We start from the raw sequence: 57,671 nt of genomic DNA, 5'->3' as shown, positions 1-57,671 counted from the left end.
TCTTCATAGGTGGTCTACCTTTAGGCTTGGGTTGCAACCCCAAAATCCCTTCTTCTAAATACCGCTTTTGCCATGTAGCAATTAGACTAGGGTTATCTAAATTAAATAATTCTGCTGTTTCTTTAAAGGATAACTTATTCTTCCACCTAGCTTCAAGAACTTTACGTTTAAAATCTGCTGAAAATACTTGTGTACCAATTTTATGGGTCAAATTATGATTAAGGTTAAATTTGTGTAGCCAATTTTTTATAGTACTTTCTGGCACCTCAAGCTCTTTAGCAATTCTAAATCGACCCCATCCTTTTTCAGAAAGATAAATTGCCTTTTCTTTTACTTCTTTTGAGTATTTTGACATAAAAAACTGCACCTCCCAAAATTGTGTCCAATTTTTGGGGTGCAGTTCACTAATATAACCTTTGACATAAAAAGCAAAAGTTTGAATATTTGTCCCATAAGTATAGAATTATGTCCCAATATATGATATAATAAAAAAGAAAATAGGAGGTATAGCAATATGAAAAAACAAAATGTTTTGAATTTAATAAAATACCATGTGGAAAGGAACGAAAATTCCTTTAGAAATGAAGCGATAGCAATAGCAAGATATTTTGATAGCATAGGAGATTATCAGTTATCCGAATATATTATGGGGTTAATATCTGAATCAAATTTATATTCACCACAAAGTAGTGATTTTGAAAGTGAGTTTTTAAAGCAAGTTGAAATAAGAAATTTAGAGGCTTTAAATTTACCGCTTGAAATAACAGAGGATATAAAAGGCATTATTAATGCTGTAAATCATAATGTTGGTATTAATAAATTTTTATTTGAAGGATTACCGGGAAGTGGAAAAACAGAAGCAGCAAAAAATGTTGCAAGATTGCTGGATCGCTCTCTTTTTAGAGTGGACTTTGAAAATCTGATAGATAGCAAGTTGGGGCAGACTAATAAAAACATTATAAAAGTCTTTAGAGAAATAAATATGCTTCCAAATGCAAATAAGGTTGTGGTTTTATTTGATGAAATTGATGTTATTGCTTTGGATAGAATTAATTCTAATGATATTAGAGAGATGGGAAGAGTAACATCTACGATTTTAAGAGAATTAGACAGATTAACAGATCTTAATAAAGAAATAGTGCTTATTGCAACTACTAACCTATATTCCAATTTTGATAAGGCATTAGTCAGAAGGTTTGATGCAGTTATTAATTTCAACAGATATAGTGATGATGATTTAATAGAAGTAGCGGAATATTATTTTTCTTCGTTTATCAAGAATTTTAAAGGAATATCCAAAGATACAAGATTATTTAAAAAAATATTGAAGACAGCAAAAAAAATACCTTATCCTGGAGAATTAAAAAACATTATAAAAACATCACTTGCATTTAGCGATGTTAGTTCTGAGTATGATTATTTGAAAAGATTATACAATAGCTTGATAGGAAGTTTAGATCAAAAGGATATAAACCAGCTTCATGAGGAAGGATTCACTGTAAGAGAAATAGAAAAATTAAAAGGGGAGTCTAAAAGTGCTGTCTCAAGAAAGTTAAAGAAGGAGGAAGTAGATAGTGAATAATGTCTTGGAATTAAAAGGGAAACGCTTTTTGCAAACCAGTAAAAATGGTATGCGTGGTGGTATAGCCATGAACGGGAAAGTGGAAGTCAGTACAGAGCATTTGTTAAGATTAAAATCTCAGCTAATTCAGATTAAAGAATTTTGGGATAAAGAAACAAAACCATTTGAAGGGATTTTAGTTAGCGTTTATTACAATAAAATTGTTGCAAAAAGTAATCGAATCGCCGGACTTTTTAAAGGTGCGGATTCTAATGAAGCAATTGTTGGAGCAAAATTTAATAGAGATAAGAGCAAACACATCATAACATATTTTCTTGATGAGTATGATTTGATAAAAAGTATAGAATTGATTTCAAATACTTTAAATATATTGTCCCAAAAATTTGCAGGCAAGATCAGCAAGAATATATTTGAAGATAAAAATATTGTCAATCCACGAGTTTTTAAAGATCTTTCTGTGAGTATGTCAATATTTAAACAGGTGATTGCAGATGTATCATACATTGATTCTTTTGAAGTAGAGTTACCTACGATAGATGTAAAGCAGAGCATTATAACTTTGTATGACGTAAGAAAAGATACCAAACTATTATTTGAAAGATTAGGGATAGATATTTTAAGTAGCAGAATTTTAGATAATCAAACTGTTTACTTAGACGAAAAGCAGGTAGGACTACTTTTCGAAAAAGCACCTTATCTTGTTTCAATGGCAACCGTTGATTTATCAAATTTATCACCTGATGATTTTATCAATGAGTATCAAACAAAAATGGTAACTATACCATCCCCATCTATTGAACCAACAATTGGGGTGATAGATACCTTATTTGATGAAAGTGTTTATTTTAGTGATTGGGTTGAATATCATGATATGGTCTCAGAAGATATACCAAAAAATCCAAAAGATTATAATCATGGGACAGCAGTGTCTTCCATTATTGTTGATGGAGCAAGATTAAATCCTTGGCTGGATGATGGTTGTGGAAGGTTTAAGGTTAGGCATTTTGGAGTAGCGGTAGGTGCTGAATTTTCTTCATTTTCAATAATAAAGAAAATAAAGAGTATTGTAGTAAATAATTCAGATATAAAAGTCTGGAATATTTCACTTGGTAGTAATCAGGAAATTAATGACAACTTTATTTCTGCTGAAGCTGCAACATTAGATAAAATTCAGTTTGAAAACAATGTAATATTTGTTGTTGCAGGAACAAATAAACCAAGTGCAGATATAGTAAAAATAGGATCTCCGGCAGATTCTGTTAATAGTATAGTTGTAAATTCAGTTAGTAAGAATGGTATGTCTACTAAATATGCTCGTAAAGGATTAGTATTATCTTTCTTTGCAAAGCCAGACGTAAGTTATTATGGCGGTAGTGAAGAAGAATACATTAGGGTTTGTGAACCTTTAGGGGCGGCAAGTGTTGCCGGTACTTCCTATGCTGCACCTTGGATTGCAAGAAAATTATCCTATTTAATTGATGTATTAGGGCTTAACAGGGAAGTCGCAAAAGCTATGATTATTGATGCAGCGAGAGGTTGGGATGAAAAACCAACTCCTGAAGAAGTTGCCTTATATGGGCATGGAATTGTACCCATTCATATAAATGAAATTATTCAAACAAAAGATGATGAAATAAAATTTGTGGTATCAGATATTAGTGAAAAATGGAATACTTATAATTATGATTTTCCTGTTCCTCTAAAGGATAATAAGTACCCCTATATTGCAAAGGCTACAATGTGCTATTTTCCACTGTGTGATAGATTGCAGGGGGTGGACTATACAAATACGGAATTGAATTTGCACTTTGGTCGAATAGGAGATGATAAAAAAATTAAGGATATTAAAGGTGATAAACAGAATACAGAAGACACATTAGATGGAGAAAGAAATTATCTTGTGGAAGGTGAAGCAAGAAAGCAGTTTAGAAAATGGGATAATGTAAAGTATATTGCAGAGAGTGCTACAAAAAGAATGATACCAAAAGATTCTTATAGAAATAAGAATTGGGGCATGGAAATAAAAACAAATAACCGATTAGCTCCTCAAGATGGCGTAGGAGTTAGGTTTGGTGTTGTTGTAACACTCAAAGAAATGAATGGAGTTAATAGAATTGATGAATTTATCAGAAGTTGTACATTGAATGGTTGGCTAGTAAATGTAATTGATATTGTTAATAGAGTAGATATTCACCAAAAAGTGAATGAAGAAATTGAGTGGGAGTAATAATGAAAGTGTGGGGATATAAGTGTTAGAAAATATAGGAACTAATTTGATTAGCAGTGGAATTTGGTTTTTGATTGGTATATTTGCAGCTAATTATAGAAGAATAGGGTTGTTTGTAAAATCGTTGATACATTGGAGCGAAGATATTAGGTTTAGTATTGCGTATTTATATAAAATAAAAATAGATGATAAATATCTTTTAATTAAGGGAAGTAAAATAGAACAACTGCAACCTGTTGGTGGAGTATATAAGGTTTGTAGTTCGTTTAGTACTATTGAAAGGAAATTGAATATTATTTTTGAAAATGAACGAGGTTTTTATGAAAAAGAAGATTTAAGATTTTGTATAAAAGGAAAAAATATTAGCAAAGTTCTAAATTGGTTTGATAGTAGAAAAAATAGGGAAGTGGCGGTATATAGAGAGTTTTATGAAGAAATTATAAAAAATAACATATTGCCTATAGAAGTCTTAAGTAGCATGAGAATAGAGTTTTTAAAGCAAATAAAACCTAAAATGGCTTATTCTAAGCATTTTAAAAAGAATGAGATATTATTATTTGATATTTACGAGATTCATTTACCAGATGAATATACTGATATGATACGTAAATATGTAAAAGAAGAGAATGATTTAATTAAGCTTGTAGATAGAGAAGACATTGAAAAGGAATGTGTTGATATAAGAGGAAAATCATTTAAAATAGGAGCTCATTCGCAATATATTATTTAATAAGAGAGGGGGAATAAAATGAAAAAATTTGAAATGTCGAAGGAGATAAAAGAGCTTATTAATGAAATTGATGTTTCTGAATCAAATTACGAAAAAGCATCAAACAGGTATAAGGCAATTGCAAACTATATAAAAGAATCTGACCTAGCAGAATATAGTCCGGATATTTACTTACAAGGTTCTATTAAATTAGGAACAGCAATTAAACCTCTTACTGAAGACGGGGCGTATGATATAGATATTGTTTGTAATATGACGAAAAAAAGAAGAAATCACCAGACTCAAAGAGAATTAAAAGACGAACTTGGAAAAGTAGTTAAAAATTACTCGTTAAAGCATAGTATGGAAAATTTTCCAAAAGAAAGCAATAGGTGTTGGACATTAAATTATGTAGATGAATCAAATTTTCATATAGATATTTTACCTGCTGTTCCTTGGAATGATACGGATGATGGAAATATTGCAATTTCAGATAAAAGAAGTGATAACTATGATGATATAACATTTGACTGGGAAGTTAGTAGTCCTAAAGTATATTCCGATTGGTTCAAAAAACAAAGCGATTTTCAAATTATAAAAGAATCCTATGCTAAACGATTTTATGCAAATATAGAAGAAATTCCAGATTATAAAATAAAAACTCCATTACAAAGAATTGTGCAATTATTAAAGAGACATGCAGAAGTTATGTTTGAAGATGATATGGAACAAAAACCGTCTTCCATTATAATTACTACTTTGGTTGCAAAAATTTATCCTGAAAGTATGATTATTAGTGATGATTTTAAAACATTATTATTGAATGTAGTCAAAAATCTTTTGAGTGGAGTTGAATATGAAAATGAAAATCCTTGTATTTATAATCCGGTTAATAGAAAAGAAAAATTATCTTTGAAATGGGATAAGGATGGAAAATACTTTGAAAATTTTTTGAAGTGGTATGATCAACTTAAAGTTGACTTTAGCATAGATAATAAAGCAATGTCTTTAAATGAGAGTTTGTTTTATATGCAGAGAAGTTTGCGTAAAAATACTAATGAAATTGGAATCTCGTTAAATTCTTTAAGTTATCATCAAAAACCTAAATGGAAATTATCAAGTATTGCTAAGACTAACGTAGAGATAAAAGCATATTACAGTTGGCGTGGTTTCAGATTTAAGCAAATAAAAAGTGGTGAAGCTTTGAATAAAAAAGGAAAACTTAGATTTGAAGTCAATGCACTTACACTTAATATAAAAGACTATGATATATACTGGCAAATAACCAATACTGGTTACGAAGCAATAAATGCGAATTGCTTAAGAGGAGACTTTTATAATTCTAAGCTTGAACAAGGAAAAAGAATAAGAACAGAAGAAACTTGCTATGTAGGTAGACATTATGTTGAGGCGTATTTGGTAAAAAATGGTATTTGTTATGGGAAAAGTAAACCTTTTGAAGTTAATATAATTGATGGTATTACTTTTGAGTGGTTTAATACCAAAAAACTCGGAGGGTAGTGTATGTCTGATACAATTATATATTGGTTATGGTAAAAACAATACCTGAAGATATTATTAAGGGACTAATAGCATCATTTGTAATTTTACTTATAATAAAACTTGTTAACAAAGTTAAATTTTTAAATTTTAAATTGCAATATGAAATTGAACAGTATCCAAATCTACAATTCTATTAACTTCTTCAAGAAAGACATCCAAGGGGGTTCTATAATTTAGAAGCTTGCGTGGCAAATTATTACACCATTGAAGTGTTCGTTGAATTGTTTCCTCTGAAACGGCTTTTATTGGCATTCCTTTCGGTATACATCTACGAAGTAAACCATTATGCCTTTCGTTTGATCCACGTTCCCAAGCAGAATAAGGTCTAGCAAAATAAATAGACAAGGTTTCATTTTCTAAATTAGATATCTCTGAAAACTCTAAACCGTTATCTGCAGTTATTGTTTTACATAAGCAAGCTAGATTAACATCTTTAAACGTATTTAACCATGCATGCAGTGTTTCTTTTACATCAGTAGCACGCGCTGAGGGACATCGTAAAGCCACATACAATCTGCTTTTACGCTCAAGTAAAGAGATTAAAATATGGTCTGTCTTATCTTTTGTTCCACGGACGGTATCTAATTCCCAATGTCCGAATTCCTCGCGCGTTTCAATAGTAGGATCGCGAAGTTCTATGGATTTACCAAGTTCTCGCTTATGTTTTCTAGAAATAGATTTTCGTTGGGAACGCCGTACTACCAATGGTAAATCAATTGCTTTTATACCTAATACACCTTTGTGAAGATAGTTATATAAAGTTTTAGTACAAACCATTTCATTACGCACAAACAACCCCTTATGTTTAGCATATCCAACAGCAGCATCAAATGACCAACGATCAGCTAGAGTCTTGCTTTCAATCTAATTTATAAAAGATTCTATAGCACCAATTCTCATGGTATTAAAGGAGCCAACACGTTGTCTTTCATATGTTGCTTGTCCAGAATCAGCTAAATATACAAGTTGAGATTTACCATGTCGAATTTGAATTACAGTACCACGTTTTAATTCTGTATAAATAGTTGTTCTAGAACGGCCCAGTGCACGTGAAATTGCAGCAATACTATCTCCTAGAACGATTCTCTTTTCTAAATAAAATCGTTCTTCGAAGTTTAAGTGTTTGTTTGTGTGTAATGTCGTGTTATGATTATTGTAGTCCATAGTGATTACCTCGGTTATATTTTGATTAGTCACCTAAATCATAACACAAGGTTCACTATGGATTTTTTATGTGTTCAATTTCATTCTACAATTAAGCAAAAAAATAAATATCTGATATTATCCAAAAAAGTGGTTGAAGTTTTTAATATCCATAAAGAGCAACAGGAGCATATTGAAAAAGCCATTTTTTCAGTTTTAAGAAACTATAGTGAGGAGGACCTTCAAATGGTTATGAAACTGACGGATGATGTTGAACAGGTATGGCGAGAATTACCGTGGTAAAAATCACGGTAATTTTAAAAACACATTGTTAATAGCATTAACAAAAAGAGGAAGATATGACTATACAAATTGAACTTATCTCAGAGTCTGAGTTAGCAGACGAATCTTTCAATATTGTCATCAATGGCTTAAAACCAAGAGAAACATATCGAGTCGAGATGTACCTAACTGATTATTATTGTATCAATGCTCCCATGCTTTTAGCTCATGATGTTTTATGGAGATCAACAGGGACTTTTGTATCAGATAAGAATGGCATTATTGATATTTCACAAACTCCATCTTGTTCTGGCTCTTATGAAGGCATTTCAACAATGGGACTATTTTTTAATGCTAAGCCCTTGACCAATAAGAAAAAGAAACTCCCAAGTTCTCTTTCTAAAATTCCTTTACTGGATCAATTTTTTGTGAAAATCAAAATTATGCAAGGAAATACTGTTATTGCAGAGAGAACCTTCTCAAGACGTTACATGAGTTCGCAAATTAGTCATCAAGATATTTACGGGGAACATTTTCAAGGGAGACTATTTTATGATAAAAAGTCACTAAAAGCACCGGCATTGATTATTGTGAGCGGTAGTGAAGGAAGAATTGAAAAGGCACAGAATATGGCTCAGCTTCTATCTTCCAGAGGTTATATTTGCTTAGCAGTTGCCTACTTTGGTTTAGAGGGGTTACCAAAACATTTGGAACGTATTCCTTTAGAGTGCCTTGTGGGAGCAAAGGATTATCTACGTCAGCATCCTCAAGTAGATAGTGAAAGCATTGGAATCTATGGACGGTCTAAGGGAGCAGAATTCGTTTTAGCTGAGGAGAGCCTTTTTAATGACGTTCAATGCTTGGTACTAAATTCCCCCTCTGATGTGGTGTATGAAGGAATAAAAGGAAAATGGAACTCTCATACTTCCTCTTGGACGCATTTGCAAAAAGAACTTTCCTATCAAAAGTTTCGACTTAGAGATTATCTGTTCAGTAAACTTTTTAGAAAAACCTTCCCTAAAGATTGCTCTGCTAGAATAGATGTTGGTCAAATTCATTCACCAATCTTATTGCTCGGAAGTACTGTTGATGAAATATGGGATGCTTCGTCAGCAATTGATGATATTGTCTCCCATTATAAAGGACACTACATTATATTTAAAAAATATCATGAAACAGGTCACATGTTGACGGTGGCCTATCAACCAAATCATCGTTATCGAAAAGATTGGCGTTTACTGATGAAAGAGAGCAAGGATTCTTGGTTGGCTACGATTCATTTTTTTGATAGGCATTTGAAGAAGCAATAAAAATAGATTATAAATATGCTATAATAGTCCTAACTAAGATAAAAACACAGTTCTGGTTGGTAGTCCAGACGTAGGCAAGCCTATCAGTAACCTTCCTCCTTGGTTGTCCATTCTTAGGGATAGATTTAAGGAGGTGCTGTCGTGGAAACAATTTCAATTAGATTGACAGTTTATTTTGAAGATGGATTTTGGCATGGATTGTTTGAACAAGCGTATCAGGAAACTTATCAAGTTTGTCGTGTGACATTTGGTCAGGAACCGAAAGATGATGAAATTCTTGAGATTTTACAAACTCAGTTTGCTCGCTTATCTTTTAGTTCAGAGTCAACAGTCAAACAGTATGTGAAGATTAAGAATCCGAAACGCCTACAACGTGTTGTAAAGAAGCAGGTAAAGCAGAAAGTTTTTTCTAAGTCGAAAGAACTATTGCAGTTGCAGTATGAGGAAAGGAAAAAGATTTCAAAACATCAATCTAGTGTCCAAAAGCAATTCCTCAAACAAGAGAAATTTGAACGCAAGCAGCAAAAACGTAGAGAGAAGCACAAAGGTCACTAGTGACTTTCTCTTTCATAAAATAGAACAGCTCTTTTCGTATAAAAAGAGCTGTTTTTACTTGTACGCCGAATAGGCATAACTAAATCCCCAGTTAAACTGAGGTCAGTAAAAATTCTTAGAGAAAAGGAAAGAACCTCCTAGTGCTAGAATGGAGTTGGTCTGGCAACCACAACATTTCAACATAGGAGGTTCACTGTCAATGAATGACGTAAAAAGCTTATCACATAGTAAATGGAGATGTAAATATCATATTGTTTTTGCTCCAAAATATAGAAGATAAATAATTTATGGTCGGATAAAAGCTGATGTAGGTAAAATTCTAAGAGATTTATGTAAGAGAAAAAATGTAGAAATTATCGAGGCAGAATGCTGTCCAGATCATATCCATATGCTAGTAACGATTCCACCACATTTAAGTATATCGAGTTTTATGGGATATTTAAAAAGCAAAAGTAGCCTCATGATATTCGATAGACACGCAAATTTAAAATATAAGTATGGAAATAGACATTTCTGGTGTAGAGGATATTATGTGGATACGGTGGGACGATATGAAGGAGCGATAAAAAGTATGTTCGCAATCAACTACAAGAGGATATAGCACAAGATACATTAAACTTTAAAGAATATACCGACCCGTTTACGGGTGAGCCAGTAAAATAGGCAAAATAAAAGCCCCCGAGTAGGGGGTAGCCAGTGGTAATAGAGTGGTTGTCAGATCATTCAATGCCCTCTTTAGAGGGCCACCATTAGAGAAAGACCCTTATAGGGTCAGAGCAAACCACCCGTTCTACGGGTGGTTATGATTGTGTTGGAAATTCCTTTTGTATATGATGAATTGCAATAAGTAATGCGACAAAATTAAATCAATTTTTTAATCTCATGTTTAAACATGTCAAATGGTGTTTTAAACCTAAGGCATTTTCTAGGTCGATTATTAATCAGCACTAGTGCTTCTGTTAGTTTATCTAGTGTTACTTTAGCTAAATCGGTTTTCTTAGGAAAAAGCTCTCGAAGTAAACCATTACTATTTTCATTAGAGCCACGTTGCCATGCTGCATAGGCATCAGCAAAATACATTGGTATCCCAAACTCGTTTTCAACCTGTTCAAAGCACGCAAATTCTTTACCACGGTCCACTGTAAAGGTTTTAAGTAATTTACTTGTTAATGTGTTGTATAGGGAACTAATAGCTAAAAACATAGAATCCTTAGTTCGGTCATCCATTTTTATTGCTACATAAAATCGAGTTTTACGTTCAACAAATGTAGCTAAACAACCTTTACTTTGACCTCTAGAAGACACCATTGTATCTAGTTCCCAATGACCAAAAGTCTTACGGTTTTCAACTTCTTGAGGTCGGTCCTTAATGGTCTTTTTCACATTGAACCGTCCACGCTTTTCTTGTGTACCAGGCTTTTTGCCTTTCCGGCGAAGTACTGTTTCTGTTACAGCAAGAAAACCACGATGGATCCAAGAATAAATTGTTTTAAAGCTTAGAACTCCAACTAATTCAGCACCAACTATTTCTTCTGGAGACCAAGTTTGTTGTAACCTGGATTCAATTAAAGCCGCTAATTGAGGTGTTAACTTTGTTGGTCTGCCTTTATTAGCAGACTCACTAATTGCTAATTGTTGTGCTTTAATCGCAGAATATTCACCTTCAACGCGATTTAATTCTCTTGCTACAGTAGAATGGTGAACCCCGATTAAGCTAGCAATCCTACGAACAGAGTATCCTTCTCTTCGTAAAACTTCTATTTGACTTCGTTTTTCTATGGTAAGATGTATATAGCTCATATTAGAGACCTCCGTGTCATGTAGTTGTGGTTATTTACATTTTACACGAGATCTCCAATATGAGTCTTTTTATTTGTCGCAATATATTTTACAATTCATCAAATAAATAAAAATACACTATTTTAAGTATAGCATTGGAATATGTATCTGAATATTATCATGTTATGAATGCTACTTATATTAATATGAATTTTACTAATGGGTATGGAGCGATATGTAAGTAGGTTAAAGAGTTTAATTCATCTTTTATTGATTATGTGTTTTTCTAATATATTTGAGGTGATTACTATGGCAGTGTCTAATATGAGAGCTACATTACTATATCCAATAGAAGTAGTGTGGGATACAGTGACGAATCTAAAGGATTTTTCCTGGAGAAGTGATTTAAAAGATGTAAGAATTATAGATGAGAATAACTTTATAGAGATTACCAAGAATGGAGTTGAAACTTATTTTAGAATTACAGAATGTATTAAATACCAGTCATGGATATTTGAGATAGAAAATAAAAATATTAAGGGGGCTTGGGTCGGAAAGTTCTATGTGGAGGATGATAAAACGATTCTAGATTTTACAGAAACTGTTGTCTCTAAAAAACTAATATTTAAGCCATTTATAAGTTTGTATTTGAAACGACAACAAAAAATATATTTTAGAGATTTAAAAGCAAAACTGAATTGTGAAGAGTTTGAAGCTGTTAGATAATATTTATAAGATTAGTTTTATCAAAATAGAAGGTGGTGCGTTTTGTGGCTGAGATTAGATTTGAAAATCTTCGAAAGCTATTAAAGAGCATGATAGAAAAGTGATAAAGAGACTATCTGTCTATTTTCTAAGCGTCATGGTAAATAGACTATCTGTGGAATGCAATTTTTAAATGTGCATGGATTAAAATTTATTAATGTTCTTGTTATTTCGTTATGAAAAAGATAAATTGAGATTTTAGAATTGTATTTGGTATATGATAGCCTTTCGCTTATACGAGGGGCTTTTACTATACACTCATACTTATAAATATAATATAATGTAATTAGTGATAATCATTTAAAAAATATAGTTCATGGGAGAGATATATGATACAGTTAAAAGATTTAGGTACGTTTGAATCTGTGCCTAAAATAGTGACGGATATTATTGAGGGTAATCTACCTGCACTTGTGTCGGCGTTAGCGGCTGGTTGGGATATTCATGAAGTCATAGAAATTGATGAATATAGTGAGCATACACCTTTAGAATTAGCTCTTGTCATGTGTTGCTTGCCAAGTATTCAATGGTTAGTAGAACATGGTGCTAATCTTAATGATGAAGAAAATCCAAGTTTCTTATTAGCGGTACAGTATGGTAATAAAGAGAGTATAGACTATGTTGTGGCTCATGGTGCTAATATTCACGCTTTGAACCGTGTGAAAGTAGATGCTTTTCAAGCTGCTTTATATGGCAAGAAATATGAGAACCTACAAATTATTCATGACTTAGGTCATACGGTACAGAAGTATGGCGGTAAAGCTTTCAGAAATATCATTACAGATAGAAATTATGAGGTTCTAGATTTCTTTATTCATAATGGTGTAGATATTAATTACAATAAGCCTGATTCTGTATATCCCTTTAAGCCAACCCCATTGTGCGTTGCGGCTCGTTATGTGGATTTACAGATGTGCAAATACTTGGTAGAACATAATGCTGACGTTACCATCACAGAAAAGGATGGTATGCGTCCCTATAGCATTGCCGTTGAAAAAGGCGATATGGAAATGGCAGAGTATTTTAAATCCTTAGAGCCTACGGAGTTCCATGATATACAGAATAAAATAGATCAGTTAAAGCCATTTAAATTACCAAAAGCATTAGTGAATTTTTTAGAAGGTGAACATCTTTACTTTGAATTACCAGACTCCGATTTTATATCTATAGAGTTCTTCCCACTTATTGATACAATTCCATTTAAATTAGGTCGCCGTAATCTATTGCGTTTATCTAAAGAACTAGGCGAGTATAACGATTGGCAAATTGTATGGGACACTAAAACTAAGAAGATAAGTTGCTATGATATAGAACATCAAGAGTTACGAGAACTTTGTAAATTTGATGAATTTATGGCGGATATGTCAGGTCAATTAGAAACCTTATTTTAGTCTATATTGTAAAGGAGAGGCGATACATATGACGACAGATTCATTTGAGAAAACATATACAAATTGGTCAATTGATATAGGTACCTATAAATATGAAGGTATTACACTGAATGAAGTTGAGCAAAATCTATATGCTATTCAGGATCAAGAGCAAGATTTTGTGATTGTATCCCCATCAAATAAAATCTCAATAGATAATAAACAGTATAACTTTGTACAAGTTTGCTGTGATGAAGATACTGATTTATTACATATAGAACTTAGTGTAACTAATGATGGCGAGCAGGGCGCTATCATATATGGTAAAAATGAATTGGGCCATCAAGAGGTATTACAGATAATAGAAGATTTTATTGCACATCATAAGGTTCCAGCATTAGATAGCTGGGAAATCGTGTTAGATTTAAGACATAATACGGAAAGCTAGTAAAGGATATTGAAAATGACTAATCCAAGATTTGTATTATTTTGCCGTAGATGGCTGATATATTCTTAATGTTTTCCCCATTATGACGTATATGTGGAGCATATCATGTTATACAGACCGAATAACCTCTTATATAAGTATATTCGCTATCGATTTAGACGGATTCAGATTCAATACAATATGGTATATGATGTAACACCAGAGGAAGAAGATGCGATTTGCCGTGAGCTATTAAAAAAGAGAGCGAAGATATTGATTCCAGTTGGTATATTATATTGTCTGATCTTTGCTGTAAGTTTTGTTTGGCTATTAGGAACTAGTGAAGAATTAAACTCCTTAATGCAATGGGAGATAAAAGTCTTTGACTATGTCACACCAATTTTAAATACCATTGATTTTAAATGGTATGCATATTCCCTTGACTTATTGAGAGTAGCACTTATTTTAGCCCCTATAGCGATTATAAATGTATCTCCTTATATCATTTTTTCCTATATGGTTGATACCATTTTGATACGACGCAGGGTAAAAGCTTTAATTAAAGAATATTACAGTGATGAGAAACCATTTGGTTAAAATAATCTATTAACTAGGAGCGAGTATTATGAGTAATCTAAAAGACTTTGATTGGACCGGATTTTGGAACGATGTTGATTATGCATTTGAATCCTATATAGGTAAACCTGTTACCGATAAGGATATTAAAGATGCTGAAACTGAGCTAGGCTATACATTACCTGCAGCATATATTGAATTACTTAACAATCATAATGGCGGTGTATTGAATAAGAACTGCTTTATTAATAATGATGGTGAGTGTGTATATGTGACAGGCATATATGGCATTGATAGAGATAAAAAGAAATCTATTTTTGGAGAATTTGGCAACGAATTTTGGATGTCTAAATGGGAATATCCTCCTATTGGTGTCGTGGTGGCGGATACGATTTCTGGCGGTCACGATATGATTTTTCTCGATTATCGTGAGTGTGGTCCTACAGATGAGCCTAAGGTAGTCCGAGTAGACCAAGAAGGGGATTACTCTATCACTCTTTTAGCAGATAGTTTTGGGGATTTTATTAAGCAATTATATATAAGCATAGAAGACATTACGGATGAAGAGTTTCAAGCGTTAAGTGATGAGGATAAGGTAAAACTTATTAATGAACAAGAGGACCTAGATATTGATCGTGCTATGGAACTTTTAACTAATATAGGCATCGATAATTTATCTCCTATATTGTTAAGTACCTTAGGACGTATCTACAACAATAATGACCGTGCAGCAGAGGCTGTTGAGTTATTTGAACGTATTGATGAGTCTTACCGTGATTGGTCTTGGTATTATCGTAAGGGTTATGCGCATGCCTCTTTAGCACATGGTGAAAGTTATCATTCTGAACATGTGCAGCAAGCTTTACAGTTAATTGAAACTGCTATGAAAAAGACAAAAGAAGCACACTTAGAAAAACAATTGAGCTGGTGCTGTGAAGTGGTAGAATATATTTTATCTTTTATAAAGCCAAGTGAGTATGAAAAGGATTATCCTATGATTTTTGAAACGATTAAAACGTTCGTTAATAAGAGCCAAAATGCTGAAATTAATAAACTTGACGCAGAGCAACTTGAAATATCAGAGGATAACTATCCTTCTTACAGTGCAGTGCATTGGGTATTCAATAAAAAATCATATACTAAAGAGAATTTTTCTAAAGAGTTTAATCAAATATTAGAGGAGTATGCTGAGTATGGCGCTAAGGAAAGTGCATTAGCGCTATTAGAAGAGCCTGAAATTTTAGTGACTTATGAAGCATGGATAGAAAGTGAAAATCAGCTTCATAATAATGAACGTTTAAACGGTGAAGAGTTACTAGAAGAAGAAAAAGAAGATAACATGTGGCAAGTAGAAATCATGGCCCATATTACTGCTGATAATGGTAAATATTTTACGGGAGAAGAACTTACCTTTAAGTTACAAAATTTAATGGCCAATAAAGAATTAGGCGATCATATATTCTATGAAGGCATAGAATACGAGGGACATGAGTGCGAGGGACATGGCCTCATCGATAATGAAGATGGTATCCCTGTCTTTTATGTATGTTGTGGCAGCTAAGTAAATAACCCATCTTATAAATCAATCACCATTAAGTAAAGTTTATTGTTTTGTGTGTTGGTTAATATTACTACTTTAGAATGATTTCATATACATATTAATTGGGATGAAGGGATGCGTATTGTATGTCGTTAAGTGTTGAACGTTTTTTATCTTTTTCTGAAGAGGCGCAATTACAAACTATTAAAGATCTTAATGATATAGGACAAGAGGAGCTGATTATTGAGACATTAACTGGTGTGGGCATCGAGAATCTACCTGTACCTTTATTAGGTGAGCTTGGTAGAGCGTATAACAATAATGATAAACCGGAAGAAGCTATCAAGGTATTAAACTCTATAGATGAAGAGTATAGAGATGCTGTGTGGTATTATCGCTGTGCTTACTCCTATGGCGCTATTGTTTCTAATAATCATGAGGTTTATACATCCAATAATATGCAACATATGCTAGCACTTGTAGATAATGGTATACGCCTAGCTGTTAGTGAGAATCGAAATAATATAACAGGATATTTTTTTGAGATTATTGATATGTGTTATATGCAGATAGATTTTGAAAGGTGTGAGTCTGATTACCCAGAATTGTGTTCTGCTTATAGTAAATACGTAGCCGAAAAACAGAAGAATAGGAGAGGTGTATCTCAGCATCGGACTATAACTGTTGAAGAAATTAAAGAAACTGATGATATGTGGACTATTAATGAACCTGCATATTGGACCATAAATATTTATGGCTCTTATGATGATTATATAGAAACATCTAAAGAGTTTACATTAGAGCAACGATATCTTAATGCAATATGTTGGTATTTTGCTGAGGTCAATAATGGTGGTCATCACCAGTTTTTCTATAACTCTACAGGTATCGTATGGGAAGATACTTTAGTGGGGTTGCGTCTATTCAATATGAAAGAGTTGGCAGATAATTTCCAATCAGTACTAGATTTCTTTGGTGGTACTGTACCATTTGATAGAGCGGAACGATGGTACTTATTACAACAATCTGAGAATAATCCAGAATTCTTTGATTTTCTCGATGAAAAAGATGATGCAGTATATACATATGATGGTATCTTTGAAGATGTATTTGTACATGAGAACCCTCATTTATTTGTATTTGATGGAACCTATACGATTCCAAACTAATTTTGGAGATATATTTAGCTAGATATAATAGATACTTTCATTATGCTAGTTACTTTCACAAAGAATAACCGATGTATTAGAGGTATTACATGTTAGATAAACAAGGCGTATATGATTGTTTGCGTGACCATCATATCGATTTTGAAATTACAGATCACGCACCATTATTTAGTATGGACGATAAGCCAAATGTGCAGTTGCCATATCCTGATTGGGATGCGAAGAATTTATTTATACGAGATCATAAACGAGAGCATTACTATTTAATTACTGTTCGTGGATCAAAGCGTGTAGATTTAAAACAATTTCGTAAGGACCACAAACTTAAAAAAAATCCTTTGGTTCTGAAGAAGAACTATGGGATATATTGAAGATTAAACCAGGTCACGTATCTCCATTTTGCTTGCTCCATGATGAGGACCGTAAGGTCCATTATTATATTGATGCGGACTACGAAAATAATGTAATCGGCATACATCCGAACCAAAATGATGCGACTGTGTGGCTTCAAGGCAAAGAACTAGTTAAACTTATTGAAGAGCATGGTACAACTATTGAATATATAACAATATAAGCTTAACATCCTATTTGTTGGAACTAATATTACTCAATATAGTTTTAATAGATAGGATGTTTTTATATGCAAAAGGACTCATAATCTTTTATAATAATGTAAAAGCATTTGTTATATAAGAGGTTTTATATGAAAGTTAAATTGATTCAACCACGTATGTTGAAGCGTCCTATGGATACAGATTTAAAAATACGTATGTCCCCACATTTAGGGTTATTAACTGTGGCTAATATTATTCGGCATGAGTGTGAGGTCACAATTGAAAATGAAAATATTAGAGAACTAGATTTTAATGATGTACCTGATTTAGTAGGTATTGCGGTGACTGTTGATGTATTGCCTAGAGCAATTGAAATTGCAGCTATATATAGAAAGAAAGGGGCTAAGGTGATTGCTGGTGGTATACATATTACGACAGCATTCGATACCGTACCTAAGGAGGCATTTGATAGTCTTTGTATAGGTTTCGCAGAAAATACATGGCCTCAAATTATAGAAGATGCTAAACATGGTCGGTTGCAATCTCAATATGTTTCTGCGCCTTTAGAATCTGGAGATGATATTGCATCACCTGCATATGACTTGATAGATAAGACCGATTACTTATGGTATAACGTTGTTTCTACTAGTAGAAGTTGTCCTCATAAGTGCGATTTTTGCTATAATAGCTCTGGAACACACCAATATATTAATCGCAATATAGAGGATGTGTTGGGAGATATCAAACGATTAGGTACAAAACATATTATGTTTATTGATGATAATTTTATTGGTAATATTTCTTGGACTAAACAGTTTTTAGAACGTATTAAACCTTTGAAGTTAAACTGGAATGCAGCGGTTACTATGAAAATAGGGCAACACCCTGAATTGATGGATTTAATGAAAGAAACTGGTTGTCAGAGTTTATTTATTGGTTTTGAAAGTATCAGCCCTCAATCTTTATCTAGCGTTCATAAAATGCAGAATAATCGTGAAGAGTTTGAACGACTTATTAACGAATTACATAAGCGTGGTATTATGGTTAATGCTAGCTTTGTATTTGGCTTAGATGGAGATACACCAGAGACTTTTAAAAATACGTTAGATTGGATTATTAGCCAGAAAATTGATACAATTACATCACATATTGTCACACCATACCCAGGTACTGAATTCTACAAGAGAATGGAAGCTCAAAATAGAATTTTTGATTATGATTTATCAAAATATAATACGTCTCACGTAGTTGTATCACCGTTAGGTATGTCTAAAGAAGAATTAGAAAAAGGCTATCTTTGGATCTATAAAGAGTTATATTCCATAAAAAATATATTTCGTCGCTTGCCTAAAACTATCAGTACAATACCAGCATATCTAACTTTTAATTTCTTTTACCGTAGATTTGGACAATTTACATCAAGAGTATGTGAGTTGTTAACTTATAAGCGTATTGGTTTGTTTGCCGAGAAGTTATCAAGATATATGTAAAGGAGTATATATGAATAAAAATTTATTAAAACGTATTGTACTAACATCTGCTATTGCCGTATTAGGTGTAAGTACATCTTTTGCAGCTCTTGTTATGGAACGGGATCAATCTGTAGATACAGCACCTAGCGTAGGTATGTATCGTTTCGAAGTACCTGTAGAGTTACAAGGCACTTATAATAGTGCAGGTGTAGCTAATCTGACAGCATCTATGGAAAAAGAACCTAATACATTGTCCATGAATGTGGCGCATGTAAAAGGTAATCCTTCGGAGTCTTATGTAGTTGAAATCTATAAAGATTTAGCTGCTATTGAAACACATCGCAAATCTGACCATTATCAAGCATTTGTTAATGAAGTCGGTTCTAAATTAACAAATCGTAAGATGTACGATGTACAGTCTGTACTTTTATTTGAAAAGAAAGATGCATTATCTATCGTAAATTATGGTAAGGCAGTGGTGACCTTAACTGAGTTTACTGTTGATAGCAATGAAATCGATACGGTACAACGACAATATCAACTCGATATGGAACGTGCCGTTCGTGATGATGCGGGTTATAAGGCTGGTTATGTGCTTCGTGAAAGAAATGCAAAAAATCGTTGGTACGTCATTCAAATCTATAGCGATCAAGAAGCCCTTACTAAACACTTGAACAGCCCAGGTTATCGTTTTATGATGAGCCAAATCCAAGGTAGTCTACAAGGGGTTACTACTAAAGTATTAGATGGGGATATCCTTGTAAACCATGGTGGTCAATCATTTGTTAGACCTTAGTTTTTGATATAATACTAATCAGTAAAGTTACTGCTAGCATATTATGTGCTAGCAGTTTTTTGCTATATAATAGGTTATAATCTAATTAATTCTACTTAGGAGTTATATATGACACAACAAGAACGATTGCGCTATCTTTTAGAGGGATTAGTAGCCGAATATAAAGAGAAATATAACGAACATATAGATATTCCCGTAAGTGAAGAAGAACAATTTACTCTATTTAGAGCACTATGTAATATTCGTCCTGCAGGAGCTATGTCCGCAGAGTGGATGAAGATAGAGGATGAATATTTAAATACATTGGCTCATGAAAAAGGCATCGTTACGATTAACGATATGGAAGAGCGAGAACCTCAGATATATTTGTGGCAAGGGGATATAACGCGTCTAGCGGTAAAGGCTATAGTCAATGCAGCTAATGAGCAGTTGCTCGGTTGTTTTCTACCGAATCACAAATGTATTGATAATGCCATTCATACTTTTGCTGGTATTGAGTTACGTATGGCCTGTGCTAGGATGACTGAGTATATGGATATGCCTGAAAAGACAGGTGTAGCTCGTATGACCTATGGTTTTAATTTACCTGCCAGTCATGTTATCCATACGGTAGGGCCTATTGTTTATGATACTGTTACAGACTTAGAAAAAGAACAATTGTCATCGTGCTATAGATCTTGCTTGGAGCTAGCTAATGCTTATAGTTTGAAGTCCATTGCATTTTGCTGCATTTCTACAGGTGAGTTTAGATTTCCTAATGAATTGGCGGCCCAAATTGCTATCGATACGGTACGTAGGTATTTAAAAGAAACAAATAGTAAAATCCAAGTGGTATTTAACGTATTTAAGGATATAGATTATGACATCTACAACAAATTATTGGGATAATATAGAACGTGTAAAAGAATTTTTGAATACTGCTGATGCGGTACTCGTTGGTATCGGGGCAGGTATGTCTACTGCAGCGGGTCTGACCTATAGTGGTGAGCGTTTTCATAAATACTTTGATGACTTTCACAAAAAGTATGGTATTACAGATATGTATTCTGGTGGATTCTATTCATTTGAAAGCATGGAAGAATATTGGGCATGGTGGAGCCGTCATATCTACTATAATCGCCATGATATTTCAGCAGGTGAACCTTATATTCGGTTGATGGAGTTGTTACAAAATAAGAATTACTTTGTGATTACCACTAATGTAGATCATCAAATGCAATTTGCTGGAGTGGATAAAAATAGATTTTATTATATGCAAGGTGATTATGGCTTGTGGCAATGCTCTGAGCCATGTCATCAAAAGACTTATGATAATGAAGAACAAGTGCGTCGTATGGTTAAAGAACAAAAGGATATGAAAATTCCTACAGAATTAATTCCTCACTGTCCTAGATGTGGCGAACTAATGACGATGAATTTGCGTGTCGACGGTGCCTTTGTGCAAGACGAAGGTTGGTATGCGGCTCAAAAACGATATGCAAGTTTTATAGAGAATTATAAAGATAAGAAAACTGTATTGTTAGAACTTGGTGTTGGCTATAATACGCCGATGATTATCAAATATCCATTTATGCGGATGGCATATGACAATATAGACACACTATATGTACCAGTTAATATTGAAAAACAATCGATTCCATTTGATATTCAGCAAAATACAGTATCATTTAATAATGACATACAAAAGGTATTGAATGATTTGTTATCTTAAGAAGGAGTTAATGTACTATGAACTATAAATATACCTATGAAAGTCCATTAGGGACAATGATTATGCTTGGTACATTATCATACTTAACAGATTTATTTTTTATTGATGAAGCTCATGCACCTAGTTATGATGATGCTGAGTATATAGAGCAACTAACAGGTCCATTTGAAGTAACAATTATGTGGCTAAATCAATACTTTAATGGTAAAAAGCCTTTTATTACCCCTCCCATCCAGTTAGAAGGTACTGAGTTCCGTAAATCCGTATGGTCTATATTACAGACAATTCCTTATGGTGAAACTACAACATATGGAGATATTGGTAAACAGATTGCACAGCAACAAGGTAAAGAGAAATTCTCTGCTCAAGCCGTAGGGGGGGCTGTAGGGCATAATCCAATTTCTATCATCGTTCCTTGTCACCGTGTTATTGGTAGTAATGGCCAGTTAACAGGATATGCAGGGGGCATTGAACGTAAGAAATATATGCTAGACCTAGAGTCAGAGCATAAATAAAGTAATAGTAAATATAAAACTTAGATAATAATAAAAGAGATTACTTCTATTTATCCGTAGATATACATAACAGTAATCTCTTTTTGTGTTTAGATATAGTTAGTTGTAATGTAAATAGATATCGTAATAATTAGAATACGAGCAAATACAATACTTTAATAATTTACTTATTTTAAATAAATTTATTTTCTAAGGTGCCAATACCACTTATGGAAACTGTAACAGTATCTCCTGGTTTTAGCCAAGAATATTTACTTTCATTTTTACCTAATACTACACCACTAGGCGTACCTGTAAAGATAATGTCATCTTTTTGGAGCGTCATATATGTTGATAAAAAGGCAATAATGTCATAAGGCTTAAAAATCATCTGTTCTAGCTTGGCGTGTTGACGTTGTTCACCATTTACTGTTGTCGTAATAGTAGCACTTTCAAAGTCAAAATCATCAGGAGATACAATAGTAGGACCAATAGGAGCAAAGTGATCAAGTGATTTGCCAAGAATCCATTGGGAGCCTCTAAACTGTAAGCTACGGGCGGAAACATCATTGCCAATTGTATAACCTAAGATATGGTCTTTCGCATGTTCTGGAAATATATTTTTGCCAGATTTACCGATGATGATAACTAATTCTCCTTCATAATCGTAATGGAAAGTTTCGTCTTCAATAGTAATTGTATCATGATTACCTGCAAGAGCATTTGATGTTTTCATAAAGATTTCTGGAAAATCATGTGTAGCTAGACTAGTTTCAGCAATATGATCAGCATAGTTAAGGCCGATACAAATGATACTTTTAGGATTAGGAATTAAAAAATGTTTATTTTCGTTCATAATAGGGACCTCTAGTAAAATAGGATAATGTATATCTGAAATTATTATAATATAAATAGGGCGGTAGCTATACTGTAAAGAAACAATTTTTATATTCAACGATAGTATAGCTAGGGGCCTATTTGATAATATACATATCTATTAATATGTTACCTATATATAGATGATATATCTTAATAGATACTATATCTGTATATATAATTTATCATCTCTATAGAATCTATTGAAAATACAAGATGATAGTGATAAGATTAAGTGTATATCAATATAAATGGAGGTTATTGTTATGAGCAAGAATATCGATTGGGATAATCTCGGTTTTGGTTATGTAGAAACCGACTACCGTTATTTGACTACATATAAAGATGGTAAATGGGACGAAGGTGGTCTAATTACTGATTCTAACGTTGTCCTTAATGAATGTGCTGGTGTATTCCAATACGCTCAAACTGTCTTTGAAGGTTTGAAAGCATACTACACAAAAGATGGTCACATCGTATGCTTCCGTCCAGATTTGAATGCAGAACGTTTGAATCAATCCTGTGAACGCCTTGTAATGCCTACATTACCTGAAGGTCGTTTCCTCGAAGCTGTAAAAGAAGTTGTAAAAGCAAATAAAGACTTTGTTCCTCCATATGGTCATGGTGCAAGCCTTTATATTCGCCCTTACATGATGGGTACAAACTCCGTTATCGGTGTAAAACCTGCTGATGAATATCAATTCCGTGTGTTTACAACACCAGTAGGCCCTTACTTCAAAGGTGGTGCTAAGCCAATCAAAATTCGTATTACTGATTTTGATCGTGCAGCTCCTCATGGTACTGGGTATATTAAAGCTGGCTTGAACTATGCTATGAGTTTGTATGCTATCACTGATGCTCATAACAAAGGCTATGCAGAAAATATGTATCTTGATGCGGCTACTCGTACACATGTAGAAGAAACTGGTGGTGCGAACTTCATCTTCATTACTAAAGATGGTAAATTAGTTACACCTAAATCTGATAGTATCTTGCCATCCATTACACGTCGTTCGTTGATGTATGTAGCAGAACACTACCTTAGTATGACTGTAGAACATCGTCCTGTTCATAAAGATGAATTAAAAGACTTTGCTGAAATTGGTCTTTGTGGTACAGCGGCTGTTATTTCCCCAGTAGGTCAAATCGATACTCCAGAAGGCACTATTAATGTTCCTGCTGGCATGGATGATATGGGTCCTATCACTAAAAAATTATATGACACATTACTTGGCATTCAACATGGTGAAATCGAAGCTCCTGAAGGCTGGGTAGTTAAAATTTGCTAATCCTTTAGTAGATTATATAATTTAATATGTAAATAGAAACGGCATCTATCATTTGATAGATGCCATTTTTTGTATTTTATTTTTTTAATAAAGTAAATAAGATATTAGCAATAAACCTATTAGTAAAATAGTAGGCTATTAGTTAGATTTTGCTCTACTATGCACCTTAGCCATAAATTTTTCGTTGTTAATAACAAATCGCTCATGAGTTCCTCGACCAATGATACCAACACCATCAGATGCTTCAATATCAAAGGTTATTTTACGTCCTTCTACGGCGATGACTGTAGCTTTAGCCGTTACTGTTGCACCAAGTGGAGTAGGGGCTTCATGGGTGATGGATAAAGCAATACCTACAGTGCCTTCACCTTCTTCTAAGTATGGTTGTACTGCTGCTTGAGCCGCTTCTTCCATTAAAGCGCACATGGCTGGTGTGGCAAAGACATCTAAAGAACCAGATTTCATTGTTTTAGCAATATTAGATTCTGTAACTGTTACAGTAGCCGTAGCTGTTTGACCTGCTGATACCATATTATACCTTCTTTCATTAAGAAAATTCTCGTTATAATAGTATTATACATCTTTCGATAATTTTTATGCTAATGTAATGATACATATTTTATAGATATATGTATACACCTCTAATGCTATATCGGTTATGAATTTTAAATATATTAAAAAAGCTATTCAGATTAAAATTAAAGAAATGTAACTAGTTATAACTGTTCTATAGAATACGTGATATAATGAAGCTAGTCTTTTTTATACGAGGTATATATGAGTAAAAGAAATTTAAAACCTTCTGGTGAAGGTTGGGTACAGTTAATAGCAGGCATAGGTTTTATTGTTTTATTAATTATTATAAATATTGTAGATCCTACATTTTATCCGACCATGTGGCACTTAGCAACAAGTGGCTCTATGGAAGAGGTAGCGGAGTATATTCAAAGTTTTGGCCCTATGGCCATGTTGGTGAGTATGGTCCTCGATATTTTTGTTAACGCCGTAGGCTTTTTACCGTCAATTTTCATATCTACAGCTAATGGTTTAGTATTTGGTATGTGGCCAGGGATCATTATTTCTTGGTTGGCTGAAACAATTGGTGTAGTCATTAGCTTTTATATTATGCGTTACTTCTTACGTGATACAGCGGATAAGTTGATTGCTAAGAGTACGGTATTGATGAAAGTAGATGATTTTTCCGGTAAAAATGGTTTTGTGGTCATGTTATTTGCACGATCCTTACCGTATTTTCCATCTGGGGTCATTACCGCCTTAGGGGCCATTAGTAAAATCAAACCTAGAGATTATATATTGGCAAACTTGATTGGTAAATTTCCATCTACGGCTTTAGAAGTAGCTATTGGTACAGATATTGTAAATTTCCAAGAAAATATGGGACGATTAGGAATTATTGTTCTTGTTGCAGGTGTTGTATACTTCATTCTTTGGAAAGTATATAAGAACTATATTAATAAGAAAAATGCGGAACAAGAGCATGATCCTAATGCGTAATATAAAGTCTAATTAGGTAAGCCATTACAAAATAACTAATTAACTATAGGCTGCTTACGTTTTAATAATGTAATATTCTTAATTCTTGATGTTAGTAATATTTTCTACTTAGAAGTGTTTTCTACATAGTATATATGAAAGAGGCGATAGTATGAGCTTTTCTCTTCCTGAACGTGTAACCTTAAAAGGTCCTAATTTTATTCGTGAAGTATTTGAACGTGGTGTAGGCGTGGAAGGCTTTATTAGCTTTGGTATTGGTAATCCTGCGCCAGAAGCGATACCGGTAGAGGTCATCGAAAGGGCTTTTGATGAAGTTGTGCATTCTAATCCTATGAGCCTTTTACAATATGGTCCAATGCAAGGTGATGCACATTTAGCAGAACTTACGTTAGAACGTTTAGTACAAACTCATAAGATGAATTCGGAAGGACAAGGTCTCATTATTTCCAATGGTGCAGGTCAATTATTAGGTCTTTTACCAATTACAGTTTTAGAACCAGGCGATGAAGTGTATATGGATGAATTTACTTTCACCAGTGCTATTAACTCTGTGCGCAACATGGGCGGTAAAGCAATAGGTATTAAAACTGACGAGTACGGTATGATTCCGGGTGAGTTAGAAAAAGCGGCTCAATCTGGTAAAGGTAAATATATTTATCTAATTCCCAACTTCCAGAATCCAACAGGCATTACTATGCCTTTAGAGCGCCGTAAGGAGATTTATGCTATTGCATCTAAATATGATTTATTTATCTATGAAGATGATCCATATGGTGAAATTCGTTTCGCCGGAGAATATATTCCAACGTTCAAATCCTTCGACACAGAAGATCGTGTTCTGTATGCAGGTTCTTATTCTAAAACATTATCTGCAGGCTTGCGTGTAGGCTTCTTATTTGGCCCAACTAAAGTTATTGAAGCTATCCAAGCATTAAAAAATAATACGGCCGGTCAAATGCCATTAGTAACTCAAAAGGTGGTAGCGAAGGTTCTTGATACCATTGATTACGATGCTCATTTAGATAATGTACGAAAAGTATATAAAATGAAATGTGAAGTTTTACTTAACGCTTTTAAAAAGTATGCGAGTTCTAAAGTTCATTTGACACAACCTACAGGTGGTATGTTTGCATGGATGACGATGCCTGAGGATGTAGATTGTGATGTATTCTTTGAAACTTGTATGGACCGCAATGTTGGGATTATTAAATGTGGTGCCTTTGCAGCAGATGGAGCAGGAGCAGGTCATGCATTTCGTTTGAGCTATACGGTACCAACAGTAGAGGAAATTACAAAGGGGATGGAAATTCTCGGCGGGTTAACTAAAGAATTTTGTGGTGAGTAATATATTGATAATTTTTGATATAACGTGATACAATGTAGGCGTAGATACATTGTGTTTACCATATAAAAAAGTTTTTAATATAGATGTGAGGTATAGCCTCAAAGAAAGTAGGTGTTTACTATGGGTTGCGGTAGCAGCAGTGATTGTGGCGGATGCCCATCTCAATCTTCTGGTTGCGGTGGTGGCGCGTCTCAACGACCTCAAGATCTTACAGCTCAATTGCACGAGCTTAGTTCTGTTAAACATGTAATTGGTGTAGTATCTGGCAAAGGTGGCGTAGGTAAATCCTCCGTTACCAGCTTGATGGCCATTACAATGGCGCGTAAAGGTTACAAAGTAGGTATCCTTGATGCTGATATTACAGGGCCTTCTATTCCTAAGATGTTTGGCATTAAGGAAAAGGCATATGCTGACGAAATCGGTATGTATCCTGTAAAATCCAAAGGCGGTATCGACGTTATGTCTGTTAACCTTCTTTTGGAAAACGATACAGATCCTGTTTTATGGCGTGGTCCTATTTTAGGCAATGTAGTAAAACAATTTTATACAGATGTTATTTGGAAAGACATCGATTATTTATTTGTTGATATGCCACCAGGAACAGGTGACGTAGCGATTACTGTATATCAATCCTTGAAATTGGACGGTATTATTATCGTTACATCTCCTCAAGACTTGGTATCCATGATTGTTGAAAAAGCAGTTAAAATGGCTGATTTAATGCAAGTGCCTATTATTGGTGTGGTGGAAAACTATTCTTACTTCCATTGTCCAGATAACGGTAAGGATTATCAAATTTTTGGTGAAAGCCACATCGAAGAAATCCTTCAGAAATACGGTCTGTTATTGTTGAACCGTTTACCAATCGACCCAACTATTGCAAACCTTTGCGATAAAGGTGATATTGAGTCTATCGAAAAAACAAATTTAGAGGACGTATCTCTACCTGAATAGGATTTATATGATAAAAGCTGTGCATTTATAAATGCACAGCTTTTTTATCACATCTTTTTATGGTGAAGTATATTATATTTATGGTAAGAAGATAGAATTATATCTTTAATTCTCTTACTACAGATATACTGAACATAGTTAGTATAGATTTTTATTTTTCTTAACATGATACTATAGGATGTATTGGCATATTATTGGTTTAATTTTATTGTTTTCCTAAGTAGGAGGTATGTGTATGAAAAAACTATTGAACTGGATCATTCCAGCAGCCTTTGGTTTAGGATTGTGGTTTGTTCCAACTCCAGAGGGATTAACTCCTCAGTCATGGCATTTATTTGCAATCTTTGTAGCTACTATAGTAGGCTTCATTACTCAGCCGTTACCGATTGGTGGCGTATCTATCGTTGTTATTACTGTTGCTGCATTGACAGGTACATTAAAGATTAGTGAAGGTATTTCAGGTTTTGCTAACTCTGCAATCTGGCTAATTGTAGGTGCTTTCTTATTTTCTCGTGGCTTTATTAAAACTGGTTTGGGGAAACGTATTGCTTATAATTTGATTTCTGCTTTTGGTAGTAGTTCCTTGCGTTTGGCCTATGCATTGGCTTTGTCTGATTTGATTTTAGCTCCCGCAACACCATCTAACACAGCTCGTGTAGGCGGTGTAATCATGCCAATTACAACTAGCTTAGCAAAAGCTTTCGGTTCTGAACCACAAGATGGACCTCGTAAAATTGGTTCTTTCTTGATGCAATCTATTTACCAAGTAAATACGATTACATCTGCGATGTTCCAAACATCCATGGCTGGTAATACATTGGTTGCAGCATTAGCGCTTCAATCTTTTGGTATTGGCATTACATGGGGCGACTGGGCTATGGCAGCTATCGTACCTGGTATTATTGCATTGATTATTATGCCGTATTTCATTTATAAAGTATATCCACCGGAAATCAAAGATGCTCGTGAAGCTCAACAAATGGTTCGCGAAGAGTTAAAAGGTCTTGGAAAGATGTCTTTCCAAGAATGGGTAATGCTTGGCGTATTTATTTTAGCATTAGTTTTATGGGCTACGTCTCAATTTACAAAACTCGATGCTACAACTGTTGCATTCTTAGGTATTTCTATTTTACTTGCTACAGGCGTTCTAATTTGGGACGATGTTAAGAGTGAAAAAGGTGCTTGGGATACCTTGGTTTGGATGGGGACATTGATGGGCTTTGCCGGGTTCCTTTCTAAATTGGGCTTTATCAAATGGGCTACAGTTCAAGTTGGTGGTTATATTCCAGAAGGCTCTTGGGTAATTGCCTTTGTTGTAGCTGTTCTTGTTAATACATATGCTCACTATGTATTTGCATCCTTAACAGCGCATATTTCTGCGATGTTCGTAGCATTCTCTGCAATCGCTATTTCTGCAGGTGCGCCACCAATGTTGACATTGTTGATGATTGCATTCACATCTAACTTGTGTATGTCTTTGACTCACTATGCAGCAGGTCCATCTCCAGTAATCTTTAATACTGGTTATGTTCCTCAAAATACATGGTGGAAACTTGGTTTCTTCACATCTGTAATCAACTTAATTATTTTCATGGGGCTTGGCTCTGTATGGATGAAGTTGATTGGAATGTGGTAAAATCTAGTACTGACAATTCTATTGGATTGTAATACATGTACTTTAAACCTATTAGATTTAGTGTACTATGTATTTACGCCATATATAAAAAGCCGTTCCAATAGGGGCGGCTTTTTTGTGATAAAATATGAGTAGTTAATAGATAATTAATGTAAATATTGTAAAATAATATACATAATAAATTATTCAAGCTAATTGCACAAATTTTATATGATTTGTGCATAGGAGGGATCTATGAAGTTTGATAATGAACAATTATTAAAGTATATTGGCGCTTGCACATCTCCGTATCACACAGTAGATACGAGTTTACAAATGCTTTTGGACTCAGGATTTACAGAGCTTAGTTTGGAAGATGAGTGGCAGTTAGACTCTGGTTCTTATGTAGTTAATGTGTTTGGTACCACCTTATTTGCCTTTCATATAGGAAAGAAACCAGAACATACATTACGTATTGCGTCGGCTCATACAGATTTTCCTGCTATTCGTGTTAAACCAAACCCTATAACCTCTGTGAAAGGATACACAAAGTTAAATGTAGAAATGTATGGCGGTCTTATAGAAAATACATGGCTTGATCGTCCATTAGGTGCAGCAGGTACGGTTGTGTTAAAAGGGAAAAATGCCTTTGACGTAGATTCTGTTCTAGTCGATACAAAACGGCCTATCGCTATTGTTCCAAACCTAGCTATTCATATGAATCGCTCTGTTAATGATGGGGTTAAACTAAATCGTCAAAAAGAAATGCTTCCTATATTGATGATGGAACGTAATAATGAAGATAATCCTACAAAAGCTTTAAATAATAGAAATAATCCAAGTTTATTTTCAGAATCAGATACTCAATACGATGAGTGGACAAAGTTTTTAGCTGATGAAGTAGATTGCGATCCTTCCGAAATATTATCTTATGAAATGACTTTATATCCTACGGAACAAGGCTGTGTACTCGGTACGGAAGGTGATTTCATTAGCTCACCTCGTTTAGATAATTTAACATCTTGCTTTGGTGTATTATCTGGTATTATTCAAGCTCAAAAAATGAATGTCAATGGTGTTCGCTGTGCTATACTTTTTGATAACGAAGAGGTTGGTAGTCGTACGAAACAAGGTGGGGCTGGCATGATATTACCAAATCTCGTTAAACGCGTGTATGACGCATTAGGATATTCTAATCAAGAGATGGACAGTTTTATCTCTAAGGGCTTTATGATTTCTTCCGATGTAGCGCACGGATTACACCCAAACTATCCAGAGAAAAATGATATTACGAATATTCCTGTACTTAATAAAGGGTTAGCCCTCAAGATTGCATGTAGCCAATCTTACGCCGGGGATGCTAAGGCCATTGCTATCGTTAAAGGCCTTTGTGAAGAAGCGGATGCACAGTATCAGATTTATGTAAATCGTTCGGATATTCCAGGTGGATCTACTGTAGGTTCCATTTCATCAGCTATGTTACCAATGCGTACTATTGATGTAGGATTGCCTCTTTTAGCAATGCATTCAGCTAGAGAATTGATGGGGGCAGCTGATCAAGAGCAATTAAATCGATTAATGAATCACTTTTTAGGTGGTAAATAATATAAAAATGGAATTTATTCGATGTGCATTATTGAAAGACATATGATTTTTTGTAATGAACAGTAAAAAATATATTTTATACTTTCATAATTGGTATAATCCTTTAAATATAATGAAAATATTGTATAATAAGTATATATTATTATGAATATAAAACCTCATCATAAATTTTGATGAGGCTTTCCGCAATATTGATTTATCTATAAGTATAGGAAATATTCATATATTAATAAAAATGAAAGCTGATAGTTCACATTTGTGGAAGCTAGTAGGAGGCAATACATGAGAAAAATTAAATCCGTATTGGTTGCCAACCGTGGAGAAATTGCAATCCGCGTGTTCCGTGCATGTAATGAAATGGGGATTAAAACTGTAGCCATTTACTCTAAAGAGGATACATTATCCTTGCACCGTAACCAAGCCGATGAAGCCTATCTCGTAGGGGAAGGGAAAAAACCAGTTGACGCATATCTTGATATTGAAGATATCATCCGTATTGCAAAAGAACATGACATCGATGCTATCCATCCAGGTTATGGCTTCTTATCTGAAAATGAAGGCTTTGCTCGTCGTTGTGAAGAAGAAGGAATTATCTTTATCGGGCCTAAAATCAAGCATTTGAATATGTTTGGTGACAAAGTAAATGCTCGTGAGCAAGCTAAATTAGCAAAAATTCCGATGATCCCAGGTTCTGATGGAGCTTTAAAAGATTATGCTCAACTAGAAGAATTTGCTGATACACATGGTTTTCCATTGATGATTAAAGCCGTTAATGGCGGCGGCGGTCGTGGTATGCGTGAAGTTCATCATAAAGAAGATCTTCGAGATGCATATGATCGTGCTAAATCTGAAGCGAAAGCTGCGTTTGGTGATGATGATGTATATGTAGAAAAACTTATCGTAGAACCTAAACATATTGAAGTTCAAATCTTAGGTGACGAACATGGCAATGTAGTTCATTTGCATGAACGTGATTGCTCTGTTCAACGTCGTCACCAAAAAGTAGTTGAAATGGCGCCAGCTTTTGCATTGTCCTTAGAAACTCGTAAAGCTGTATGTGATGCTGCCGTTAAAATCATGAAAAATGTTGGCTACGTGAATGCAGGTACTGTAGAGTTTTTGGTAACTGCTGACGGTAGCTTCTATTTCATCGAAGTTAATCCACGTATTCAAGTAGAGCATACTGTAACAGAAATGATTACAGATATTGACATTGTTCATGCTCAAATTAGAATTGCTGAGGGTTTTAGCTTACATAGTCCTGAAGTAGGTATTCCTGAGCAAGATAAAGTTCCTTGTAAAGGCACTGCTATCCAATGTCGTATTACCACAGAAGATCCTAAAAATAACTTTATGCCTGATACCGGTAAAATCTTGGCATACCGTAGCTCCGGTGGTTTTGGTATCCGCCTTGATTCTGGTAATGCATTTACTGGTGCCGTTGTAACACCTTACTATGACTCCTTGCTTGTGAAAGCGACTGCATTTGGTCCTAACAACGAAGAAACTATTCGTAAAATGCTTCGTTGCTTGAAAGAATTCCGTATTCGCGGTGTAAAAACAAATATTCACTTCTTGATTAATGTATTGGAACATCCTGAATTCCAAAGTGGTTCTTACAATGTAAACTTCATTGAAGAGCATCCTGAATTATTCGAATTAAAACCAGATCGTGACCGTGGTACTAAATTATTACGTTACATTGCTGATGTTACAATTAATGGCTATTCTGGTGCAGGAGCTCAAGAGGTTCCTGACTTTGAACCGATTCAAATGCCATCTGCTTTGGATGTAAGTCCAGCATCTGGTACAAAACAAAAATTTGATGAACTTGGACCAGATAAATTTAGTAAATGGTTATCGGAACAAAAACAAGTATTTTTCACTGATACCACTTGGCGTGATGCTCACCAATCTTTGTTCGCTACACGTCTTCGTACAATTGATATGGCTCGCGTAGCTGGTCATGCTGCAAAAGGTGTACCTAACTTATTCTCCTTAGAATGTTGGGGTGGTGCTACTTTTGACGTATCATACCGATTCTTACATGAAGATCCGTGGGAGCGTTTGCGCATGTTCCGTCGTGAAGTGCCAAATACTTTGCTTCAAATGCTTCTTCGTGGTGCAAATGCCGTAGGTTACACATCGTATCCAGACAACGTAGTTCGTCAATTCATTCAACGGGCTGCTGCTAATGGTATTGATGTATTCCGCGTATTTGATAGCTTGAATAGTCTTGATAATATGCATGTTGCTATCGATGAAGTGCGTGCACAAAATAAAATAGCTGAAGTTGCATTGTGCTATACTGGCGATATCCTTGATGGTGCTCGTACAAAATACAACTTGGTCTATTATGTAAATATGGCAAAAGAGCTTGAAAAAGCTGGTGCCAATATTATTGCCATTAAAGATATGGCCGGCCTTTTAAAACCACAAGCTTCTTATAACTTGGTATCTGCCTTGAAAGATGCTGTCTCTGTTCCAATTCACTTGCATACTCATGAAGGCTCCGGTAACTCTATCTATACATATGGCCGCGCTGTAGATGCTGGTGTTGATGTAATCGACTTAGCATACTCAGCATTTGCTAATGGTACTTCTCAACCTAGCATGAATTCCATGTACTATGCATTGTCTGGTCATGAACGTCAACCAGAAATGAACATTGATTACATGGAAGAAATGTCTCATTATTTTGGTAGTATCAGACCATATTACAAAGGTGTAGATAAAGCAGAAGCATATCCTAATACTGAAGTATATCAACATGAAATGCCAGGTGGACAATACTCTAACTTGCAACAACAAGCTAAAATGGTAGGGCTTGGTGATCGTTGGACAGATATTAAGAAAATGTACCACCAAGTAAACATGATGTTTGGTGATATCATTAAAGTTACACCATCCTCTAAAGTGGTAGGGGATATGACATTGTACATGGTACAAAACAACTTAACTGAAAAAGATATCTACGAAAAAGGCGATGTATTGGATTTCCCTCAATCCGTAGTTGAATTCTTTGAAGGCCGTCTTGGTACTCCATATCAAGGCTTCCCTGAAAAATTACAAAAAATCATCTTGAAAGGTGCTCGCCCAATCACAGTTCGCCCTGGTGCTGTATTACCTCCAACAGATTTTGAACATATTCGTCATGAATTAAGCGAAATGGGAGCCCAAACAACTGATGAAGATATTAGTGCATATTGCTTGTATCCTAAGGTTTACCAAGATTACAATAAATTTGTAAAAGACTTTGGCGATGTATCTGTATTAGATACTCCAACATTCTTCTTTGGTATGAAACGGGGCGAAGAAATTCAAGTAACTATTGAAAAAGGTAAAACACTGATTATCAAGATGAATGGTTTCTCTGAACCTGATGAAGATGGTAACCGCATCGTATTGTTCGAGTTTAATGGTCAACCTCGTAGCATTAAGGTTCATGATAAATATGCTAAGACAACTGGTGTTGTTCGTCGCAAAGCAGATGAATCTAACCCTGGTGAAATAGGTGCTACATTGTCTGGTTCCGTTGTTAAGATCCTCATTAAGAATGGTCAATCTGTAACTAAAGGTGAACCATTGATCGTTACAGAAGCAATGAAAATGGAAACAACAATTACAGCTCCTATCGACGGTATCGTAGAAGAAATCCTTGTACGTGAAGGTAGCCGTATCGAATCTGGTGACTGCTTGCTTCGTATTGAAGATGCTTTAAAACGATAAGCTAACAATCATTTAAAATTAAAAATATTATTTCTCAAATATTTCATAAAATGAAAAATTGAAGAATAATGGAAGAATCCCTAGGAAATCCTAGGGATTCTTTGTATTTTCAAGGGTTTCATGGTACTATATAATATAGAGAAAATGGGCGTATTATGCGTTATTTTAGAATGATTAGTAGAAAAGGAGTAGTAACAGATGAGATGTCCTTATTGCCAACACACAGACACGAAGGTAACAGACTCTAGAACGACTGATGAAGGTAATAGTATTCGCCGTCGCCGTGAATGTATCAATTGTGGCCGTCGCTTTACTACCTATGAAATTATAGAAGAAGTACCACTAATGGTATTGAAGAAAAATGGACGACGTGAATTATTTGACCGCGGTAAGCTCCTAAATGGGTTATTGCGCTCTTGTGATAAGCGTACAGTTCCTATGTCTGTGATGGAGCAAGTAGTTAATGATGTAGAGCGTGACATTCGGAATGAAATTAACCAAGAGGTTACAACTGATCGCATTGGTGAGCTTGTGTTACAACAACTGAAAGACATAGATCAAGTTGCATATGTTCGTTTTGCCAGTGTATATCGTAAGTTTGATAATATTGATAGCTTTATGGAAGAGTTAAAGGCTCTGAAGAAGTTAGACGCTAAAAAGCCGAAACGCAAACCTGTCGTAGAAGAATAATTGTTTTTGTATTACTGATTGGTTATACATAGTTTTGAAATTAGCGATGTGTGAGGCTTTATGATAGATTTACATTGTGATACGATGATGCAATTGCTAGATCATCCTGATAGTGGTGATTTATATCGTAATACTTGGAAAATAGATATAGAAAAATTACAAAAGGCTCATAGCAAGATACAAGACTTTGCACTCTTTATTAATATGGGGGAGACGAATGACCCTTATGGTCGCTATGAAGAGATGCGTAATTTGTGTGTATCACAAATTCATAACTATGGAGAGCACATACAACATGTGCTCTCTTATCAAGATGTAGAGTCTGTATACAAGTCTGGTAAGATTGGGGCGCTCATGTCTATTGAGGAAGGTGGCGTGCTAGGTGGCGATTTAAATAAACTTAAACAAGCTTACCAAGATGGAGTCAGACTTATAACGCTAACATGGAACTATCCAAATGGACTTGGCGAGCCACACTGTGGTGAGCAACATAAAAAATTAACATCTAAAGGTGTTGAATTTGTAGAAGCTATGCAAGAGTTAGGGATAATTGTTGATTGCTCACATCTTAATGATGCTGGTACAGAGCAACTAGGAGATATTCTAGATGTTCCTTTTATAGCATCTCATTCAAATGCACGGGAAGTTCGGGCTCATACGCGAAATTTGCCGGATAATCTTATTAGACTTATCGCTAATAAGGGAGGTATTATAGGACTTAATTTTGCTCAGAATTTTCTCGGCACATCGCCAATTAGTCGCATTGAAGATATTGTTAAACATGGTCTATATTTCATCGACAAGGGCGGTGAAGATGTAGTGGCATTAGGAACTGATTTTGATGGGATTCCACCCAACACAGAGATTGCAGATATGTCTCAAATGAGTCGTCTTTATGATGCTTTTAAAGAGGCAGGATTATCTGTGGAGCAGTGTGAAAAGTTGTTCTGGAAAAATGCAGATAGACTACTAAAGGAGATTTTATAATGACTGATTTAAATCCAATCATTGCTGATCGTTTTACTGAGCATCTTGAAGTGTTTGGTAAGACGATGGAACATATGGATACCATTCAAGAAATTGGGTATCGCTGTAAAGCGGCTTTAGAAAATGGTAATAAAATTTTGTTCTGTGGTAATGGTGGCTCTGCGGCGGACTCTCAACATTTAGCAGCTGAATTGATTTGTCGCTTTAAAAAGGAACGGCGCTCTCTTGCAGGCATTGCATTAACTACTGATACATCTGCATTAACAGCTATTGCGAATGACTATGATTTTGAATCTGTTTTTGCACGTCAAGTAGAAGGTTTAGGCCGTACAGGTGATGTCCTCATCGGTATTTCTACATCTGGTAACTCTAAGAATGTTGTAAAAGCTGCAGAAATGGCCCGTTCTATTGGTATGCATACCATTGCTTTCACTGGGGAAGGCGGTGGCAAACTAGCCGAACTATGTGATATTACACTGGCTATTCCCAGTAATGTGACAGCGCGCATTCAAGAAATGCATATCTTAGCTGGGCACATTATGTGCGAAATTATTGAAGAAGACTATTAACCGACAGGTTTTTACTCATAGATACACATTGTTTCAATTAAAAATTTATTTAAATTAGGAACATATGTAATTTTGATAAGGAATAGGTGGATTATGATAAATACTACCATTAGTCAGTTTTTAACAAAGCAACTGCCAAACTTGAAGATTGCCGTTGTAGGCGATGTAATGGTAGATCGTTATGTGTTTGGTGATGTAAGTCGTATTTCTCCAGAAGCACCGGTTCCTGTAAACCGCGTGTCCAAGATGAAAGAGGTCCTTGGTGGAGCTGGTAATGTTGCATCTAATCTGTCTAATTTAGACTGTAAGGTATACCTTGGTGCACTAGCAGGTAATGATGATCATGGCCGTTTATTAAAAAATTTACTTGATACTGATAAAATCGATACGACTGGTTTAATCACTAGTGATGACCGCTCTACTATTACTAAGATGCGCATATTGGGTGATCGTCAACAGATGATGCGCCTTGATTTTGAAACGATTACAGATTTAACCGATCAAGAAGAACAACAATTGTCTGTTTGGCTGGAAAATCTATGTAAAGAGGGTATTGATGGTATTGTCGTATCTGACTATGGTAAAGGCGTTTGTACACCTACCTTGTTGAAGACAATCTTTAGTTTGGCTAAGGAATATGGTGTTCAAACTATCGTAGATCCTAAGGGGGCAGACTGGTCTAAATACAATGGTGCTACATGTATTACACCGAATGTGAAAGAACTTGGCGAATGTGTAGGCCGTACGTTAGAAAATGATGATGCTACTATCGTAGAGGCTGCTAAGTCTGTACTTGCTACTGTAGATTTAGACTATATTGTGGCTACTCGATCTGCTAAGGGTATTACGGTTATTGCAAGGGATGGCCGTACATGGCATAATCCTGCTACTCAACAAGAGGTATTCGATGTGAGTGGTGCTGGAGATACCGTTGTATCCATGATGATGACCTGTCTTGCAAGTGGTTTATCGATGCGTTTAGCCTTACATATCGCCAATGGTGCAGCGGGTATCGTAGTATCTAAGGTTGGTACGTATCCAATACATCGTTCTGAGTTATTAGACTTATGGCATTCCTATAAACATAGTATTCAATCTAAGCCATTATATACGAAGGAAGAGATGAAAGAACTCATTTCACAATGGCAAAGCAAAGGTGAAACTGTAGTGTTTACAAATGGTTGTTTTGACATTCTTCACCGTGGACATATCACGTATTTACAAGAAGCTGCGCAGCTAGGTGATCATTTAATCATTGGATTAAATTCTGATTCATCTGTTCGACGTTTAAAAGGAGAAACACGGCCCATCGTAAGTGAAGCGGATAGAGCGGCCTTGTTGAGTGCGTTGCAATGTATTGACGGTGTAGTACTATTTGAAGAGGATACACCGGCTGAATTATTAGCGTACTTGCGTCCCAATACTCTTGTTAAGGGCGGAGATTACAAAATAGAAGATATTATTGGACGCGAGTCCGTTGACAATGTAGAGGTTCTTTCATTTAAAGAAGGTTACTCTACATCAGATATTGTAGGGAAAATAGCCACTATGGCTAAGGAGGGCAAATTATGATTATCGTAACAGGTGGTGCTGGTTTTATTGGCAGTAATATTGTGAAAGCACTGAATGATCGTGGTCGTACAGATATTCTCATCGTAGATGATCTTACAGATGGTCGTAAGATTCGCAATATTCAAAATCTAGAATTTCTAGATTACATCGATTGTGATGATTTTGATTGTGCTATTGCTGATGGTACATTCGACGTTGGCCCTATTGAAGTCGTATTCCATGAAGGTGCTTGTGCAGACACAATGGAATATAATGGCAAATACATGATGAAGAACAACTATGAAGGTTCTAAAAATCTATTCCATTATTGCCAAGACCGTCGCATTCCATTCATCTATGCCTCCTCTGCATCTACCTATGGTAATGGTACACATGGTTTCGTAGAAACGCCTGAAGCTGAAGAAGCACTTAATCCATATGCGTATTCTAAATTGTTATTTGACCGTTATGTACGTAAATATGAAGGTGAATATACTGCACAAGTTGTGGGGCTACGTTATTTTAACGTATATGGTCCTAATGAAGCCCATAAAGATAAAATGGCTTCTTTAGTACGTCAAATGTTCTACAAAAATAAAGAAACAGGTATTATTAATCTCTTTGAAGGTACAGATGGCTACGAAGATGGTGGTCAAACACGTGACTTTATCTATGTAAAAGACGTAGTTAATGTAAACTTCTATTTCTGGGAGCATCCTGAAATCTCTGGTACTTTTAACTGTGGTACAGGTAATGCTCATAGCTTTAACCAATTCATGCAAGCTGTTATCGACTACAATGGTCAAGGCAAAATTGAATATGTGCCATTCCCAGAGGTGTTAAAGGGTAAATACCAAAGCTTTACAGAGGCTGATACTACTAAGTTGTTAGCTGCTGGCTATGATAAAGGGTTCCATAAAATGGAAGATGCCGTTAAAGAATATTGTGAACTATTAGATAATAACGAAGGGTATTTACGCTAATGCGCAAGGTATTATTTTTAGATCGCGATGGTGTTATTAACAAGGATGTTAGTTATCTATATAAAATCACCGATTTAGAGTGGGTAGATGGTGCAAAAGAGGCCCTTGCTTATGCTCATAGTAAGGGCTATGATCTCATTGTAGTGACAAATCAGAGTGGTGTAGCTCGTGGTTACTATAAAGAATCTGATGTTCAGATTTTACATGACTATATGGCTCATGAACTAGATCGCAGTGGAGCACCGATTTTACATTTCTATTACTGTCCACATCATAAAGAAGGTATTGTTCCTCTCTATGCAGTAGAATGTGAATGTAGAAAGCCTAAACCTGGCATGATTAAGCAAGCTATTAAGGATTATGATGTAAATATATCAAATAGTTTTCTTATCGGTGATAGTCAGCGTGATGTTGATGCAGCTGAGGCTGCTGGCATTAAGGGGTACTTATTTAAAGGCTCTAATCTATTGGATTTCATTAAAACAATAATTTAATCATTTATTCCATTTAGTTTATTTCGGAAGAATATATTTGGGTTTGTTGTGTTGTATTTGGGGAGGCTATATGAAAGATTACAAGAATATACTCATCATCAAGATGAGTTCCTTAGGTGATGTAATTCACGCATTGCCTACCTTGTACGCTGTGCGCAAGAATTGGCCTAATGCTCGTATTACATGGGCTATTCATGAGCAATTCGCTAGCCTCTTACCTGGTACACCATGGGTTGATGACGTGATTATCATTGACAAAAAACAACTAAAGAAGCCTACGTATTTATATCAATTGCGCAAGGAGCTACATAGTCGTCATTTTGATATGACCTTAGACCTTCAATGCATCGCTAAAAGTGCTATTGTTTCTTTATTATCTGGTGCCCCTGAAAAATATGGCTACTGGGAGCTTCGTGAGGGCAGTAATCTTGTTAATAAAGCCTTAGTAGGTGAGCATAAATACGACCATGTTATCGAACGGTATCTTGATACTGTACGTGCACTTGGTGGCGAGGTAGAGGAGATTGAATTTCCTATGCCAGCTTACGTTGAGGCTGAGAAATCCATAAAACAAAAGTTGAAATGCCATGGTGTAGATGATGAATATATTGTAGTTGTACCAGGGGCACGATGGATTGTTAAGGAGTGGCCACTTCTAAATTTTGGAGAACTTTGTATTCGTTTATGTGAATCTGGTAAGAAGGTTGTTATTGCCGGTGCTCCTGATGATGTAGATAAAGGTGCTTTCATAGAAAATTATGTAAAACATAAGAATCTCATCAATTTAGTGGGATCTACAACCATGCCTGAACTCATTGAGTTGATTCGTCATTGTCAGATTTTTATTAGTGCCGATACGGGACCATTGCATATTGCAAATGCTTTGAAGCGTCCTTTGATTGCCATGTTTGGTACAACATCACCTAAGCGTACAGGTCCTTATGGTGGTAGTCATGTACATCTCATTATTTCACCTACTTCTAAGGCTACACCTGAGCAACCACTAGTAGATGATCCAGACTGTATGGCACAAATTCCTGTAGACGCGGTATGGTCAGTGTATGAACAAGTACTTGGAAAGGAACTATAATGGAACTAGATTATAAGCGCATTGTGGTAACCTTTTTAATGCATTTAGGCGATGTTATATTAACGACTCCGTTTTTAGAAGTGCTTCGCAAAGCGGCTCCTCATAGTCATATTACGTATGTAATAGATGAAAAATTACAACAAGTAATGGAATATAATCCAAATATTGATGAACTTATTGTTGTAGATAAAAAAGGGCGCCATAATAGCATCTCAGGTCTCAATGAAGTGGCTCGTGAAATCAATGCTAAGGGAAAACCTGACATTGTCATTAATTTACATCCTAATGAGCGTACTTCATATTTAGCCTGGAAGATTCATGCACCTATTACAACTGGTATGAGTCATTTCCTCTTTAGACCATTCATGACAAAGTATACGCGCTTAGATCGTAAAACTCGTCATGCTGCGGATATGTACATTAATGTACTAGAGCAATTAGGTGTAACAGATACTTCTAACTCTGGTTTACATATTGAGACCTGTGAAGAATGGCGCCGTCAGGCTCAAGAGTTTTATTCTGGTCATGGATTAACTGATACTGATATACTCATTGGTTTTAATATCGGTAGCGCCGTTCCTGAGAAACGTTGGCCAGCTGAACGATTTGCTCATGTAGCAGATTACTTTGGTCGTTTAGGTTATAAGACGGTTTTCTTTGGCGGACCTATGGATCTTGAAATGGTGCATCCCGTAGTAGAACAAATGGAAACAAAGCCTATTGTGGCTACCGGAAAATTCCAGTTAGGCCCTTTGGCAGCGGCTATGAGCCGTTGTAATCTATTAATTACTAATGACTCTGGACCAATGCATGTAGGAATTAGTCAAGGTGTGCCAATTGTGGCACTGTATGGTCCATCAAATCCATTCTTTTATGGACCTTATCAAGCTCATGCTGTCGTTTTAGAAACGATGGATTCTTATGAGATTGGTAAAAGCATGAAGAAAATTATTAAAGAAGGAAATTATAAAGGATTATCTGTAATTTCTGAAGAACAGGTTATTAAAGCAGCGGAAACATTGCTTTTAGAATCGAAATAAACATATGAACTATATTGTATTTGATTTAGAATGGAATCAACCCTATAGCAATGATATTAGCTTTATGAAGCGCACAAAAATGCCGTTGACAGGGGAAATCATTCAAATCGGAGCGGTAAAACTGAATGAAAAGATGGACATTATAGATCATTTTACGATGTTCATCAAACCTCAATATCTGCCACGGATGCATAAACATGTGCGTGAGTTGACAGGGATAAGCACCCATGAGCTCAATCATGGTGTGCCATTCAAGACGGCTATGCAGTACTTTCAAAAATGGTGTGGTGATGAATATATGCTGCTTTCTTGGGGATCAGACGATATTCTTATCCTACGCGAAAATCTTATGCTTCATAAGATGAAAGCATTATCTTATGATCAATGGGTAGATGCGCAAATGATTTATTCTTATCAACGCTATGGAACAAATCAGCAGTACTCTGTGGCACATGCTATGGAGGATCTTAATATATCAACGGAGCATCTATCTGCTCATAATGCCTTGCATGATGCAGTCTTTACAGCTCACATTTGTCAGTCTTTAGATATCGCACAAGGAATTTTGCATTATGATCTAATTCGCAAGGAAAGTAGTAATCCTTTCCTATATCCTCCTATTCTTACATTTTTTATGTATGAAAATTTTTCTGAGAAAAAACGTATTGTTCATGATAGAAGAGTACGTATGTCCTTCTGTCCGTACTGTCAAACACGTTTAGAAATGACAAGACCTGAACGATTACAAGGGGATAAGCACCTAGCCATTGGAGTATGTCCTAAACATGGCGATTTTGCGGTGCAACTTAAAGTTGGAAAGTATACGATTAAGTCTGGCAGTAGTAAATTCTATGTTACTAAGGTACTGACCCATTGTACGGATGAAATTCGTTCTCTATATACTCAGAAGTCTGAAATCAATCGCGAAAAAGAGCGAAAATATTTAGAGTATCGTAAGGCGGAACAAGAAAAAGTCCGCCAAAAATAGTTATGTAAATTCAAGTTCATTTTCTGAACTGTACTATATATTAGGATATGAACTTTTAGAAAGGATAGATTATGGAACGTAAATATGCATGGCATAATTATGATGATGCCACTGTGGAAAAAGTATATGCTTTAAGTGATACATATCGTCAATTTTTAGATAATGGTAAAACAGAACGTGAATGCGTTGTACAAGCTGTAGAATTTGCAAAAGCAAAGGGCTACGTAAATCTAAATGACATTATTAAAAGCAATACGTCAATCAAAGCTGGTGATAAGATTTATTACACACATATGGATAAATCTATTGCTTTATTTAATATTGGTACTGATGATATTGAATTGGGTATGAATATTTTAGGTGCTCATATTGATTCTCCACGCATCGATGTAAAGCAAAATCCACAATATGAGGATAGTAATTTAGTATTTTGGGATACTCATTACTATGGAGGTATTAAAAAATATCATTGGGTAGCTATGCCTCTTGCTATTCATGGCGTTGTGGTAAAAACAGATGGTACACATATCAACATTAATATTGGTGATAAGGAAAACGATCCTGTATTCTGCATTACTGACTTGTTACCTCATTTGGGTCAAGAACAAATGCAAAAGAATGCAGCTAAGGTAATTGAAGGGGAAGCTCTTGATTTACTAATCGGTAGTCGTCCAGTTAAAGACGAAGAAAAAGAAGGGGTTACTAAATTTATTAATAACCTGCTTGAAAAAGAGTATGGGTTTATAGAACGCGACTTACTGTCTGCAGAATTAGAAATTGTACCAGCTGGTAAAGCACGTGATATGGGCTTTGATCGTTCCATGATAATGGCGTATGGCCAAGATGACCGCGTGTGCGCTTACACATCCTTGGTAGCAATGCTTGAGGTGGATAATGTAAAGCGTACTACTTGTTGCTTACTTGTAGATAAAGAGGAAATTGGTTCTGTAGGTGCTACAGGCATGCAATCACGTTTCTTTGAAAATGCAGTGGCTGAAATTTTAACACTTATGGGTAAACCTAATTCTGTAAGTGTACGTCGTACGTTAGAGAAATCTCGTATGTTGTCCTCCGATGTAAGTGCAGGCTACGATCCGCTTTATGCATCGGCGTATGAAAAGAAAAATGCTTCTTACCTTGGTATGGGTGTAGTATTTAATAAATTTACAGGCTCTCGTGGTAAAGCTGGTTCTAATGATGCTAATGCTGAGTATATGGGCTTTATTCGTCGTGTCATGGAATCTAACAATGTAACATACCAAACAGCAGAGCTCGGTAAGGTTGATTTAGGTGGTGGTGGCACCATCGCGTACATCATGGCTCTTTATGGTATGAATGTCATCGACTGTGGTGTAGCCGTACTTAGCATGCATGCTCCTTGGGAGGTTACATCTAAGGCTGATATTTACGAGGCTAAACAATGTTATGTGGCGTTCTTAAATGCAGCTGATGAATCAATCTAAGATAATGGGGCTTTCACCAATGGTGAAAGTCCATTCTATGTGAGGTGTATATGAAGCAAACAGAATTAGGCGCAGCTATAGAGTCTGCGAAAGGAGAGGCTACAGAGGTCAAGACTGTAAAGGTAGATATCTTTGACATCCCTGAAACGAAGGTTGAAGAATATATTGCTAATCGTGAAGAGGTAGCAAAAGCAGCAGCGCAGGTTATGAGACCATACTGTGTTACTGTAAAACGTGAAACCTTAGATCCTGAAGAAGGGGAAGCAGTGGTTGGTTACTATGTAACGGGTGAAATTCTAATGTGCGTCATCTTGGACCCATTTGAAGTGCCTGTTATGAAGGTAGCTCTCGATAAAGGGACTCTTAAGGACTATATTTTAGCAGCTAATGATTTAACAGAAGACATGTTAGCGTCTCTTGAAAAGTAAAAGGATTTCGTATCTTAATGTGTTCTATAAATGGACAAATGTAAAATACTTTAACCTGCTACATTGATGTAGTAGATAAATTTGTTTATAATAAAAGTATTATAATCTTTGCAGATAGGAAGGAAATCCCCATGAACTTGAAAAAAGGTATTGCTTTGGCGCTCACAGCGACAGCATTGTTGGCGTTTACAGGCTGTGGCTCAAATGGAACTACATCGAATGGTGAATACAAAGTTGGTGTTGTACAACTGGTAGAACATCCTGCATTAGATGCGGCAAATAAAGGTTTTGTTGATGCGCTAAAAGAAAAAGGTCTAGCAGAAAAGATTACTTTTGATCAACAAAATGCACAAGCAGATCAATCTAATTTGAATAGTATTGCACAACGTTTCGTATCCGATCGGAAAAACTTGATTTTAGCAATTGCTACGCCAGCGGCTCAATCCATGGCGAATGCAACTCATGATATTCCAATCTTAGGTACAGCTATTACTGATTACGAGGCAGCTAAACTTGTTAAATCTAATCAAAAGCCTGGTGGTAATGTGTCTGGTACATCCGACATGAATCCAGTAGAGCAACAAGTAGATTTGATTTTACAAGTAATGCCGAATGCGAAAACAATTGGCACTATTTATAGCTCTAGCGAGGTAAACTCTCAAATTCAAGTGGAGAAGATGAAAGCTTATGCAGCTACAAAAGGCATTAAAGTTGAAGAAGTTACAGTTTCCAATGTAAACGATATTCAACAAGCGGCACAAAATCTAGTATCTCAACGTGTGGATGCAGTTTATGTGCCAACAGATAATGTGGTAGCTTCAGCGATGAGCAATCTTGTAGCTATTACCGATCCAGCAAAAATTCCTGTGTTTGGCGGTGAAGATAACCACGTAAAAGGTGGGGCAGTTATGTCCTTGTCTGTAGATTACTACAAACTCGGGTACCAAACCGGCTTAATGGCAGCTAAAATTTTAACTGGTGAAGCTAAAGTTGAAGATATGCCTATCGAAATGCAGAAAGAATTTAAATTAGTTGTGGGAAAAGATAAATTAGAAAAATTGGGCATCACCTTACCAGAGGATTTGATGAACAAGGCGACTATGATTTAATACATATCTGGTAAGGAGTTTTATACATGAACTGGAAAAAAAGTATTGCAGTGGCACTTAGTGCCATCGCTGTTATGGCAATGGTAGCAGGTTGTGGTTCCAATACCGCAACTAATGACCAAAAGAAAATTGGTGTTATTCAATTAGTAGAACATCCATCTCTTGATGCTGCTAATAAAGGCTTCGTAGATGGTTTAGCAGCTAAAGGATATAAGGATGGTCAAAATATTAAAATTGACCAACAAAATGCACAGGCCGATCAATCTAATTTAAATAGTATTGCACAACGTTTCGTATCTGATAAAAAAGATTTAGTATTAGCTATTGCAACGCCTGCGGCTCAGACGATGGCAAATGCTTCTCATGACATGCCAATCATGGGTACAGCTATTACAGACTACGTGACAGCTAAACTCGTTCAATCTAACGAACACCCTGGTGGTAATGTATCTGGTACATCCGATATGACACCTGTTGAAAAAGAGGTTGATCTTATCATAGCATTAGTACCGAATGTAAAGCGCATTGGTGCCATTTATACATCCTCTGAAATCAACTCCCAATTGCAAGTTGAAAAAATGAAAGCGTATGCTGCTACAAAAGGTATTACTGTTGTAGAAGCAACTGTTTCCAATGTAAATGATATTCAACAAGCGGCTACCAATCTTGTAAATCAAGATGTACAAGCTATTTATACGCCAACAGATAATGTATTGGCATCCGCTATGGCTAACTTAGCACAAATTACAGATGCTGCTAAAATTCCAGTATTTGCTGCCGATGAAGGTATGACAATGACTGGTGGTGTAGCAACGTATTCTGTTGATTACTATCAATTGGGTTATCAAACAGGTTTAATGGCTGCTAAAGTTCTTGCAGGAGAAGCAAAAATTGCAGACTTAGCTATTGAGACACAAAAAGAGATTAAGTTAACTGTTAACGAAGAACGTGCTAAAAAATTAGGTATTACGATTCCTGAGGCTCTTCGTAAAGATATGAAACAATAGAGGAGAATTTGATGTTAGATTTAGTGGTAGGCACCATAACCACAGGCCTTTTATGGTCTTTGTTAGCGGTCGGCGTATTCATAACCTTCCGTGTATTAGATGTGGCTGACTTAACTGTGGAAGGTACGTTCCCAATGGGGGCAGCCATTTCTGCTATTTTAATTACAAGTGGTATGAATCCAATCCTTTCCATTTTACTTGCCGGTGTGGGTGGTATGATAGCCGGTGCTGTAACAGGTTGGATACATACAAAATTAAAAATTCCAGCATTATTGGCCGGTATTTTGACAATGATTGCACTGTACTCTGTAAACCTTCACATCATGGGCAAAGCTAATGTATCTTTGCTTCGAATGGATACAATTTATACGATTCTTGGTGGATTTTTCCATACGCCGAATATGTGGTCTGCAGCTATCGTAGGTATTATCGTTGCTGTAGTTGTATGTTTGCTCTTATTTTGGTTCTTCGGTACCGAAATTGGTACAGCCTTACGTGCTACAGGTGTTAACCCTCAAATGATTCGCGCTCAAGGCGTAAATACTGATAATATGATCGTTCTTGGTCTTTTGATTTCCAATGGCTTTGTTGGTATGTCTGGAGCTCTTATCGGTCAATTCCAAGGCTTTGCTGATGTAGGCATGGGTATTGGTACCATCGTTATTGGTTTGGCTTCTGTAATCATCGGTGAAGTAGTATTTGGTACGAAATCCTTCGTACGCAGTCTCATCGCTGTAGTACTTGGTTCTATAGTATATCGTATCGTTATTGCTGCCGTTCTCTACATGGGTATGCCACCAAATGATTTGAAATTATTCACTGCAATTCTTGTTGCCATAGCGCTTTCCTTACCTACATTGAAAGCAAAATGGTTGGCTCGTTAAGGAGGACACTATGTTAGAAGTAAAAAATATGGTAAAAACCTTCTTTAAGGGCACAATTAATGAAAAGACTGCATTACAAGGCATCAACCTTCGCCTAGAAGAAGGAGATTTCTGTACTGTAATCGGTGGCAATGGTGCTGGTAAAAGTACTTTACTAAACTCCATCGCCGGTGTATTCCCAGTAGATGAAGGATCCATTACAATTAATGATATTGATGTAACAAAAATGCCAGAATACAAGCGTGCTAAATACATTGGCCGTGTATTTCAAGATCCTATGGTAGGTACTGCTGGTAATATGCAAATTGAAGAAAACTTGATTCTTGCTATGCGCCGTGGTAAAAGCTTAGGTCTTAAATGGGCTTTCAAAGATAGCGAACAAGCATTCTTTAAGGAACGCCTTGCATTATTAGGTTTAGGACTTGAAGAACGTTTATCTGCTCGTATGGGCCTACTATCTGGTGGTCAACGCCAATCTATTACATTATTAATGGCTACCATGCTTCGTCCAGAGCTTTTGCTATTGGATGAGCATACTGCGGCACTTGACCCTAAGACTGCAGAAAATGTATTGCAACTAACAGATAAACTTGTTGCAGAGCATAATCTAACAACTCTTATGATTACTCATAATATGCGTGATGCATTGCGCTTTGGTAATCGCCTCATCATGATGGACGCTGGTCGAATTATCTATGATGTAAAAGGAGAAGAAAAGAAACAATTAACTGTTGCGGACTTACTTCAAAAGTTTGAGGTAGCTGGTGAAAATGCACTGAGCGACCGCATGGTGCTAGGTGCTAAATAATAGAAGGAAGTTCTAATCTATCTTTTGTTCAATTACTGTATTTTTGCTTTACAAGATAGGGCAGATACTGTATACTAAATTAGGTCGTAAGACATATCGTAAGCGAAGTATTCGATTCTCCAACGGTTACTTAAGCTTATCGGGATTATAATTTTTTAGGAGGTAACATTAATGTTAACTACAGAAGCTAAATTAGCAGTAATTAAAGAATACGCTACTCATGAAGGTGACACTGGTTCTCCAGAAGTACAAGTTGCGATTTTAACAAGTCGCATTCAATACTTAACTGAGCACTTGAAAGAGCACAAAAAAGACCATCATTCCCGTCGTGGTTTGTTGAAATTGGTTGGTCAACGCCGTAACATGCTCGACTACCTTCGTCGTAAAGATATCGAACGTTATCGTTCTCTTATCGAACGCCTTGGTCTTCGTAAATAATAAAAAAAGCCGTCCTAAAGGACGGCTTTTTTATTTTGAATTGGCTATTTAGCTTTAATTGATATATAATTAGAAGGTATACATATAAGAAGATTTTTAGGAGGAATAGGAATGGAACAATTCCAAATGGACCTAGCTGGTCGTACGCTTACGATTGAGACTGGGGAACTTGCAAAACAAGCTGGCGGTGCCGTAATGGTTGGTTATGGCGATACTCGTGTACTCGTTACTGCTACAGGCTCTAAAGAGGCGAAGGATATTGACTTCTTCCCACTTACAGTAGACTATGAAGAAAAAATGTATGCTGTTGGTCGTTTACCAGGGGGGTTCATTAAACGTGAAGCACGTCCACCTGAGTCTGCGATTTTGAATAGCCGTTTGATTGACCGTCCTATTCGTCCATTATTTAATAAAGGTGTACGTAACGAAGTACACGTAGTAGCAACAGTTATGTCTGTGGACCAAGATTGTGATCCAGCCATTTGTGGTATGATTGGTGCTTCTGCGGCATTGTCTATTTCTGATGTTCCTTGGAATGGTCCTATTGCAGGCGTTCGTATGGGACGTATCAATGGTGAATTTGTTGTAAATCCAACGAAAGCACAATTTGAAGAAACAGATCTTAATATCGTTGTAGCTGGTACTAAAGATGCTATCCTCATGGTTGAAGGTGGCGCTGAAGAAGTACCGGAAGATATCATTCTTGAAGTTATCATGGCAGCTCACGAAGAAATCAAAAAAATCGTAGCATTCCAAGAAGATATGACTGCAAAAGTAGGTAAGGAAAAACGCATATTTGAATGTAAAGATGTTCCAGCTGAAATTAGTGATGCAGTTCGTGCCTATGGTCATGATAAACTTGATGCTGCAGTTCGTTGTGCAGATAAACAACAACGTGATGCACAAGAAAATGAAGTACGTGCAGATGTATTAGCTCACTTTGAAGAAATATACCCAGATAACTTGGCTGATGTAAATAAAGCATTTGATGCAATGACAAAAGAAATCGTGCGTCATATGATTACTGTTGAAAAAATCCGTCCAGATGGTCGTCAACTTGATGAAGTTCGTCCAATCTCTTGTCGTACAGGCGTATTACCTCGTACACATGGCTCTGGCTTGTTTACACGTGGTCAAACTCAAGTGTTGAATGTCACAACAGTAGCGCCTTTATCTGAAAAACAAACTATCGATGGTCTTGGTGTTGAAACTGAAAAACGTTATATCCATCATTATAATTTCCCATCTTTCTCCGTAGGGGAAACTCGTTCTTCCCGTGGCCCTGGGCGTCGTGAAATTGGTCATGGTGCGTTGGCCGAACGCGCGTTGGTACCTGTGATTCCAAGTGAAGAGGATTTCCCATATGCTTTGCGTTTAGTATCTGAAGTATTGGAATCTAATGGTTCTAGCTCCATGGCTTCCGTATGTGGGTCTACATTATCTTTGATGGATGCGGGTGTACCTATTAAAGCGCCTGTAGCGGGTATCGCTATGGGTCTTGTAACTCAAGGGGAACACTATACAATTTTAACAGATATTCAAGGCATGGAAGATGCTCTTGGAGATATGGACTTTAAAGTTGCTGGTACAGCTAAAGGCGTAACAGCAATTCAAATGGATATCAAGATTTCTGGATTATCCCGTGAAATCCTTCAAGAAGCATTAGAACAAGCTCACAAAGGCCGTATGCATATCATGGGCATCATGCTTGATACAATTGCTGAACCACGTCAACAAATGTCCCAATACGCTCCACGTATTATTACAATGAAAATTGATCCTGATAAGATTCGTGACGTAATCGGTTCTGGCGGTAAAGTAATTCGCAGTATCATCGAAGAAACAGGCGCTAAAATCGACATCGAAGATGATGGTACAGTATTTATCGCTTCTGTAGAACAAGAAGGGGCTGCGAAAGCTCAAGAAATTATCACAAACCTTACTAAAGAGGTTGAAGTAGGTGAAGTATATCTTGGTAAAGTAACTCGTCTAATGGCTTTTGGCGCATTTGTAGAAGTATTACCAGGTAAGGAAGGTCTTGTACATATTTCCAAACTTGCGAAAGAACGCGTTGAAAATGTAGAAGACGTAGTAAGTGTAGGGGATGAAATCATGGTAAAAGTTATCGAGATCGATAAACAAGGCCGTGTAAACTTATCCCGTAAAGATTGTTTAAAATAAGAGGTGTTACATGGATATTCGTGGCTTTGAAGTAGTTTCTGCTTTTGAAGAACAAGATATCAACTTACCAACACGTAAAACAACTGAAAGCGCAGGCTATGATATTGAATGTGCTGAAGCTGTTACATTAGAACCAGGCCAAGTAGTGCTCGTTCCGACAGGTATTAAAGCTTTCATGGCGTACGACGAATACCTTGCCATTCACATCCGATCTAGCATGGCTATTAAACGCCATTTAGCACTAGTGAATAGCACAGGTATCATTGATAGTGATTACTACAACAATGAGGACAACGAAGGTCATATTATGATTGCCCTTCTAAACTTTGGCAATGAACCAGTTACCCTTGAAAAAGGCGAACGCGTTGCTCAAGGTATATTCTCTAAATACCTTATTACAAATGATGATGACGCTACAGGTGTAAGAACTGGTGGCATTGGAAGCACCGGGACTATGTAAATAATTTATGCTTTTGTATAAACTAGTAAAAACCGCTCAACTTTGTTGGGCGGTTTTTGTGTGTTTATTTCTCTCCTCAGCTGTAATTATTATCAATAATACTATATAATAATTATTATAGTTAGTAGAACAATTCGGGAGGCTTTATGAAACAGGAGTCAAAACAAAAAAAGAACGTAGGTACATCAGTTATGGGGAATGACATTGAGACTACACAAAATACTATGCATTTATTGGATGAGAATAAGGTTCTTAAAAAGAGTTATGAAGATGTAGTATATATATCTCAACCTTTTGGGGCAACCTCATTGAACACATTAGCAGCGCGAGCTTTGTTATTTGGATTAAATCCTGTATCTTTAAAAAAGGCTCGTGTCCTTGAGCTCGGATGTTCGTTTGGTGGAAATATTATTTCCCAAGCTTTATATTATCCTGAAGCATCTTTTACGGGCATCGATTTATCGTTTTCCCAGATTAAGATGGGAAATGAACTGATTGCGTCGATGGGACTTACCAATATACATTTGATTGAGAAGGATATTCTAGATATTGATGAATCGTTCGGCACTTTTGACTATATTATTGTACATGGTATTTGGTCCTGGGTTCCAGATGTGGTAAAAGATAAAATTCTATCTATCTGCAATAAGAATTTATCCGACAACGGTGTAGCTTATGTATCGTATAATACGTATCCTGGATGGAAACGATTAGAGCAGTATCGAGAAATCATGCAATATGCAGAGCAAAAAGAGTTAGAGCTACCGTTGATGGAACGGACTTTATATACGAAGAATATATTGAAACTTGTAGCTGATACGATGGGGATGGATAATCGGATAAGTCAAAAAGCGAGCTATAAAATTGATAATATCCAAAATGTGTTAAGCTCTAACGATTATTATGTGGCCCATGAATATTTAGAGCCTTTTAATGATCCTGTATATGTACATGAATTTATAAAACGTGCCAATGACCAAGATTGTGCATATATAGGGGATGTATTTCTTTCACGATCTTTCATAAGTTGGTTACCAGAGGATATTCATGATAATATAGCTCAATTGGCAAATGATGATTATATTGCAAAAGAGCAATATTATGATTACATTTATGATACGCAGTTTAGAATGTCCCTGTTAACGAAAAATAAACATACTAAAAAGATTGTTCGTAATGAACGAGTTAGTATAGATGTATTATCAAAATTATATTATTGCAGCGTTGTTAATACAGGTATTCCTTCCAATATGACGGATAGTATCCATATTGCTATTAAAGAGGTTATGGATCGGGGTGATATATTTACTATTCAGGATATAGTAGATCATATACATAGAAAGCTACCTGGTTATACTATAGAAATGGACAGAGTTTATTCTCGTTTACTATATTTAATTATTGTAGATAATCTTGATATGTATGCCGAACCATATGAAAGAGTTGCTTTTGAAGATAATAAGGTGTATATACCTCAACGTTTTATAGATTTTATTTCTACTATAGTAGAAAAGGAAGGCAGCTCCTATATTGGTATAGGCGACATGTACAATAAAGTACAACAAGATATAGATAATGGATTTCTTTTTGTAATAAAGCAAATGGTGGAGCCTACAACAAGAGAAAAGATTCTTGCTATTATGGATGACAATATTACAGTTCAGCGTCATACGCGGGATAATATTGATTTTATTGTTCCTAATAAAGTGTATTTAGAGGAAATTTTACAACGTATAAGAATGCTCGGGTTTTTACATAAAATAGAAGATTAGAGGTATATATGGCAATTAGTAAGGAAATTCAGAAATCCAGTGAAATGAAATTTAACGGTAAGTTGATTCAAGTTACCTATGATATAGCCGATGTGAACGGAAAGGATGCATGGCGTGAGGTTGTGCATCATCCGGGTGCTACAGCGATTGTGGCAGTAACAGAGGATAATAAGATTGTTATGGAACGTCAATTTAGATATGCTTTGCAACAGACGCTACTGGAGGTACCAGCAGGAAAATTGGATCCAAATGAAGAACCGATTGTTTGTGCTAAACGGGAGCTTGCTGAGGAAACCGGCTATCGTGCAGCTCAATGGATTTCGTTAGGGACAATTGCTACGAGTCCTGGTTTCTGCAATGAAGTATTACATTTATATCTTGCGAAGGACCTTACCATGGGGGAAACTAATTGGGATCCTGATGAATATGTAGAGTTAGAATACTACACATTGCCAGAACTATTGGAGGTTATCAAGAATGAGACTATTAAGGATAGCAAATCTTTGGCGGCCCTTATGCTTGCTATGCCATATCTTAAGTAAGTTTTAGAAATTTTATCTCTCAATATATTATGTATTTTATTAATTCATATTGATGATTTTAACTGTAATATGTTACAAAGTATTTTTACATTATATGAGTAACTAATCTCATATAGATTTAGGAGTACATATGTATAATCGAATTATTCTACTAGTAATGGACAGTGTCGGCGTAGGATATGCAGCTGATGCGATTAAATTTGGCGATGAAGGTTCGAATACATTGGGACATATCGAAGCTGTAGCAGGACCTATTCGCTGCCCAAATTTAAAATCCATAGGTTTAGCTAATATTGCCGATATTTCAGCGTTTGATGAGCCTGTTATTGGTGCTTATGGTCGTATGGCGGAAATGAGTACCGGTAAAGATACGACAAGCGGACATTGGGAGATGATGGGGCATCCTGTAACGGTACCATTTCCGACATTTTATGAAGGATTTCCTAAGGAATTGATGGATACTTTCACGAAGGAAACGGGTTATGGCTTTCTTGGTAATGAGGTAGCATCTGGTACAGAAATTATTGAACGCCTCGGAGAAGAACATATAAGAACAGGTAAGCCAATCGTTTATACATCGGCGGATTCTGTTTTTCAAATCGCTGCTCATGAGGATATCATTCCTTTAGAAGAGTTGTATCGCATGTGTCAAATTACACGTGATAAGGTATGTGTCGGTGATTATTATGTGGGGCGTATCATAGCTCGACCTTTTGTTGGTACACCAGGGCATTTTGTACGTACTTCAAATCGTCATGACTATAGTCGCATGCCTGAAAAGAAAATGGTGCAACAAGAGTTACAAGACGCAAACATTCCGACAGTGGCAGTTGGCAAAATCGGCGATATTTATGCTCATGTTGGCTGGGATGCATCATATCCGACAAAGTCTAACGCGCATGGTATGAACGTAGTTCCTTATCTATTGGGCCAAAGCTTTGCACGGGGGTTCATGATGGTCAACCTTGTTGAATTTGATAGTCTGTACGGTCATCGGCGTAATGTAGAAGGGTATAAGCGTGCTATTGAAGACTTTGATTACCAATTAGGTGGTTTGTTGGACTTGCTTAAAGATGACGATTTACTTCTTATCACCGCAGATCATGGGAATGATCCGACTTGGAAAGGTACAGACCATACGAGAGAAATGGTGCCTTTGCTAGCTTATAGTCCAAGTATGAGTCATTCAGTAGCTTTGGGTGATAGACATAGTTTTGCGGACATAGGTGAAACAGTATTACAAAACTTTGGATTGAAACAATGGGGGATTGGCTCTTCATTTTTAGATTCCCTGAAGGGATAAATCTAGAATTTATATTTATTTAGAGTTGAATAGATTTACATTATTGATTTTATAAATGATTACATATGCGAAATACCGCAGTATATATTTACTTTAATTGAGTTAAATACATACTGCGGTATTTTTTTATAGAGTAGATTTTAATAAAGAACAGGAAATTCTTACTTATATGTGGAAATATATAAGTATAGGAGAATACGCCCATGATTGTAAGTACGAGAGGAGGAATTATTATGAGAGAACAAGTTCAAGGTAGTGTATGGGACAAAGTATTCAAAATATCAGAACGAGGCTCATCCGTATCGAGAGAGTTATTTGCGGGAGCCACTACATTTCTTTGCGTTTCTTATGTATTAGCTGTAAATTCTGCTATTCTTGGCGCTGCCGGTATGGATGTAGGCGCCGTATTCACGGCAACGGCTGTTAGTGCTATCATTATGACATTATTGCTAGCTTTGTATAGCAATATGCCATTCGCCGGCTTATCCGGTATGGGTATCAATGCATTTTTTGCTTACACTATTGTGGTCCAAATGGGACATAGCTTTGCCTTTGCGTTAACGGCTCAATTAATCGCAGGTTTAGCATTTTTACTAATCGCAGTTACACCGTTAAAAGAATATCTGTTTAATGCCATACCTCATACAATTAAATTGGCTGTAACAGCGGGTATCGGCTTGTTTATCGCTCTCATTGGTCTTAGTAGTGCTGGGCTTATCGTCAGCAATCCTGCTACTATTGTGAGCATTGGGGACTTACAGGCACCATCTAGCTTGATATCCATTTTGGGAATCATATTAATCGCCGTTTTTACGGGACGCAATGTAAAAGGAGGAATATTTCTAGCCGTTATCATTGCTGCGGTTGTTGGGTTCTTCTGTGGGATTACAAAGTTGCCGTCGACGATATTTTCTATGCCACCATCGTTGGCACCGATTTGGTTTCATTATGATATGAGCGAACTTTTATCTGTAGATATGGTATTTGTGGCCTTTACGTTCTTGTTCGTTAATTTATTTAATGTAGTTGGCGTATTGATTGGTCTTACAAATCAAGCTGAGGTGCCTCAAGATAAACAGTTGGGCGTACAAAGCTCTTGTATGAAAGTATCTGCATTAGGTACTATCATTGGTAGTGCACTAGGTACATCTCCTCATATCGTAGCGGTTGAATCGGCAGCAGGTATCGCAGAGGGAGGCCGTACAGGCTTGACCGCTTTAACTATTGCAGGACTCTTTATAGCATCCTTATTTTTAGCGCCGTTACTCATGGTTATTCCTGTAGCGGCTACTGCTCCGGTACTTATCGTAGTAGGTCTATTTATGATGGCCTCTGTTAAAGATATAAACTTCGGTGATATTTCTGAAGGATTACCAGCATTTTTAACTATAATCATGATGCCTTTTGCTTATTCCATAGGTGTAGGTATTGAATGGGGTCTCATCAGTTATGTATTAATTAAGGTTTTGACTGGGAAATATCGAGATGTTTCCGGTGTCATGTATTTCTTGGCACTTATTTTCATTTTGAAAGAAATCTTTATGTAAGGAGGATCCTTATATGATACAATTTAATGAAAAAATTTCTCGACAGGCACAGGGGTTGGATAAGGCTACTGTCGTATTAAAGGGGGCATCTGTTTTAAATGTATTTACTGATGAATGGGTAAAAGCGGATGTTGCGATTCATGATGATACGATTATAGGCGTTGGTACCTATAGCGGTGAAACAGAATATGATTACAGCGGTAAATATATTGTGCCCGGATTTATAGACAGCCATCTCCATCTGGAATCAACCTTGGTAAATCCGAAAGAACTCGTATTTGAGGCCTCTCAAGTGGGAACGTTAGGATTTATTGTAGACCCTCATGAAGCCGGTAATGTAGCGGGTATTGCAGGTGTTGAGTACATGATCAATGAAACTGCATCG

Annotated in this window: 52 protein-coding genes and 3 pseudogenes (2 of these 55 cut by a window edge); 50 read left to right on the top strand and 5 right to left on the bottom strand. The window is 35.9% G+C overall.

Annotated features, from left to right (window positions below; all coding sequences use genetic code 11):
* Nucleotides 1-355: the 5' portion of a helix-turn-helix domain-containing protein gene (locus tag E7A03_RS02955; protein WP_316073655.1), read on the bottom strand. It extends 155 nt beyond the left edge of the window; 355 of the gene's 510 nt are visible here — the first part of the coding sequence; it begins with the start codon at nt 353-355; the stop codon falls past the left edge of the window.
* A 159-nt stretch (nt 356-514) separates the two neighbouring features.
* On the opposite strand from E7A03_RS02955, the gene E7A03_RS02950 reads away from it, so the two are divergent.
* From E7A03_RS02950 to E7A03_RS02935, 4 genes are read left to right on the top strand one after another with little or no spacing between them, the layout of a single operon-like run.
* Nucleotides 515-1,582, top strand: coding sequence for an ATP-binding protein (locus E7A03_RS02950; RefSeq protein ID WP_024051170.1), 1,068 nt, complete (start codon nt 515-517; stop codon nt 1,580-1,582).
* The gene (locus E7A03_RS02945; RefSeq protein WP_024051169.1) at nt 1,575-3,809 is read left to right on the top strand and encodes a S8 family peptidase; all 2,235 of its coding nucleotides are present in this window, start codon (nt 1,575-1,577) and stop codon (nt 3,807-3,809) included. The genes E7A03_RS02950 and E7A03_RS02945 overlap by 8 nt, the downstream gene beginning before the upstream one ends.
* A gap of 22 nt (nt 3,810-3,831) precedes the next feature.
* Entirely contained in the window at nt 3,832-4,539 is a 708-nt protein-coding gene (locus E7A03_RS02940; protein ID WP_024051168.1) for an SMODS-associated NUDIX domain-containing protein, read from the top strand.
* Nucleotides 4,540-4,557: 18 nt separating this feature from the next.
* Nucleotides 4,558-6,039: a nucleotidyltransferase gene (locus tag E7A03_RS02935; RefSeq protein WP_024051167.1), complete on the top strand. Its 1,482-nt coding sequence runs from the start codon at nt 4,558-4,560 to the stop codon at nt 6,037-6,039.
* 129 nt (nt 6,040-6,168) lie between these two features.
* Here E7A03_RS02935 and E7A03_RS02930 read toward each other — a convergent pair.
* Nucleotides 6,169-7,245 (bottom strand): annotated as a pseudogene (locus tag E7A03_RS02930) (IS30 family transposase).
* Between the two features lie 57 nt (nt 7,246-7,302).
* On the opposite strand from E7A03_RS02930, the gene E7A03_RS02925 reads away from it, so the two are divergent.
* The 4 genes and pseudogenes from E7A03_RS02925 to tnpA all read left to right on the top strand — a co-directional run bounded on the left by E7A03_RS02925 (nt 7,303) and on the right by tnpA (nt 10,034).
* Nucleotides 7,303-7,527, top strand: coding sequence for a hypothetical protein (locus E7A03_RS02925; RefSeq protein ID WP_206669384.1), 225 nt, complete (start codon nt 7,303-7,305; stop codon nt 7,525-7,527).
* 56 nt (nt 7,528-7,583) lie between these two features.
* The gene (locus E7A03_RS02920; RefSeq protein ID WP_058948455.1) at nt 7,584-8,816 is read left to right on the top strand and encodes an acyl-CoA thioesterase/bile acid-CoA:amino acid N-acyltransferase family protein; all 1,233 of its coding nucleotides are present in this window, start codon (nt 7,584-7,586) and stop codon (nt 8,814-8,816) included.
* A 141-nt stretch (nt 8,817-8,957) separates the two neighbouring features.
* Nucleotides 8,958-9,371 (top strand): YjdF family protein, encoded by a 414-nt coding sequence (locus E7A03_RS02915; RefSeq protein WP_316073652.1) that lies wholly within the window; start codon nt 8,958-8,960, stop codon nt 9,369-9,371.
* Nucleotides 9,372-9,570: 199 nt separating this feature from the next.
* Nucleotides 9,571-10,034: pseudogene (gene tnpA, locus E7A03_RS02910) on the top strand (IS200/IS605 family transposase).
* A 198-nt stretch (nt 10,035-10,232) separates the two neighbouring features.
* On the opposite strand, the gene E7A03_RS02905 reads toward tnpA, so the two are convergent.
* On the bottom strand, nt 10,233-11,171 hold the full coding sequence (locus E7A03_RS02905; RefSeq protein ID WP_058948456.1) for an IS30 family transposase: 939 nt from the start codon (nt 11,169-11,171) through the stop codon (nt 10,233-10,235).
* A 288-nt stretch (nt 11,172-11,459) separates the two neighbouring features.
* Between E7A03_RS02905 and E7A03_RS02900 the strand changes: the two genes are divergently transcribed.
* The 12 genes and pseudogenes from E7A03_RS02900 (at nt 11,460) to E7A03_RS02845 (ending at nt 22,045) form a co-directional block, all read left to right on the top strand.
* Complete coding sequence (locus E7A03_RS02900) at nt 11,460-11,876, top strand: hypothetical protein (protein WP_044117164.1); 417 nt, start codon at nt 11,460-11,462, stop codon at nt 11,874-11,876.
* 368 nt (nt 11,877-12,244) lie between these two features.
* Nucleotides 12,245-13,306, top strand: coding sequence for an ankyrin repeat domain-containing protein (locus tag E7A03_RS02895; RefSeq protein ID WP_058948457.1), 1,062 nt, complete (start codon nt 12,245-12,247; stop codon nt 13,304-13,306).
* Between the two features lie 28 nt (nt 13,307-13,334).
* Nucleotides 13,335-13,733 carry a hypothetical protein gene (locus E7A03_RS02890; RefSeq protein ID WP_024062120.1) on the top strand — a complete coding sequence of 133 codons (399 nt, stop codon included), beginning with the start codon at nt 13,335-13,337 and terminating at the stop codon, nt 13,731-13,733.
* Between the two features lie 105 nt (nt 13,734-13,838).
* Entirely contained in the window at nt 13,839-14,309 is a 471-nt protein-coding gene (locus tag E7A03_RS02885; protein ID WP_024062119.1) for a hypothetical protein, read from the top strand.
* A 28-nt stretch (nt 14,310-14,337) separates the two neighbouring features.
* Complete coding sequence (locus tag E7A03_RS02880) at nt 14,338-15,849, top strand: SMI1/KNR4 family protein (protein ID WP_058948458.1); 1,512 nt, start codon at nt 14,338-14,340, stop codon at nt 15,847-15,849.
* 125 nt (nt 15,850-15,974) lie between these two features.
* Complete coding sequence (locus E7A03_RS02875; RefSeq protein ID WP_024062155.1) at nt 15,975-16,997, top strand: DMP19 family protein; 1,023 nt, start codon at nt 15,975-15,977, stop codon at nt 16,995-16,997.
* 89 nt (nt 16,998-17,086) lie between these two features.
* Nucleotides 17,087-17,571 (top strand): annotated as a pseudogene (locus E7A03_RS02870) (prolyl-tRNA synthetase associated domain-containing protein).
* Between the two features lie 129 nt (nt 17,572-17,700).
* Nucleotides 17,701-19,041, top strand: a complete 1,341-nt coding sequence (locus tag E7A03_RS02865) for a B12-binding domain-containing radical SAM protein (protein WP_058948460.1) — start codon at nt 17,701-17,703, stop codon at nt 19,039-19,041.
* Between the two features lie 10 nt (nt 19,042-19,051).
* Nucleotides 19,052-19,819, top strand: coding sequence for a putative quinol monooxygenase (locus E7A03_RS02860; RefSeq protein ID WP_316073651.1), 768 nt, complete (start codon nt 19,052-19,054; stop codon nt 19,817-19,819).
* 108 nt (nt 19,820-19,927) lie between these two features.
* Nucleotides 19,928-20,707, top strand: coding sequence for a protein-ADP-ribose hydrolase (locus E7A03_RS02855; RefSeq protein ID WP_060919708.1), 780 nt, complete (start codon nt 19,928-19,930; stop codon nt 20,705-20,707).
* On the top strand, nt 20,679-21,530 hold the full coding sequence (locus tag E7A03_RS02850; protein ID WP_287550483.1) for an SIR2 family NAD-dependent protein deacylase: 852 nt from the start codon (nt 20,679-20,681) through the stop codon (nt 21,528-21,530). Before E7A03_RS02855 ends, E7A03_RS02850 begins: the two co-directional genes overlap by 29 nt.
* 17 nt (nt 21,531-21,547) lie before the next feature.
* Nucleotides 21,548-22,045 carry a methylated-DNA--[protein]-cysteine S-methyltransferase gene (locus E7A03_RS02845; RefSeq protein ID WP_195394927.1) on the top strand — a complete coding sequence of 166 codons (498 nt, stop codon included), beginning with the start codon at nt 21,548-21,550 and terminating at the stop codon, nt 22,043-22,045.
* Between the two features lie 172 nt (nt 22,046-22,217).
* Here the strand turns inward: E7A03_RS02845 and E7A03_RS02840 are convergent, their stop codons facing one another.
* A complete protein-coding gene (locus tag E7A03_RS02840) occupies nt 22,218-22,880 on the bottom strand; it encodes a fumarylacetoacetate hydrolase family protein (RefSeq protein ID WP_287550484.1) in 663 nt (220 codons plus the stop codon).
* A gap of 286 nt (nt 22,881-23,166) precedes the next feature.
* Between E7A03_RS02840 and E7A03_RS02835 the strand changes: the two genes are divergently transcribed.
* Nucleotides 23,167-24,189 (top strand): branched-chain amino acid aminotransferase, encoded by a 1,023-nt coding sequence (locus E7A03_RS02835; RefSeq protein WP_316073650.1) that lies wholly within the window; start codon nt 23,167-23,169, stop codon nt 24,187-24,189.
* A gap of 138 nt (nt 24,190-24,327) precedes the next feature.
* Here E7A03_RS02835 and E7A03_RS02830 read toward each other — a convergent pair whose 3' ends face one another.
* Nucleotides 24,328-24,720 carry a thioesterase family protein gene (locus tag E7A03_RS02830; RefSeq protein WP_287550486.1) on the bottom strand — a complete coding sequence of 131 codons (393 nt, stop codon included), beginning with the start codon at nt 24,718-24,720 and terminating at the stop codon, nt 24,328-24,330.
* A gap of 246 nt (nt 24,721-24,966) precedes the next feature.
* On the opposite strand from E7A03_RS02830, the gene E7A03_RS02825 reads away from it, so the two are divergent.
* The 29 genes from E7A03_RS02825 to ade form a co-directional block, all read left to right on the top strand.
* On the top strand, nt 24,967-25,704 hold the full coding sequence (locus tag E7A03_RS02825) for a TVP38/TMEM64 family protein (protein WP_004692970.1): 738 nt from the start codon (nt 24,967-24,969) through the stop codon (nt 25,702-25,704).
* Between the two features lie 151 nt (nt 25,705-25,855).
* Nucleotides 25,856-27,049, top strand: a complete 1,194-nt coding sequence (locus E7A03_RS02820) for an aminotransferase-like domain-containing protein (RefSeq protein ID WP_316073649.1) — start codon at nt 25,856-25,858, stop codon at nt 27,047-27,049.
* Between the two features lie 120 nt (nt 27,050-27,169).
* Nucleotides 27,170-28,003 carry an Mrp/NBP35 family ATP-binding protein gene (locus E7A03_RS02815; RefSeq protein ID WP_287550487.1) on the top strand — a complete coding sequence of 278 codons (834 nt, stop codon included), beginning with the start codon at nt 27,170-27,172 and terminating at the stop codon, nt 28,001-28,003.
* A gap of 235 nt (nt 28,004-28,238) precedes the next feature.
* Nucleotides 28,239-29,639 carry an anion permease gene (locus tag E7A03_RS02810; protein ID WP_004697146.1) on the top strand — a complete coding sequence of 467 codons (1,401 nt, stop codon included), beginning with the start codon at nt 28,239-28,241 and terminating at the stop codon, nt 29,637-29,639.
* Between the two features lie 234 nt (nt 29,640-29,873).
* Nucleotides 29,874-31,223 carry a M18 family aminopeptidase gene (locus E7A03_RS02805; RefSeq protein ID WP_004697072.1) on the top strand — a complete coding sequence of 450 codons (1,350 nt, stop codon included), beginning with the start codon at nt 29,874-29,876 and terminating at the stop codon, nt 31,221-31,223.
* Between the two features lie 282 nt (nt 31,224-31,505).
* The gene (locus E7A03_RS02800; RefSeq protein ID WP_101928191.1) at nt 31,506-34,952 is read left to right on the top strand and encodes a pyruvate carboxylase; all 3,447 of its coding nucleotides are present in this window, start codon (nt 31,506-31,508) and stop codon (nt 34,950-34,952) included.
* A gap of 198 nt (nt 34,953-35,150) precedes the next feature.
* Nucleotides 35,151-35,642: a transcriptional regulator NrdR gene (gene nrdR, locus E7A03_RS02795; protein WP_004692976.1), complete on the top strand. Its 492-nt coding sequence runs from the start codon at nt 35,151-35,153 to the stop codon at nt 35,640-35,642.
* A gap of 60 nt (nt 35,643-35,702) precedes the next feature.
* Nucleotides 35,703-36,629, top strand: coding sequence for a dipeptidase (locus E7A03_RS02790; protein WP_101928192.1), 927 nt, complete (start codon nt 35,703-35,705; stop codon nt 36,627-36,629).
* Nucleotides 36,629-37,198, top strand: a complete 570-nt coding sequence (gmhA, locus tag E7A03_RS02785) for a D-sedoheptulose 7-phosphate isomerase (RefSeq protein ID WP_008600733.1) — start codon at nt 36,629-36,631, stop codon at nt 37,196-37,198. The genes E7A03_RS02790 and gmhA overlap by 1 nt, the downstream gene beginning before the upstream one ends.
* A 93-nt stretch (nt 37,199-37,291) precedes the next feature.
* Nucleotides 37,292-38,770, top strand: coding sequence for a D-glycero-beta-D-manno-heptose-7-phosphate kinase (rfaE1, locus tag E7A03_RS02780; RefSeq protein ID WP_101928193.1), 1,479 nt, complete (start codon nt 37,292-37,294; stop codon nt 38,768-38,770).
* Complete coding sequence (rfaD, locus tag E7A03_RS02775) at nt 38,767-39,732, top strand: ADP-glyceromanno-heptose 6-epimerase (protein ID WP_101928194.1); 966 nt, start codon at nt 38,767-38,769, stop codon at nt 39,730-39,732. The genes rfaE1 and rfaD overlap by 4 nt, the downstream gene beginning before the upstream one ends.
* Complete coding sequence (locus tag E7A03_RS02770) at nt 39,732-40,226, top strand: D-glycero-alpha-D-manno-heptose-1,7-bisphosphate 7-phosphatase (RefSeq protein WP_101928195.1); 495 nt, start codon at nt 39,732-39,734, stop codon at nt 40,224-40,226. Before rfaD ends, E7A03_RS02770 begins: the two co-directional genes overlap by 1 nt.
* Nucleotides 40,227-40,296: 70 nt before the next feature.
* On the top strand, nt 40,297-41,316 hold the full coding sequence (locus tag E7A03_RS02765; RefSeq protein ID WP_004697170.1) for a glycosyltransferase family 9 protein: 1,020 nt from the start codon (nt 40,297-40,299) through the stop codon (nt 41,314-41,316).
* Nucleotides 41,316-42,356, top strand: a complete 1,041-nt coding sequence (locus E7A03_RS02760; protein ID WP_156697498.1) for a glycosyltransferase family 9 protein — start codon at nt 41,316-41,318, stop codon at nt 42,354-42,356. Before E7A03_RS02765 ends, E7A03_RS02760 begins: the two co-directional genes overlap by 1 nt.
* Nucleotides 42,357-42,360: 4 nt before the next feature.
* Complete coding sequence (locus tag E7A03_RS02755; RefSeq protein ID WP_156697499.1) at nt 42,361-43,344, top strand: 3'-5' exonuclease; 984 nt, start codon at nt 42,361-42,363, stop codon at nt 43,342-43,344.
* 71 nt (nt 43,345-43,415) lie between these two features.
* Entirely contained in the window at nt 43,416-44,807 is a 1,392-nt protein-coding gene (locus E7A03_RS02750) for an aminopeptidase (protein WP_316073648.1), read from the top strand.
* A gap of 50 nt (nt 44,808-44,857) precedes the next feature.
* The gene (locus tag E7A03_RS02745) at nt 44,858-45,235 is read left to right on the top strand and encodes a hypothetical protein (RefSeq protein WP_004692986.1); all 378 of its coding nucleotides are present in this window, start codon (nt 44,858-44,860) and stop codon (nt 45,233-45,235) included.
* A gap of 131 nt (nt 45,236-45,366) precedes the next feature.
* A complete protein-coding gene (locus E7A03_RS02740) occupies nt 45,367-46,344 on the top strand; it encodes an ABC transporter substrate-binding protein (protein WP_004692987.1) in 978 nt (325 codons plus the stop codon).
* 26 nt (nt 46,345-46,370) lie between these two features.
* Nucleotides 46,371-47,351: an ABC transporter substrate-binding protein gene (locus E7A03_RS02735; protein WP_155086254.1), complete on the top strand. Its 981-nt coding sequence runs from the start codon at nt 46,371-46,373 to the stop codon at nt 47,349-47,351.
* Nucleotides 47,352-47,362: 11 nt separating this feature from the next.
* Nucleotides 47,363-48,235 (top strand): ABC transporter permease, encoded by an 873-nt coding sequence (locus E7A03_RS02730; protein ID WP_004697183.1) that lies wholly within the window; start codon nt 47,363-47,365, stop codon nt 48,233-48,235.
* A gap of 10 nt (nt 48,236-48,245) precedes the next feature.
* A complete protein-coding gene (locus E7A03_RS02725) occupies nt 48,246-49,043 on the top strand; it encodes an ABC transporter ATP-binding protein (RefSeq protein WP_004692990.1) in 798 nt (265 codons plus the stop codon).
* 171 nt (nt 49,044-49,214) lie between these two features.
* Complete coding sequence (gene rpsO, locus E7A03_RS02720) at nt 49,215-49,481, top strand: 30S ribosomal protein S15 (protein ID WP_004692991.1); 267 nt, start codon at nt 49,215-49,217, stop codon at nt 49,479-49,481.
* A 111-nt stretch (nt 49,482-49,592) separates the two neighbouring features.
* Entirely contained in the window at nt 49,593-51,662 is a 2,070-nt protein-coding gene (locus E7A03_RS02715; protein ID WP_287508965.1) for a polyribonucleotide nucleotidyltransferase, read from the top strand.
* A 10-nt stretch (nt 51,663-51,672) separates the two neighbouring features.
* Complete coding sequence (gene dut / locus E7A03_RS02710; RefSeq protein ID WP_287508964.1) at nt 51,673-52,122, top strand: dUTP diphosphatase; 450 nt, start codon at nt 51,673-51,675, stop codon at nt 52,120-52,122.
* A gap of 146 nt (nt 52,123-52,268) precedes the next feature.
* Complete coding sequence (locus E7A03_RS02705) at nt 52,269-53,894, top strand: class I SAM-dependent methyltransferase (protein WP_287508963.1); 1,626 nt, start codon at nt 52,269-52,271, stop codon at nt 53,892-53,894.
* Nucleotides 53,895-53,902: 8 nt separating this feature from the next.
* The gene (locus tag E7A03_RS02700) at nt 53,903-54,436 is read left to right on the top strand and encodes an NUDIX hydrolase (protein ID WP_101928206.1); all 534 of its coding nucleotides are present in this window, start codon (nt 53,903-53,905) and stop codon (nt 54,434-54,436) included.
* A gap of 130 nt (nt 54,437-54,566) precedes the next feature.
* Nucleotides 54,567-55,739 (top strand): phosphopentomutase, encoded by a 1,173-nt coding sequence (locus E7A03_RS02695; RefSeq protein WP_278469399.1) that lies wholly within the window; start codon nt 54,567-54,569, stop codon nt 55,737-55,739.
* Between the two features lie 233 nt (nt 55,740-55,972).
* Complete coding sequence (locus E7A03_RS02690) at nt 55,973-57,286, top strand: NCS2 family permease (protein WP_316073647.1); 1,314 nt, start codon at nt 55,973-55,975, stop codon at nt 57,284-57,286.
* Between the two features lie 13 nt (nt 57,287-57,299).
* Nucleotides 57,300-57,671, top strand: the 5' end (the start) of a protein-coding gene (gene ade, locus E7A03_RS02685; RefSeq protein WP_278469404.1) for an adenine deaminase. It continues 1,302 nt past the right edge of the window; the window shows 372 of its 1,674 coding nt (coding positions 1-372); the start codon lies at nt 57,300-57,302; the stop codon falls past the right edge of the window.

It is taken from the genome of Veillonella parvula (assembly GCF_032472435.1).
Taxonomy (GTDB): Bacteria; Bacillota; Negativicutes; order Veillonellales; family Veillonellaceae; genus Veillonella; species Veillonella parvula_N.
The sequence above is the reverse complement of the archived record's forward strand: the minus strand, read 5'-3'. Positions and strand labels throughout refer to the sequence as shown.

Coding starts and splice junctions, on each gene's coding strand:
- E7A03_RS02760 (WP_156697498.1), top strand. CDS start 41,316: ATGGAACTAGATTATAAGCGCATTGTGGTAACCTTTTTAATGCATTTA.
- E7A03_RS02725 (WP_004692990.1), top strand. CDS start 48,246: ATGTTAGAAGTAAAAAATATGGTAAAAACCTTCTTTAAGGGCACAATT.
- E7A03_RS02880 (WP_058948458.1), top strand. CDS start 14,338: ATGAGTAATCTAAAAGACTTTGATTGGACCGGATTTTGGAACGATGTT.
- E7A03_RS02745 (WP_004692986.1), top strand. CDS start 44,858: ATGAAGCAAACAGAATTAGGCGCAGCTATAGAGTCTGCGAAAGGAGAG.
- gmhA (WP_008600733.1), top strand. CDS start 36,629: ATGACTGATTTAAATCCAATCATTGCTGATCGTTTTACTGAGCATCTT.
- E7A03_RS02920 (WP_058948455.1), top strand. CDS start 7,584: ATGACTATACAAATTGAACTTATCTCAGAGTCTGAGTTAGCAGACGAA.
- E7A03_RS02850 (WP_287550483.1), top strand. CDS start 20,679: ATGACATCTACAACAAATTATTGGGATAATATAGAACGTGTAAAAGAA.
- E7A03_RS02735 (WP_155086254.1), top strand. CDS start 46,371: ATGAACTGGAAAAAAAGTATTGCAGTGGCACTTAGTGCCATCGCTGTT.
- E7A03_RS02805 (WP_004697072.1), top strand. CDS start 29,874: ATGAAGTTTGATAATGAACAATTATTAAAGTATATTGGCGCTTGCACA.
- E7A03_RS02865 (WP_058948460.1), top strand. CDS start 17,701: ATGAAAGTTAAATTGATTCAACCACGTATGTTGAAGCGTCCTATGGAT.
- E7A03_RS02895 (WP_058948457.1), top strand. CDS start 12,245: ATGATACAGTTAAAAGATTTAGGTACGTTTGAATCTGTGCCTAAAATA.
- E7A03_RS02835 (WP_316073650.1), top strand. CDS start 23,167: ATGAGCAAGAATATCGATTGGGATAATCTCGGTTTTGGTTATGTAGAA.
- E7A03_RS02885 (WP_024062119.1), top strand. CDS start 13,839: ATGTTATACAGACCGAATAACCTCTTATATAAGTATATTCGCTATCGA.
- E7A03_RS02690 (WP_316073647.1), top strand. CDS start 55,973: ATGAGAGAACAAGTTCAAGGTAGTGTATGGGACAAAGTATTCAAAATA.
- E7A03_RS02800 (WP_101928191.1), top strand. CDS start 31,506: ATGAGAAAAATTAAATCCGTATTGGTTGCCAACCGTGGAGAAATTGCA.
- E7A03_RS02815 (WP_287550487.1), top strand. CDS start 27,170: ATGGGTTGCGGTAGCAGCAGTGATTGTGGCGGATGCCCATCTCAATCT.
- nrdR (WP_004692976.1), top strand. CDS start 35,151: ATGAGATGTCCTTATTGCCAACACACAGACACGAAGGTAACAGACTCT.
- E7A03_RS02705 (WP_287508963.1), top strand. CDS start 52,269: ATGAAACAGGAGTCAAAACAAAAAAAGAACGTAGGTACATCAGTTATG.
- E7A03_RS02890 (WP_024062120.1), top strand. CDS start 13,335: ATGACGACAGATTCATTTGAGAAAACATATACAAATTGGTCAATTGAT.
- E7A03_RS02740 (WP_004692987.1), top strand. CDS start 45,367: ATGAACTTGAAAAAAGGTATTGCTTTGGCGCTCACAGCGACAGCATTG.
- E7A03_RS02830 (WP_287550486.1), bottom strand. CDS start 24,720: ATGGTATCAGCAGGTCAAACAGCTACGGCTACTGTAACAGTTACAGAA.
- E7A03_RS02750 (WP_316073648.1), top strand. CDS start 43,416: ATGGAACGTAAATATGCATGGCATAATTATGATGATGCCACTGTGGAA.
- dut (WP_287508964.1), top strand. CDS start 51,673: ATGGATATTCGTGGCTTTGAAGTAGTTTCTGCTTTTGAAGAACAAGAT.
- E7A03_RS02700 (WP_101928206.1), top strand. CDS start 53,903: ATGGCAATTAGTAAGGAAATTCAGAAATCCAGTGAAATGAAATTTAAC.
- E7A03_RS02860 (WP_316073651.1), top strand. CDS start 19,052: ATGAATAAAAATTTATTAAAACGTATTGTACTAACATCTGCTATTGCC.
- E7A03_RS02820 (WP_316073649.1), top strand. CDS start 25,856: ATGAGCTTTTCTCTTCCTGAACGTGTAACCTTAAAAGGTCCTAATTTT.
- E7A03_RS02715 (WP_287508965.1), top strand. CDS start 49,593: ATGGAACAATTCCAAATGGACCTAGCTGGTCGTACGCTTACGATTGAG.
- E7A03_RS02810 (WP_004697146.1), top strand. CDS start 28,239: ATGAAAAAACTATTGAACTGGATCATTCCAGCAGCCTTTGGTTTAGGA.
- rpsO (WP_004692991.1), top strand. CDS start 49,215: ATGTTAACTACAGAAGCTAAATTAGCAGTAATTAAAGAATACGCTACT.
- rfaD (WP_101928194.1), top strand. CDS start 38,767: ATGATTATCGTAACAGGTGGTGCTGGTTTTATTGGCAGTAATATTGTG.
- E7A03_RS02770 (WP_101928195.1), top strand. CDS start 39,732: ATGCGCAAGGTATTATTTTTAGATCGCGATGGTGTTATTAACAAGGAT.
- E7A03_RS02730 (WP_004697183.1), top strand. CDS start 47,363: ATGTTAGATTTAGTGGTAGGCACCATAACCACAGGCCTTTTATGGTCT.
- E7A03_RS02925 (WP_206669384.1), top strand. CDS start 7,303: ATGGATTTTTTATGTGTTCAATTTCATTCTACAATTAAGCAAAAAAAT.
- E7A03_RS02935 (WP_024051167.1), top strand. CDS start 4,558: ATGAAAAAATTTGAAATGTCGAAGGAGATAAAAGAGCTTATTAATGAA.
- E7A03_RS02900 (WP_044117164.1), top strand. CDS start 11,460: ATGGCAGTGTCTAATATGAGAGCTACATTACTATATCCAATAGAAGTA.
- E7A03_RS02855 (WP_060919708.1), top strand. CDS start 19,928: ATGACACAACAAGAACGATTGCGCTATCTTTTAGAGGGATTAGTAGCC.
- rfaE1 (WP_101928193.1), top strand. CDS start 37,292: ATGATAAATACTACCATTAGTCAGTTTTTAACAAAGCAACTGCCAAAC.
- E7A03_RS02755 (WP_156697499.1), top strand. CDS start 42,361: ATGAACTATATTGTATTTGATTTAGAATGGAATCAACCCTATAGCAAT.
- E7A03_RS02840 (WP_287550484.1), bottom strand. CDS start 22,880: ATGAACGAAAATAAACATTTTTTAATTCCTAATCCTAAAAGTATCATT.
- E7A03_RS02790 (WP_101928192.1), top strand. CDS start 35,703: ATGATAGATTTACATTGTGATACGATGATGCAATTGCTAGATCATCCT.
- E7A03_RS02695 (WP_278469399.1), top strand. CDS start 54,567: ATGTATAATCGAATTATTCTACTAGTAATGGACAGTGTCGGCGTAGGA.
- E7A03_RS02845 (WP_195394927.1), top strand. CDS start 21,548: ATGAACTATAAATATACCTATGAAAGTCCATTAGGGACAATGATTATG.
- E7A03_RS02765 (WP_004697170.1), top strand. CDS start 40,297: ATGAAAGATTACAAGAATATACTCATCATCAAGATGAGTTCCTTAGGT.
- E7A03_RS02905 (WP_058948456.1), bottom strand. CDS start 11,171: ATGAGCTATATACATCTTACCATAGAAAAACGAAGTCAAATAGAAGTT.
- E7A03_RS02875 (WP_024062155.1), top strand. CDS start 15,975: ATGTCGTTAAGTGTTGAACGTTTTTTATCTTTTTCTGAAGAGGCGCAA.
- E7A03_RS02950 (WP_024051170.1), top strand. CDS start 515: ATGAAAAAACAAAATGTTTTGAATTTAATAAAATACCATGTGGAAAGG.
- E7A03_RS02825 (WP_004692970.1), top strand. CDS start 24,967: ATGAGTAAAAGAAATTTAAAACCTTCTGGTGAAGGTTGGGTACAGTTA.